General features: G+C 71.4%; 45 protein-coding genes, 2 tRNA genes, 1 pseudogene and 1 riboswitch (2 of these 49 cut by a window edge). Of the genes and pseudogenes, 18 read left to right on the forward strand and 30 right to left on the reverse strand.

Features of this window, described 5'->3' with window-relative positions:
• The 8 genes from ACTFAP_RS25555 to ACTFAP_RS25590 all read left to right on the forward strand — a co-directional run.
• On the forward strand, positions 1-5,780 hold the 3' portion of the coding sequence (locus ACTFAP_RS25555; protein WP_500467528.1) for an amino acid adenylation domain-containing protein. The gene continues 5,323 nt to the left of window position 1, outside the view; 5,780 of the gene's 11,103 nt are visible here — the last part of the coding sequence; its start codon lies off the left edge, out of view; it ends in the stop codon at positions 5,778-5,780.
• Between the two features lie 63 nt (positions 5,781-5,843).
• On the forward strand, positions 5,844-7,088 hold the full coding sequence (locus ACTFAP_RS25560) for an MFS transporter (protein ID WP_500467529.1): 1,245 nt from the start codon (positions 5,844-5,846) through the stop codon (positions 7,086-7,088).
• Positions 7,089-7,301: 213 nt separating this feature from the next.
• Complete coding sequence (locus tag ACTFAP_RS25565; protein ID WP_495682505.1) at positions 7,302-8,648, forward strand: SAF domain-containing protein; 1,347 nt, start codon at positions 7,302-7,304, stop codon at positions 8,646-8,648.
• A 98-nt stretch (positions 8,649-8,746) separates the two neighbouring features.
• Entirely contained in the window at positions 8,747-9,511 is a 765-nt protein-coding gene (locus tag ACTFAP_RS25570) for an FCD domain-containing protein (protein WP_495682506.1), read from the forward strand.
• A 106-nt stretch (positions 9,512-9,617) separates the two neighbouring features.
• Positions 9,618-10,958: an MFS transporter gene (locus tag ACTFAP_RS25575; RefSeq protein ID WP_500467530.1), complete on the forward strand. Its 1,341-nt coding sequence runs from the start codon at positions 9,618-9,620 to the stop codon at positions 10,956-10,958.
• Between the two features lie 68 nt (positions 10,959-11,026).
• Positions 11,027-11,899, forward strand: a complete 873-nt coding sequence (locus ACTFAP_RS25580; protein WP_500467531.1) for a class II fructose-bisphosphate aldolase — start codon at positions 11,027-11,029, stop codon at positions 11,897-11,899.
• Positions 11,896-13,164, forward strand: coding sequence for a four-carbon acid sugar kinase family protein (locus ACTFAP_RS25585; RefSeq protein ID WP_500467532.1), 1,269 nt, complete (start codon positions 11,896-11,898; stop codon positions 13,162-13,164). Before ACTFAP_RS25580 ends, ACTFAP_RS25585 begins: the two co-directional genes overlap by 4 nt.
• A gap of 83 nt (positions 13,165-13,247) precedes the next feature.
• A complete protein-coding gene (locus ACTFAP_RS25590; protein ID WP_500467533.1) occupies positions 13,248-15,419 on the forward strand; it encodes an MMPL family transporter in 2,172 nt (723 codons plus the stop codon).
• A gap of 34 nt (positions 15,420-15,453) precedes the next feature.
• Here ACTFAP_RS25590 and ACTFAP_RS25595 read toward each other — a convergent pair whose 3' ends face one another.
• The 9 genes and pseudogenes from ACTFAP_RS25595 to ACTFAP_RS25635 form a co-directional block, all read right to left on the reverse strand.
• A complete protein-coding gene (locus ACTFAP_RS25595; RefSeq protein ID WP_495682510.1) occupies positions 15,454-16,290 on the reverse strand; it encodes an endonuclease in 837 nt (278 codons plus the stop codon).
• A gap of 196 nt (positions 16,291-16,486) precedes the next feature.
• Entirely contained in the window at positions 16,487-18,811 is a 2,325-nt protein-coding gene (gene metE / locus ACTFAP_RS25600) for a 5-methyltetrahydropteroyltriglutamate--homocysteine S-methyltransferase (RefSeq protein ID WP_500467534.1), read from the reverse strand.
• A gap of 151 nt (positions 18,812-18,962) precedes the next feature.
• Positions 18,963-19,187: riboswitch (cobalamin riboswitch) on the reverse strand.
• Positions 19,185-19,670 (reverse strand): annotated as a pseudogene (locus ACTFAP_RS25605) (serine hydrolase); the annotation flags it as partial. Its footprint overlaps the riboswitch before it by 3 nt.
• A gap of 229 nt (positions 19,671-19,899) precedes the next feature.
• Entirely contained in the window at positions 19,900-20,208 is a 309-nt protein-coding gene (locus ACTFAP_RS25610; protein WP_500467535.1) for a hypothetical protein, read from the reverse strand.
• Between the two features lie 1,072 nt (positions 20,209-21,280).
• Positions 21,281-21,424, reverse strand: a complete 144-nt coding sequence (locus ACTFAP_RS25615; protein ID WP_436977965.1) for a hypothetical protein — start codon at positions 21,422-21,424, stop codon at positions 21,281-21,283.
• 602 nt (positions 21,425-22,026) lie between these two features.
• Positions 22,027-22,410, reverse strand: coding sequence for a hypothetical protein (locus ACTFAP_RS25620; protein ID WP_500467536.1), 384 nt, complete (start codon positions 22,408-22,410; stop codon positions 22,027-22,029).
• Positions 22,407-22,799 (reverse strand): serine hydrolase domain-containing protein, encoded by a 393-nt coding sequence (locus ACTFAP_RS25625; RefSeq protein ID WP_500467537.1) that lies wholly within the window; start codon positions 22,797-22,799, stop codon positions 22,407-22,409. Before ACTFAP_RS25625 ends, ACTFAP_RS25620 begins: the two co-directional genes overlap by 4 nt.
• Positions 22,800-22,836: 37 nt before the next feature.
• Entirely contained in the window at positions 22,837-23,058 is a 222-nt protein-coding gene (locus ACTFAP_RS25630; protein ID WP_495682512.1) for a hypothetical protein, read from the reverse strand.
• Positions 23,055-23,663 (reverse strand): helix-turn-helix domain-containing protein, encoded by a 609-nt coding sequence (locus tag ACTFAP_RS25635; protein ID WP_495682513.1) that lies wholly within the window; start codon positions 23,661-23,663, stop codon positions 23,055-23,057. The genes ACTFAP_RS25630 and ACTFAP_RS25635 overlap by 4 nt, the downstream gene beginning before the upstream one ends.
• Positions 23,664-23,854: 191 nt before the next feature.
• On the opposite strand from ACTFAP_RS25635, the gene ACTFAP_RS25640 reads away from it, so the two are divergent.
• On the forward strand, positions 23,855-25,621 hold the full coding sequence (locus ACTFAP_RS25640) for an ATP-binding cassette domain-containing protein (protein WP_495682514.1): 1,767 nt from the start codon (positions 23,855-23,857) through the stop codon (positions 25,619-25,621).
• A gap of 63 nt (positions 25,622-25,684) precedes the next feature.
• Here ACTFAP_RS25640 and ACTFAP_RS25645 read toward each other — a convergent pair whose 3' ends face one another.
• Together ACTFAP_RS25645 and ACTFAP_RS25650 are read right to left on the reverse strand one after the other, a co-directional pair.
• Positions 25,685-26,170, reverse strand: coding sequence for a GNAT family N-acetyltransferase (locus ACTFAP_RS25645; RefSeq protein WP_500467538.1), 486 nt, complete (start codon positions 26,168-26,170; stop codon positions 25,685-25,687).
• Between the two features lie 24 nt (positions 26,171-26,194).
• Complete coding sequence (locus ACTFAP_RS25650) at positions 26,195-27,076, reverse strand: sigma-70 family RNA polymerase sigma factor (RefSeq protein ID WP_500467539.1); 882 nt, start codon at positions 27,074-27,076, stop codon at positions 26,195-26,197.
• Between the two features lie 289 nt (positions 27,077-27,365).
• On the opposite strand from ACTFAP_RS25650, the gene ACTFAP_RS25655 reads away from it, so the two are divergent.
• Entirely contained in the window at positions 27,366-28,373 is a 1,008-nt protein-coding gene (locus ACTFAP_RS25655; RefSeq protein WP_500467540.1) for a porin PorA family protein, read from the forward strand.
• Between the two features lie 121 nt (positions 28,374-28,494).
• Here the strand turns inward: ACTFAP_RS25655 and ACTFAP_RS25660 are convergent, their stop codons facing one another.
• The 8 genes from ACTFAP_RS25660 to ACTFAP_RS25695 form a co-directional block, all read right to left on the reverse strand.
• Positions 28,495-29,739 carry a sugar ABC transporter permease gene (locus tag ACTFAP_RS25660; protein ID WP_500467541.1) on the reverse strand — a complete coding sequence of 415 codons (1,245 nt, stop codon included), beginning with the start codon at positions 29,737-29,739 and terminating at the stop codon, positions 28,495-28,497.
• A complete protein-coding gene (locus ACTFAP_RS25665; protein ID WP_500467542.1) occupies positions 29,732-30,505 on the reverse strand; it encodes an ATP-binding cassette domain-containing protein in 774 nt (257 codons plus the stop codon). Before ACTFAP_RS25665 ends, ACTFAP_RS25660 begins: the two co-directional genes overlap by 8 nt.
• A gap of 12 nt (positions 30,506-30,517) precedes the next feature.
• A complete protein-coding gene (locus ACTFAP_RS25670) occupies positions 30,518-31,606 on the reverse strand; it encodes an ABC transporter substrate-binding protein (RefSeq protein WP_500467543.1) in 1,089 nt (362 codons plus the stop codon).
• A gap of 14 nt (positions 31,607-31,620) precedes the next feature.
• Positions 31,621-32,250, reverse strand: a complete 630-nt coding sequence (locus ACTFAP_RS25675; protein WP_495682520.1) for a histidine phosphatase family protein — start codon at positions 32,248-32,250, stop codon at positions 31,621-31,623.
• Positions 32,251-32,374: 124 nt separating this feature from the next.
• On the reverse strand, positions 32,375-33,418 hold the full coding sequence (locus ACTFAP_RS25680; RefSeq protein ID WP_500467544.1) for an NAD(P)-dependent oxidoreductase: 1,044 nt from the start codon (positions 33,416-33,418) through the stop codon (positions 32,375-32,377).
• A 20-nt stretch (positions 33,419-33,438) separates the two neighbouring features.
• Positions 33,439-34,908, reverse strand: a complete 1,470-nt coding sequence (locus ACTFAP_RS25685; protein ID WP_495682522.1) for an FGGY family carbohydrate kinase — start codon at positions 34,906-34,908, stop codon at positions 33,439-33,441.
• Entirely contained in the window at positions 34,901-36,403 is a 1,503-nt protein-coding gene (locus tag ACTFAP_RS25690) for an FGGY family carbohydrate kinase (RefSeq protein ID WP_500467545.1), read from the reverse strand. The genes ACTFAP_RS25685 and ACTFAP_RS25690 overlap by 8 nt, the downstream gene beginning before the upstream one ends.
• 214 nt (positions 36,404-36,617) lie before the next feature.
• Positions 36,618-37,424 (reverse strand): DeoR/GlpR family DNA-binding transcription regulator, encoded by an 807-nt coding sequence (locus ACTFAP_RS25695; RefSeq protein WP_234306842.1) that lies wholly within the window; start codon positions 37,422-37,424, stop codon positions 36,618-36,620.
• A 198-nt stretch (positions 37,425-37,622) separates the two neighbouring features.
• Here ACTFAP_RS25695 and ACTFAP_RS25700 point away from each other — a divergent pair, with 198 nt between their 5' ends.
• The 3 genes from ACTFAP_RS25700 (at position 37,623) to ACTFAP_RS25710 (ending at position 41,673) form a co-directional block, all read left to right on the forward strand.
• A complete protein-coding gene (locus ACTFAP_RS25700) occupies positions 37,623-38,945 on the forward strand; it encodes an extracellular catalytic domain type 1 short-chain-length polyhydroxyalkanoate depolymerase (RefSeq protein WP_500467546.1) in 1,323 nt (440 codons plus the stop codon).
• Between the two features lie 147 nt (positions 38,946-39,092).
• Entirely contained in the window at positions 39,093-39,668 is a 576-nt protein-coding gene (locus tag ACTFAP_RS25705) for a hypothetical protein (RefSeq protein ID WP_495682526.1), read from the forward strand.
• Positions 39,669-39,969: 301 nt separating this feature from the next.
• Complete coding sequence (locus ACTFAP_RS25710; protein WP_500467547.1) at positions 39,970-41,673, forward strand: DUF6055 domain-containing protein; 1,704 nt, start codon at positions 39,970-39,972, stop codon at positions 41,671-41,673.
• A gap of 185 nt (positions 41,674-41,858) precedes the next feature.
• Here the strand turns inward: ACTFAP_RS25710 and ACTFAP_RS25715 are convergent, their stop codons facing one another.
• Together ACTFAP_RS25715 and ACTFAP_RS25720 are read right to left on the reverse strand one after the other, a co-directional pair.
• Positions 41,859-42,542 (reverse strand): alpha/beta fold hydrolase, encoded by a 684-nt coding sequence (locus ACTFAP_RS25715; protein WP_500467548.1) that lies wholly within the window; start codon positions 42,540-42,542, stop codon positions 41,859-41,861.
• Between the two features lie 345 nt (positions 42,543-42,887).
• Positions 42,888-44,273 (reverse strand): cellulase family glycosylhydrolase, encoded by a 1,386-nt coding sequence (locus ACTFAP_RS25720; RefSeq protein WP_495682529.1) that lies wholly within the window; start codon positions 44,271-44,273, stop codon positions 42,888-42,890.
• Between the two features lie 194 nt (positions 44,274-44,467).
• Between ACTFAP_RS25720 and ACTFAP_RS25725 the strand changes: the two genes are divergently transcribed.
• A tRNA-Leu gene (locus ACTFAP_RS25725) sits at positions 44,468-44,555 on the forward strand.
• Between the two features lie 162 nt (positions 44,556-44,717).
• Here ACTFAP_RS25725 and ACTFAP_RS25730 read toward each other — a convergent pair.
• Entirely contained in the window at positions 44,718-45,980 is a 1,263-nt protein-coding gene (locus tag ACTFAP_RS25730; protein ID WP_500467549.1) for a nucleotide sugar dehydrogenase, read from the reverse strand.
• Positions 45,981-46,047: 67 nt separating this feature from the next.
• On the opposite strand from ACTFAP_RS25730, the gene ACTFAP_RS25735 reads away from it, so the two are divergent.
• A complete protein-coding gene (locus tag ACTFAP_RS25735; RefSeq protein WP_495682531.1) occupies positions 46,048-46,821 on the forward strand; it encodes a glycosyltransferase in 774 nt (257 codons plus the stop codon).
• A 40-nt stretch (positions 46,822-46,861) separates the two neighbouring features.
• Here the strand turns inward: ACTFAP_RS25735 and ACTFAP_RS25740 are convergent, their stop codons facing one another.
• The 5 genes from ACTFAP_RS25740 to ACTFAP_RS25760 form a co-directional block, all read right to left on the reverse strand.
• Positions 46,862-47,797 carry a TauD/TfdA family dioxygenase gene (locus ACTFAP_RS25740; protein WP_500467550.1) on the reverse strand — a complete coding sequence of 312 codons (936 nt, stop codon included), beginning with the start codon at positions 47,795-47,797 and terminating at the stop codon, positions 46,862-46,864.
• A 103-nt stretch (positions 47,798-47,900) separates the two neighbouring features.
• Positions 47,901-47,973: transfer RNA gene (locus ACTFAP_RS25745), tRNA-Leu, on the reverse strand.
• Between the two features lie 127 nt (positions 47,974-48,100).
• Entirely contained in the window at positions 48,101-48,472 is a 372-nt protein-coding gene (locus tag ACTFAP_RS25750; RefSeq protein ID WP_495682533.1) for a hypothetical protein, read from the reverse strand.
• Entirely contained in the window at positions 48,469-48,774 is a 306-nt protein-coding gene (locus ACTFAP_RS25755) for a hypothetical protein (protein ID WP_500467551.1), read from the reverse strand. Before ACTFAP_RS25755 ends, ACTFAP_RS25750 begins: the two co-directional genes overlap by 4 nt.
• 514 nt (positions 48,775-49,288) lie before the next feature.
• A complete protein-coding gene (locus ACTFAP_RS25760) occupies positions 49,289-49,561 on the reverse strand; it encodes an ATP-binding protein (RefSeq protein ID WP_500467552.1) in 273 nt (90 codons plus the stop codon).
• A 447-nt stretch (positions 49,562-50,008) separates the two neighbouring features.
• Between ACTFAP_RS25760 and ACTFAP_RS25765 the strand changes: the two genes are divergently transcribed.
• A complete protein-coding gene (locus ACTFAP_RS25765; protein ID WP_500467553.1) occupies positions 50,009-51,343 on the forward strand; it encodes an NsdA family TPR-like regulatory protein in 1,335 nt (444 codons plus the stop codon).
• Here the strand turns inward: ACTFAP_RS25765 and ACTFAP_RS25770 are convergent.
• Complete coding sequence (locus tag ACTFAP_RS25770) at positions 51,325-52,365, reverse strand: NAD-dependent epimerase/dehydratase family protein (RefSeq protein WP_500467554.1); 1,041 nt, start codon at positions 52,363-52,365, stop codon at positions 51,325-51,327. The genes ACTFAP_RS25765 and ACTFAP_RS25770 overlap by 19 nt on opposite strands.
• Positions 52,366-52,834: 469 nt before the next feature.
• Between ACTFAP_RS25770 and ACTFAP_RS25775 the strand changes: the two genes are divergently transcribed.
• Positions 52,835-53,005 carry an NDP-hexose 2,3-dehydratase family protein gene (locus ACTFAP_RS25775; protein ID WP_495682537.1) on the forward strand — a complete coding sequence of 57 codons (171 nt, stop codon included), beginning with the start codon at positions 52,835-52,837 and terminating at the stop codon, positions 53,003-53,005.
• Between the two features lie 25 nt (positions 53,006-53,030).
• Here ACTFAP_RS25775 and ACTFAP_RS25780 read toward each other — a convergent pair whose 3' ends face one another.
• Positions 53,031-53,399: a MerR family transcriptional regulator gene (locus ACTFAP_RS25780; RefSeq protein WP_500467555.1), complete on the reverse strand. Its 369-nt coding sequence runs from the start codon at positions 53,397-53,399 to the stop codon at positions 53,031-53,033.
• Positions 53,400-53,494: 95 nt separating this feature from the next.
• On the opposite strand from ACTFAP_RS25780, the gene ACTFAP_RS25785 reads away from it, so the two are divergent.
• Positions 53,495-55,087: an MFS transporter gene (locus tag ACTFAP_RS25785; RefSeq protein WP_500467556.1), complete on the forward strand. Its 1,593-nt coding sequence runs from the start codon at positions 53,495-53,497 to the stop codon at positions 55,085-55,087.
• Positions 55,088-55,650: 563 nt separating this feature from the next.
• On the opposite strand, the gene ACTFAP_RS25790 is transcribed toward ACTFAP_RS25785, so the two are convergent.
• On the reverse strand, positions 55,651-57,671 hold the 3' portion of the coding sequence (locus ACTFAP_RS25790; protein ID WP_500467557.1) for a right-handed parallel beta-helix repeat-containing protein. It continues 16 nt past the right edge of the window; only the last 2,021 of its 2,037 coding nucleotides appear in the window; its start codon lies off the right edge, out of view; the stop codon is at positions 55,651-55,653.

Raw genomic sequence — 57,671 nt, forward strand, 5'->3', positions numbered from 1 at the left:
TCGAGCAACTGCGCACCACCCGTCACCTCGTGGACCAGGTGACCGAGCTGATGTCCCGCCAGCTCGACCTGCTCTCGGCCGGCAGCACGCCGGGCGAGCCGCAGGCCGAGCCGGTCGCTTCGGCGGCCCGCGACCGGGAGCCGGCCGCCACGCTCCCGTCCGTGCCGGCCACCGCGCCCGAGCCCGTGGCGCCACCCGCCGCCCCGGCCCCCGTGGTACCGGCACCCGGCCGCCCCGCGCCCGCGATCACCCGGGCCCCGGCCCCCGCCCCCACCGCCGCCCCGGACGGCGCGCCCGATTTCAGCCTGTACTTCTTCGGCGACTACCCCGAGGAGCAGCAGCGCGACAAGTACGAACTGATCATGGCGGCCGGTGAGTTCGCCGACCAGCACGGCTTCCACGCCCTGTGGTTCCCCGAACGGCACTTCGACTCCTTCGGCGCGCTGTTCCCCAACCCCTCCGTGCTGGCCGCCGCACTCGCGGCCAGGACCCGGCGGGTACGGCTGCACGCCGGCTCCGTCGTGCTGCCCCTGCACCATCCCGCCCGGGTCGCCGAGGAGTGGTCCGTCGTGGACAACATCTCCGGCGGCCGGGCCGGCATCTGCGTCGCCAGCGGCTGGCACGCCCGCGACTTCGCGCTCGCACCGCAGAACTACGGCAAGCACCGCGAGCTGATGTACGAACAGCTGGAGACGGTGCGGCAGCTGTGGTCCGGCGACCCGGTGGAGGTCACCGCCGGGGACGGCACAGCCACCGAGATACGGCTGCACCCGCGCCCCCTCCAGGAACAACCACCGCTGTACGTGGCCGTCGTCGGCAACCCGGACAGCTACCGCCGGGCCGCCCGCGAGGACCTCGGCGTCGTCACCAACCTGATGGCGCAGACCGTCGAGCAGCTCGCCGAGAACATCGCCCTCTACCGGCGCACCCGCGCCGAACACGGCCTGGACCCGGCGGCCGGACGCGTCGTGGTACTCGTGCACACCTTCCTCGGCGAGGACGCCGCGGCGGCCAGGGCCGAGGCGTACCAGCCTTTCCTCTCCTATCTGCGTTCCTCGCTGGCCCTGTTCAACCAGGTCACCAACAGCCTCGGCGTCGAGGTTGATCTGGAGAACACCGACCCCGAGGACGTCGACTTCCTGCTCGGCCGCGCCTACGAGCGGTACTGCGATGACCGCGCCCTGATCGGCGACGAGCAGGGCGCCGCCGCGATCGTCCGGTCCCTGACCGACGCGGGCGCCGACGAGATCGCCTGCTTCGTCGACTTCGGCGTCGCCCCCCAGCGGGTGCTCGACGCACTGCCGCTGCTCGACCGGCTGCGCACCTCCCTGCCCACCGGACGCCAGGCACTGACCCCGGCCCAACGGCGGATCTGGGTGCAGGAACAACTCCAGCCCGGCACCCGCATGTACCACGAGCCCAAGGCCATCCGCCTGGACGGCCCCCTGGACCCGGCCGCCGTCCGGGGCGCCCTGGAGCGGGTCATCGCCCGCCAGCCGGCGCTGCGTACGGTCTTCCCCCAGTCCGACGGCGTCCCCCACCGGGAGGTACGGGAGCGGATCACGATCGAGCTGCCGGTGGACGACCACAGCGGCGCCACCGAGGAAGCGGCCCTGCGCGCCGTCCTCGACCGCACCTCGGGCGAGGTCCTCGACCTCGCGCGGGGCCCGCTGCTGGCCGCACGGCTGCTGCGCCTGGCACCGGACCGGCACCTGCTGTTCCTCGTCGTCCACCACCTGATCGTGGACTCCGCCTCCACGGCCGTCCTCGCCCGCGACCTCACCGCCGAACTGCGGTCCTGGCCGCTGCCCGCCGGCCTGCCACCGCTCACCCCCTCCGCCGTCCCGCCGCCACCGGGGCCCGAACGGATCGCCGCCGACCTGGAGTTCTGGCGCGGTGAACTCGCCGGCGCGCCCGACCTGACGCTGCCCACCGACCACCCGCGCCCGGCGGTGCGCACCGGCGCCGGGGCCGCGCTCAGCCACGAGCTGGACGGCGCGCTGATGGCGGACCTGGGCCGGTACTGCGCCGAGCGGCGCGCCACCGTGTTCATGGCCATGATCGCCGCCATCGGCGCGGTGCTCGGCCGCTTCAGCGGCACCACCGACCTCGTCCTCGGGACGGCGGTCGACGCCCGGCCCCCGGACGCCGCGCACGAGGTCGGACTCTTCCTCGACACCGTCGCGCTGCGCGTCGATCTCACCGGCGACCCCGACTTCGGGACGGTGCTGCACCGGGTGCGGGACCGCAGCATGGCCGCCTACGAACACCGCGAGGTGCCCTTCGACGACCTGGTCCACGCCCTGAACCCGCGCCGCGACCCGGGCCGCAACCCGCTGTTCCAGGTGATGGTGGAGTACGAGCGGCAGACCGCGTCCGACCTGCTGGACGTCCCCAGCGACCGCGCGCCGTTCGACCTGAGCTTCTACCTCACCCACCACGGTGACGGGCTGCGGTTCATGGCCGAGTACGACACCGCGCTCTTCACCGAACGCACCGTGCGCCGCCTGATCGGCTCCGTCGAGCAGACACTGCGCCACCTCCTGCGAACCCCGGACGCGCCGCTGTCCGAACTGACGGCACTGACCGACGCCGACCGGGCCGAACTGCTCGCCCACCACACCCCGGAACCGCCCGCCCACCCCGGCGCGGACGACACCCTGCACGCGCTGTTCGAGCGGCAGGCCGGGCGGACCCCGGACGCCCCCGCCCTGCGCACGGCGGCCGACGGGACCACCCTCACGTACGGCGAACTGCGCGACCGTGCCCACGCCCTCGCCCATCTGCTGCGCGCCCAGGGCGCACGGCGCGGCGAGCGGGTCGCCGTGCTGCTGCCGCGCGGCCCCGAGCTGATCACCGCGCTGCTGGCGGTCCTGGGCAGCGGCGCCGCCTATCTGCCGCTCGACCCGGCGCTGCCGGCGGCCCGCCTGGCGGAGCTCGTACGGGACGGCGGGCCCACGCTGCTGCTCAGCGGCGCGGGGCTGCCCACCGAGCAGTACGGTGCCCTCGCCGCGGAGACCGGGGTGCCCGTGCTGCTGATGCCGCAGACCCTGGACACGGCCGGCGCCCACGGCGGGCCGCCGGAGGATCCCGCGGGCCCCGACGACCCGGCGTACTGCCTCTACACCTCCGGCTCCACCGGCCGCCCCAAGGGCGTGATCGTGCCGCACCGCGGCCCGGCCATGCTGGTACGCGGCCATCTGGCGGCGCATCCCGCGCTGCGTACCCTCCAGTGGACCTCGCCCGCCTTCGACGTCAGCGTGCAGGAGATCTTCACCACCCTGGCGTCCGGCGCCGAACTCGTCCTGATCGACGAGGCGGTACGGCACGACCCGGCCGCCGTCGCGGCGGCGGTGCGCGAGCACGCGGTGGAGCGGATGTTCATGCCCTGCACGCCGCTGCGCTATCTGATGGAGACGGAGCCCCGCCTGCCGTCCCTGCGCGAGCTGTTCTCGGCCGGGGAACCCCTGGAGCTCACCCCCGCCTTCCGGCGCTTCCGCGCCGCCCATCCGCAGTGCGAACTGTTCAATCAGTACGGGCCCACCGAGGGGTCGATCGTCGTCACCTCGCACCGGGTGAGCGAGGAGAGGCCGCCGATCGGCCGTCCGCTCCCCGGGGTACGGATCCGGCTGCTGGACGACGCCGGGGCCGAGGTCCCGGTGGGCGCGGTCGGCGAGATCGAGATCGGCGGCCCCGCGGTGGCGCACGGCTACCACCGCAGGCCCGACGAGACCGCCGCCGTCTTCGCCACCGGTCCGGACGGTGTGCGGACGTACCGCACGGGGGATCTCGGCCGCTGGCGGGCGGACGGCACCCTCGCCTTCCTGGGGCGCACCGATGACCAGGTGAAGATCCGCGGGTTCCGGGTGGAACCGGCCGAGGCGCGCGCGGCGCTGACCCGGCTGCCCGGCGTCCGGGAGGCGGCGGTGCTCGCCCGCCGCGACCGGCGCGGTGAGGCCGAACTGGTCGCGTACGTGGTGACGGACGCGGGGACGGACACCGGCACGCTGCGGGCCGCGCTCCGCGACGTCCTGCCGGGTCATCTGGTGCCCCGGCACTGGGTGCCGCTGGAGCGGCTGCCGGTGAACGCCTCGGGCAAGCTGGACCGGGACCGGCTTCCCGACCTGGCCCCGGCCACCGGCGGCGACGGTGCGGACCCCGGTGGGCCGGTCGAGGAGCCCGGCACTCCGCTGGAGAAGTCGCTGCACGACCTGTGGTGCGACGAGCTGGACCTGCCCGGCGGCATCTCCGTGACCCGGTCCTTCTTCCAGCTCGGCGGCCACTCGCTCGGCGCCATCCGGCTGGTGCACCGGATGAACGAGGAGCACGGCCGCACCGGCCGTACGCTCACGATGGCCGGCTTCTTCGGGGCCCCCACGATCCGGGCCGCCGCCGCGTACTTCGAGACCGAGACCGAGACCGGAGCCGCGGCCGGGAGCGCGATCGCGACGGGCGCCGGTCCGCGCACCGGCGTCGCGACCGGGCAGGAAGGGCCGAGCGGGGTGGAGACGGTGCCCGCGACGTCCCTGCTGCGGCGGCTGGCACAGCGGCACCGGGCGAACCCCAACCCGGCCGTCTACAACGTCGCCCACCGCCTGGAGCTGACCGGGGACCTCGACCCGGCCGCCTTGACCGGCGCGCTGCGCGCCCTGGTGGCGCGGCACGCCGCGCTGCGGCTGCGACTGGCCGGCGAGCGGGCCGAGTTCCCGGCGGACGTTCCCTTCGACGTCCCCGTGGCGGACCTGACCGAGACGGACGCCGACGCCTGGTGCCAGGAGGCCGCCGGGCAGCCCTTCGATCTGGAGCGGGCCCCGCTGTTCCGCTTCCGGCTCGGCCGCATCGCCCCGGACCGCTGGCTGCTGGTGGTGGTGCTGCACCACGCCGTCTGCGACGGCTGGTCGATGGGCCTCCTGTGGCGCGACCTGTCCGCCCTGTACGCGGGCCGGACCCTGCCGCGGCCGGCGGCCGACTTCCCGGAGTACGCCCGCTGGGCGGCCGAACAGCTGACCGGGGAACGCCGCGCCGCACTGGAGCGGTTCTGGCGCGCCGAACTGGACGGGGTGCCGCTGCGGCCCGTGCTCCCCTACGATCGCCCGCGCCCGCCGGTGCTGTCGGGGCGGGGCGCGCTGCACACCTTCACCCTGGACGGCGAGCTGCCGGCCAGGGTCCGGGAGACGGCCACGGAGCTGGGCGGCACCCCGTACACGGTGCTGGCCGGAGCGTTCGCCGTATGGCTGGCCCGGCTCGGCGGCCGGTCCGATGTGGTGCTGGCGGCGTCCAGCGCCAACCGGGCGGCCCGCCGGGAGCACGAGGAGGTGTTCGGCATGCTGGGCGAGGCGGTGGCGCTGCGCGCCCGGCTCCCCGAGGCGGACACGTTCGCCCACCTGGTGGCGCGACTGGGGCCCGCGCTGTTCACGGCGATGGACCATCAGGCGCTGCCGCTGGCGGAGGTCGTGCGGCTGGTGGCACCGGAGTACGGGGCCGGACCGTTCCCCGCGGTGCTGTTCACGGTGGTGACCACCGAACCGCCCGCCGTGGAGCTGCCCGGGGTCCGCACGACCGTACGGCCGCTGCCGGTCGCCGGCACCGCGCGGACCGAGCTGTACGTGGTGCTGACCCCGCACCCCGACCGGCTCACCGTGACCCTGGAGTACTCCACGGATCTGTTCGAGGCCGCCACGATCGAGGCGTGGGGAGGTGATCTCGCCGCTCTGCTGGCGCGGCTGCTGGCCGATCCGCACGCCCCGCTGCCCGGCACCGGCGGGGACGACGCGCGGTAGGGTCGGGCGCCGGCGGCACGGCATCCGTGCCGCCGGCGGCGATCGAGCGGACAAGGGGCCGGCATGGCACGGGGGAGCGGCAGAGCGGACACCTGGCTGATCGTGCTCGGGCAGAGCAGCCAGGCGCTCGGCATGGGCGGCATCGCCCTGTTCCTTCCGCTCATCCGCGAGGACCTGGGGCTGTCCTTCGCCCAGGCCGGGCAGCTCGCCGCCATCGCGACGCTCGTGTACGCCCTGATGCAGGTGCCCGCGGGCTGGCTGACGGACCGCTACTCGCCGAAGCTGCTGTTCTGCGTGGGGGTGGTGGGCACCAACGCGATGGCGCTGGCCTTCGCGGTCCTCCACCCCTACGGCTGGCTGCTGGCGGTGCAGGCGGTGTCGGGACTGTTCCGCTCCCTGATCTTCGCCCCGGGCATGATGCTCATCAGGGAGCAGTTCCCGGCCGACCGCAAGGCCACGGCGATGGGCCTGTACGTGGCGGGCGGCTTCGCCTCCAGCGTGCTGCTGAACGCCCTGGGCCCGCTGGTGGTCGGCCCGCTCGGCTGGCGCTGGCTGTTCGTGATCTTCGGTGCGACCGGGGTGCTGTGGGCGGTGCTCTACCACCGGGTGGGCACCGATCCGCACCGCGAACCCGGGTCGTTCCCCCGGTTCACGGAGATCCGGCGCCTGTTCGGGCATCCGGCGCTGTGGCTGATCGGTGTCATCCAGTTCGCCCGGCTGGCCACCGCGCAGGGGCTGGCCTTCTGGCTGCCGAGCTATCTGGTGGCCGAGCACGACATGTCCCTGTCGGGTGCGGGGGCGATCGCGGCCGTCAGCGCGCTGATCACCGCGCCGTCCAATCTGCTGGGCGGCTGGCTCTCGGACCGGCTGGGCCGCCCGCTGCTGGTCATCACCATCGCGCTGAGCGCGCTGTGCGCCTCGCTGGCCGTACTGCCGCTGGTGGACGGGGTGCTGCCGCTGCTGCTGGTGATCGGGGTGAACGCCTTGTTCGTGCAGCTGTACTTCGGCCCGCTGTTCGGTGTGGGGCTGCACTATCTGGGGCAGCGCACGGCGGGCTTCAGCTCCGGGTTCGGAAACTTCTGTGCCAACGCCGGGGGCTTCGCCGCCATTTCCGCCCTGGGCACGATCAAGGACAGCACGGGGTCCTTCACGCTGGGGTTCCAGTTGCTGGCAGGTCTGTACGCCGCGGGCCTGCTCGCCGTCCTGGCCCTGACCCGCACCACCCCGCTGACCGAGGAACCCAGCGCCACCCCTGCCGCCACCACCAGCCCCGGCGAACAGCCGGGCCCTGCGGCCCGGTTGCCGTAGGGCTCCTGCCGGCGCGCGCCGCCCCCGTACCCCTGCGGTACGGGGGCGCTCTTCTGCCCGCCCCATGTGACCCACGTCACTCTTGACCACCCCATTGACCGCTGTCATAGTTTCGGCCAGATGGACAGTCGGTCAAATGGTCAGACCAAGGTCGAGGCCGATCAGTGAACGGCCGACCGACCGACCGGAGCACGTCAAAGGAGCCGGAGCCGCATGAACCTGCACACCCTTCTCACCCAGCGCACCGAGGAATCCGGGCCCATCCGGGTCGGGGTCATCGGCGCCGGCAAGTTCTCCTCCATGTTCCTCACCCAGGCCGTGGGCACCCCCGGCATCCACGTCGTCGGCGTCGCCGACCTCAGCGTGGACCGCGCCCGCGCCGCCCTGGACCGCACCGGCTGGCCCGCCGAACGCTACGCCGCCGCCTCCTTCGACGAGGCGCTGCGCACCGGCGGCACCCACGTCACCGACAGCGCCGACGCCCTCATCGACGTGCCGGGCCTGGAAGTCATCCTGGAGATCACCGGCAACCCCCTCGCCGGCGCCTACCACGCCGAGCGCGCCATCGAGGCCGGCCGCCACGTCGTCATGGTCAATGTCGAGGCCGACTGCATGGTCGGACCCGTCCTGGCCGAAAAAGCCCGCAAGGCCGGCGTCGTCTACACCATGGCCTACGGCGATCAGCCCGCCCTCATCAACGAGCTGGTCGACTGGTGCCGCACCGTCGGCTTCGACGTGGTCGCCGCCGGCAAGGGCACCAAGTATCTGCCGGAGTACAACCACTCCACCCCCGACACCGTCTGGGACTACTACGGCTTCACCGCCGAGCAGCTCGCCACCGGCGACTTCAACCCGAAGATGTTCAACTCCTTCCTCGACGGCACCAAGTCAGCCATCGAGATGGCAGCCGTGGCGAACGCCACCGGCCTCAAGCCCCAGGACGAAGGGCTGTTCTTCCCGCCCGTCGACGTGGACGACCTCTCCACCCTCCTGCGCCCCAGGGAACTGGGCGGCACCCTCACCCGCAAGGGCACCGTCGAGGTGATCTCCTCCCTCAACCGCGACGGCACCGACCTCGCCCGCGACCTGCGCTGGGGCGTGTACATCACCTTCGAGGCCCGCACCGACTACGCGGTGCAGTGCTTCGCCGAGTACGGCGTGAAGACAGACCCGACCGGCCGGTACGGATCGCTGTACCGCCCGTACCACATGATCGGCCTGGAACTCGGGGTCTCCGTCGCCTCCGCCGTCCTGCGCGGCGAGGCCACCGGAGCGGCCCGCGACTTCCACGGCGATGTCGTCTCCGTCGCCAAACGCGACCTCAAGGCCGGCGAGGTGCTCGACGGCGAAGGCGGCTACATGGTCTTCGGCAAACTCGCCCCGGCCGCCGCCTCCCTCGCGTCCCGCGCCCTGCCCATGGGCCTGGCGCACGGCAACACCCTCACCCGCGACGTGCCCGCCGGCGCCGTGGTCAGCTACGACGACGTCACGGTCGACGAGACCGCCACCGCCGTCCGGCTGCGCCGCGAGCTGGAAGCCGCCGCCCGGACCACCAGGTAAGGGGCGATCCCTCATGAGCGGAAGGAACGGGAAGGTACGCGACGGCCCCGTCTAGGGTGGATCAACGCCCGGCACCATCGCGTCTGTGAGGGACAAAAGTGAACGCATCGCATCAGGAGCCCTGGGAACCGGTCCGCAAGGTCCGCACCTATGAGCAGGTGATGGCCCAGATCGAGAAGCGGATCACCGACGGCCATCTGGGGCCGGGCGACCGGCTGCCGAGCGAACGGGAATTCTCCCAGCTGCTCGGCGTCAGCCGCCCCTCACTGCGCGAAGCCCTCCGCGTCCTGCAAGCCCTCGGCATCGTCGAGGTCCGCACCGGCGGCGGCCCCGAAGGCGGATCCGTCTTCGTCGGCCACCCCGGCTCCGGCTTCGCCGACCTGCTGCGACTGCAACTCGCCCTCGGGCACTTCAGCGACACCGACGTCCTGCAGACCAGGCTCGCCCTGGAGGTCTGGGTAGCCGCCGAAGCCGCCCGGCACGCCACCACCGAAGACACCGACCGGCTGCGAGCGATCCTCGACCGGATGGACGCCCCGGAGCTGACCGCCCGGGAATTCAACCGCCTCGACGCCGAATTCCACGTGATCATCGCCGAATCGGCCGGCAACGTCCTGACCGCCCACCTCATGGGATCACTCCGGACCGCCATCCAGCGCCGGATGATCGACGCCTACGAACGCCTGGACGACTGGCGCGAGACCGCCACCACCGTCCGGAAGGAGCACCGCAGCATCCTCGACGCGATCGAACGCCACGACACCGAAGGCGCGGTCGCCACCGTACGAGCCCACATCACTGACTTCTACGCAGACATCTACGGAATCGGTAACGTCGCCGGATCCCGCACCACCACCACCTAGCCGCCCACCGCTCACACGGCGGCCCCGGGGGCGGGGGCGGCTGCCGGACGGCGCACCGGGCACACCGGCCGGAGTCCCCCCGGCCCGCACGTATCGGAGCCGCACCATGAGCACCACCCCCGCCCCCGCCGCCGCCCCGCGCGGCAGATCCGCCGACGGATCCCCCGACAAGCTCCGCGTCGCCCTCGGCAGCGCCGTCGGCACCACCGTCGAGAACTACGACTTCCTCGCCTACGGAACCGCCGCCGCCCTCTACTTCGACGAGGTCTTCTTCCCCGGCCAGTCCAGCTTCGCCGCCACCCTCGCCTCCTTCGCCACCCTCGGCGTCGGCTTCGCGATGCGCCCCATCGGCGGCATCATCGGCGGCCACCTCGGCGACCGCATCGGCCGCAAGCCCGTCCTGGTCGGCGCCCTCATCCTGATGGGCGTCGCCACCACCCTCATCGGCTTCCTGCCCACCTATGAGCAGGTCGGTATCCTCGCCCCCGCCCTGCTGGTGCTGCTCCGCCTCGTCCAGGGCATCGGCTTCGGCGCCGAATGGGGCGGCGCCATCCTCATGACGTACGAACACGCCCCGCTGCGCAGCAAGGGCCGCTACTCGGCGATACCCCAGGCCGGCGTGCCGCTGGGTCTGCTGCTCGCCAACGTCGCCTTCCTGATCGCCGCACAGTTCGACAGCCACCTCGCCTGGCGCATCCCCTTCATCCTGTCCGCCCTGCTGATCGCCGCCGGCATGATCATCCGGCTCAAGGTCTCCGAGTCCCCCGAGTTCGAGGAGATGCAGGCGACCGAGGGCGTCGCCAAGTCCCCCGTCCTGGAGGTCCTGCGCAACGACTGGCGCACCGTACTGCGCGTCATCGGGCTGCGGCTGGCCGAGACCGGTGGGTTCTACGTCATCGTGACCTACCTCCTCAGCTACATGAAGGACGAGGGCCTCTCCACCCGGGCCGTCCACCTCACGGCGCTGATCACCGCCGCTCTGCTCGGCGTCGGCGCGACCATCCTCTTCGGCCACCTTGCCGACCGGTTCGGCCGCCGGCCCGTCTATCTCACCGGCACGATCCTGACCCTGCTGTACGGCTTCCCGCTGTTCCTGCTGGTCAACACCGCCCACCCGGCGATGATCGTGATCGCCTTCATCCTCGGCCTGACCCTGTGCCACGACATGCTGGCCGGCACCCAGGGCGCCTGGTTCTCCGAACTGTTCAGCGCCCGGGTCCGTACCTCCGGCGCCTCCATCGGCTACCAGTTCTCCGCCGCCATCTCCGGGTTCATCCCCTTCATCGCCGCGATGCTGGCAGGGGCCTGGGGCTGGAAGGGAGTCGCTGTGCTGTACTGCGCCGTCGGACTGATCGGACTGATCGCTGTTCTCAACACGAAGGAGACCAGCCCGGCCCATACGGTTCCCAACCAGCAGCCGGAACCGGAATCCGCCGGCGCCCGCTGACCCGTACCCGTCCGTCCCCCTACCACCACCACTGCACCCCACCGCACCAGCAGCCAGCGCGAGGAACCATGCACGCTCAGCTCACCGAGATAACCGCCGAACGCAGAGCGGCCGGCGCCGCACTGCCCGCCTTCACCTGCTACGACCTGGTCACGGCAGGGGCGGTGGTGGCCGCCGCCGAGCAGCATGGTTCCCCGCTGGCGCTGCTGGTCTCCCCGAAGGCCGCCGCCGCCCCGGGCGGCCTGGAACTGATCCGCGCGCTGCGCACTCTCGCCGACCACTCCACGGTCCCGGTCTGCGTCCAGCTCGACCACGCCACCGACGCCGATCTCATCGTGGCGGCGGTCGAGGCCGGCGCCGACTCCGTACTCGCCGACGGATCGCGCGGCGGATTCGACGCCAACGCCGCCTTCGTCGCGGACGTGCGGGCCCGGCTGGCCGGACGCACCGCGCGCCCCGTCGCCATCGAGGCGGAGCTGGGCCGGATCGAGGGCAACGAGGACATCGCCGTCGTCGCCGCCCAGGTCGCGGCCGGCGCCCTCACCGACCCCGACACCGTCCCGGAATTCCTCGACCGCTCCGGCGCCGACCTGCTCGCCGTCTCCATCGGCAACATCCACGGCCGCTACCCCACCGAACCCCAGCTGGACTGGGCCCGGCTGGCCGCCGTACGCGAGCGCACCGACGCCCCCCTGGTGCTGCACGGCGCCTCCGGACTGCCCCCGGCCGACCTGTCGCTCGCCATCGGCCAAGGCATCACCAAGGTCAACGTCAACACCGAACTGCGGCAGACCGTCTTCGACACCCTCGCCGACGGCGTACCCCGGCTGCGCTCGGCCGGCCTCGACCTGGACGGGCTGCTCGCCGGCTGGCGCACCGCCCTCACCGACCGGGCCACCACCATCATCCACGCCCTGACCGCGAGCGGAGCCACCCGATGAAGACCATCGTCCTGGACGACGACCCCACCGGCACCCAGTCGGCGACCGGCGTACCCGTCCTGCTCGGCCCCGAGGAGCCGGGGCTGGCCAAGCGCCTCACCGAGGTGCTGCGCCACGACGACGCCGTCTACGTCCTCACCAACAGCCGCGCCATCGACGAGGCCGCCGCCATCGACCTCGTCACCCGCATCCGGGAGGCCGGCGAGGCCGCCGCCGGGGCGCTGGGCGAGGACGGGATACGGTTCGTGCTGCGCGGTGACTCCACCCTGCGCGGCCATGTCTTCCCCGAGTCCGACGCCTTCGCCACCGCCGACTCGGTGCTGCTGTTCCTGCCCGCCTTCCCGGCCGGCGGCCGGACGACGCGCGACGGCGTGCACTACGTACGGGTCGGTGAGTCGGACATTCCCGCCGCCGAGACCGAGTACGCCGACGACCCGGTCTTCGGCTTCGGCGCCAGCGAGATGACCGCCTATGTCGCCGAACGGGGTGGCGGCCGGGCGGCGCTGACCGTCCCCCTGGCCGGGATCCGGGACAGCGGCGGCGCCACGGTGGCCGAGGCGCTGCTGAACGCGGCGCCCGGCACGGTGATCGCCCCCGACGCGGTCAACGACGCCGACATCGACCTGGTGCACCGGGGCCTGGAGCAGGCGTGGGCGGCCGGCCGTACCGTGGTCGTCCGCTGCGCCGCGCCGCTGGCCGCCCGCTGCGCCGGCGCGGTCAGCCCCGGGCTGCTGCCCGCGCCGCTGGAGCGTCCGGCCGGCCCCGTGCTGATCGTGTGCGGCTCGCACACCTCGGGCGCCACCGCGCAGCTGGCCGTGCTGGAGCGCGAGCGCGGCATCCGGTCTCTGCTGCTGGACACGGCGGCGGCACTGGCCGACCCGGCGGCGGCGGGGCGTGATCTGGTGGCCGCCGCCCGTACCGAACTGGCCGGGGCCGGGGTCGCGGTGATCGCCAGCGAGCGGCAGCGGCAGGCAGCCAACAACACCCTGGACCACGGCGAGCGCGTGATGACGGCGCTGACCACCGCCGTACGGGAACTTGCCCCCGGGGTCGCGGCGGTGATCGCCAAGGGCGGCATCACCTCGGCGGAGGTGGCGCGTACCGGACTCGACACGGGTACGGCCCGGGTACGCGGCCAGGTGCTGCCCGGTGTCAGCGTCTGGGACCTGGCTACTGAATCGGGCACCGTGCCGTATGTGGTGGTCCCCGGCAATGTGGGGGATGACCGCACCCTGGCGGAGGCCCTGGCGCGGCTGGGCGGCTGACCCCGGCCTGCGTGTCGTGAATGCCCGTTCTGTCCCCGGCCGGGGATGATCGCCTCTGATCTCTCCGGCCCGGAAGGAACACCATGTCCACGTTCTTGTTCCGCATCGGAAGGTGGTCCTTCGGACACCGCCGGATCGTGCTGGCGATCTGGCTGCTCATCGCCGTCGTCGCGATCGGTGCCGCCACCGCCAGCGGTGGCAAGACCAACGACAACTTCACCATCCCGGGCACCGAGTCGCAGCGCGCCACCAACCTGCTGAGCGAGCGCGTACCGGATCTGAGCGGCGGACAGACCCAGCTGGTTTTCGCCGCCGAGGGCGACGGCCGGATCGTCGACACCCGGCAGCGCGACGCCATCGAGAAGTCGGTCCAGAACCTCAAGGCGGTGCCGCAGGTCGCCGTCGCCACCGACCCCTTCCACGGCGGGGCCGTCTCCCCGGACGGCACCATCGGTCTGGGGTCGGTGCAGTACAGCGTGCAGCCCGGCAGCGTGGACGAATCCACCCTGGAGGACGTGAAGAAGGCGGTGGAACCGGCGCAGGCGGCCGGGGTGCATGTCGCCTACTCCGGCAGTGTCTTCCCCGGCTGGAACGCCGCGCCCTCCGAGACACCGGAGATCGTCGGCGTCATCGTCGCGCTGATCATCCTGCTGATCACCTTCGGCTCCCTCGTCGCGGCCGGGATGCCGATCATCACCGCGATCCTCGGCATCCTCATCACCATCATGTCGGTGACCGCCCTGGCCGCCGTGGTGAATGTCGCCACCGCCTCCACCACCGTCGCCATCATGCTCGGCCTGTCCTGCGGCATCGACTACGGCCTGTTCGTCCTCTACCGGCACCGCAACCACGTCCTGCGTGGCATGGACCCGCAGGACTCGGCCGCGCTGTCGGTGGGCACCGCCGGCAGCGCCGTGGTCTTCGCCGCGCTCACCGTGATCATCGCGCTGTGTGGCCTGTCGGTGGTCGGCATCCCGTTCCTGGCCGTCATGGGCCTGTGCGCGGCCGGCGCGGTGCTGGTCGCCATGCTGATCGCGCTGACGCTGCTGCCGGCGATGCTCGGCTTCGCCGGGCCGCACATCGTGAGGTTCCCGGGCCGCCCGCGCCGGCTGCACGCGCGCCTGGAGCGCACCGCGCACACCGCCGCCACCGCCCCCGAGGAGCATCGCGGCGCGCGCTGGGGCGCGTTCGTCGTACGGCACCGGGTGCCGGTGCTGATCCTCGGGGTGCTGCTGCTGGGGCTGCTGGCGCTGCCCGCCACCCACATGCGGCTCGGACTGCCGAGCGGCGCCTCCCAGCCGACATCCAACACCCAGCGCCAGGCCTACGATCTGATCACCGAGGGCTTCGGGGTGGGAGCGAACGGGCCGCTGCTGATCGTCGCCGACCACGTCACGGACAAGAGCCAGACCGATCAGCTGATGGCGGCGCTGGGCAAACTGCCGGACGTGGCCGCCGTGCAGCCGCTGACCATGGCCAACGACGTCTCCGTCATCCAGGTCACCCCCGGCGGCGGACCGAACGACGAGGCCACCACCTCCCTCGTGCACCGTATCCGCGGCGACCGCACCGCGATCGAGGGCGACACCGGAGCGGCCATCCTGGTGGGCGGCAACACCGCCTCCAACATCGATGTCTCCGCCAAGCTCTCCTCCGCCCTCCCCGTCTTCCTGATCGTCGTCGTGGGCCTGGCGTTCATCCTGCTGACCTTCGCCTTCCGCACCTTCTTCGTCCCGCTCAAGTCGGTGCTCGGCTTCCTGCTGTCGATCCTGGCCGCCTTCGGCGCCCAGGTCGCGGTCTTCCAATGGGGCTGGGGACAGCACCTGTTCAACATCGAACCCGCCGAGACCGTCAGCTTCCTCCCGATCATCATGCTGGCGATCATCTTCGGGCTCTCCAGTGACTACGAGGTCTTCGTCGTCTCCCGCATCAAGGAGGACTACACCCGCACCGGCGAGGCGCGCGGCGCGGTGGTGCGCGGCATGTCCCACTCCGCACGGGTGGTGACCGCCGCCGCGCTCATCATGTTCTCGATTTTTGTCGCGTTCATGTTCACCAGTGACGCCACCATCAAGGCCATCGGCTTCAGCTTCGCCATCGGCGTGCTGCTGGACGCCTTCGTGGTACGCCTCACGCTGGTGCCCGCGGTGATGGCCATCGTCGGGGGCCGCATCTGGTCCCACCCGCGCTGGTTCCGCCGGCTGCCCGACCCCGACATCGAGGGCAAGCGCCTGGAGCACGCCCACGGTTCCTGACCGGGCGGCCGGCGGGACACCGGTCCCGGCCCGGCTACCAGATGGCCTCCACCCACTCCGGGTGGTCGATGAACGGGTTGCGGTTGTTCTGGTAGTCCTCGAAGATCACCTCGTTGCGGCGCCGCTCCTCCGCGTCCGGCGGGTCCTGCTCGTGCCACTCCTTGAGCACCGACAGCCGGCCGAGGTAGGGCACGCTGCCGTTCCCCGCCGTGTTGTTGACCTCCAGATCGGCGAACCCGTCACCGCCCTCGTACCGCACCGCCATGTAGAACACCATCCGGGCGACATCGCCCTTGACCGCGTCCCGGGGCTCCCAGGAGTCGGCGTCCGTGTAGTTGCCGGGCGCGCCCGAGACGGCGCTGCCGCCGTTGTCGAAGTCCTTGTTGCCGCGCACGCTGTTGACCTGGACGTCCTCGGGCCGCAGATGGTGCAGGTCGGTGCCGGGGCCGGCCGCGGTGCCGAAGTTGCCGTGCGACTGCGGCCACACGTGTTCGCGGTTCCACTGCCCGGTATTGCCGCCGTTGTTGGCGGCGCTGCGGGAGATGCCGCTGTATATCAGCACCACGTTGCCGGGCCGGTTCGGATCGGCGTCCGTTACCTTGAGGGCCTCCCACACCTGGGAGTACGTCAGCTTGGTGGTGTCCGCGCTGATGATCTCGTGCAGCGCCTGCTTGAGCGGCTCGCCGCTCTTGCCCAGCGCGTCACGGTAGTAGACGTCGTCGGCCGCGGTGGCCTGCGGCAGCGGCGCGACGAACACCGCCGTCAGCGCCGCGATCGCGGCCGGCAGCAGGATCCGCCTGCCGCGCCCACGCCCGCGCGCGGGGCCGGAGACGGTATCGGGGACGGGTGCGGGGGGTGCGCTCTGAGGCATGTGGGGGACCTCTCGGAGGACGGACCGTCCGCCGGCCTGACGGACGTTGTCGTGATCCTGCCACCACACGGCGCACACTACGCGCGTCCAGCACGACAGTTGGGTCAAGACCTCGTGTCCCACGGGCTACCGCCGCGCGAACGCACGGCGGGCGGGGAAGGAGCCCACGCTCCTTCCCCGCCCGCCGGCCGCACCGTCAGGCCCCGGTCACCGGCAGCCCTTCACGCACCTCACGGGCCGCCGCCACCAGGTTCTCCAGCGCCGCCCGCACCTCCGTCCAACCCCGCGTCTTCAGTCCGCAGTCCGGATTGACCCACAGCCGCTCGGCCGGAATCGCCGACAGCCCCTTGCGCAGCAGCGCCGCCGCCTCCGCCACGTCGGGCACCCGCGGCGAGTGGATGTCGTACACGCCGGGGCCCACCTCCCGCGGATAGCCGGCCGCGCCCAGCTCATCGGCCACCCGCATGTGGGAACGGGCCGCCTCCAGGCTGATCACATCGGCGTCCAGCTCGTCGATCGCCCGCAGGATGTCGCCGAACTCGGCGTAGCACATGTGGGTGTGGATCTGCGTGTCGGGACGCACCCCGGCCGTCGTCAGCCGGAACGCCTCGGTCGCCCACGCCAGGTACTCCTCGCGCTCGGCCGCCCGCAGCGGCAGCGTCTCGCGCAGCGCCGGCTCGTCCACCTGGATCACCGAACTGCCGGCCGCCTCCAGGTCCTGCACCTCGTCCCGCAGCGCCAGCGCCATCTGCCGGGCGGTCTCCGCCTGCGGCTGGTCGTCCCGCACGAAGGACCAGGCCAGCATCGTCACCGGACCGGTCAGCATGCCCTTCACCGGCCGCTCGGTCAGCGACTGCGCGTACCGCGTCCAGCGCACCGTCATCGGCTCCGGGCGCGAGAGGTCCCCGGCCAGGATCGGCGGCCGCACGTACCGGGTGCCGTAGGACTGCACCCAGCCGTGCCGGGTGGTCAGCGCGCCGGTCAGCTGCTCGGCGAAGTACTGCACCATGTCGTTGCGTTCGGGCTCGCCGTGCACCAGCACATCGAGCCCGGCGCGCTCCTGGAAACCGATCACCTCGTGGATCTCGGTCGCGATCCGGCCCTCGTACGCGGTCTCGTCGATGCGCCCGGCCCGCAGATCGGCGCGCGCCGTGCGCAGTTCACCGGTCTGCGGGAAGGACCCGATGGTGGTCACCGGCAGCAGCGGCAGCCCCAGCCGGTCGTGCTGCGCCGCCGCCCGCTCCGGGTAGGCGGCGGAGCGGCGCGCGTCGGCGTCCGTCACGGCGGCGGTACGGGCCCGCACCGCCGGGTCGTGGGCCAGCGGCGAGTTGGCCCGGGAGGCCAGATCGGCCCGGTTGGCGGCCAGCCGGGCGGTGATCGCCCCGGTGCCCTCGGACAGGCCGCGCGCCAGGGTGACGATCTCCTCGGTCTTCTGCACGGCGAACGACAGCCAGCGGGCCAGCTGCGGATCGATGTCCCGCTCCGCCGCGGCGTCCAGCGGCACGTGCAGCAGGGAGCAGGAGGCCGCCACGTCCACCCGGTCCGCGAGACCGAGCAGCGTGCCCAGGGTGCTCAGCGACGCACCCAGATCGTTGATCCACACATTGCGGCCGTCCACCACGCCCGCCACCAGGCGCTTGCCCGGCAGCCCGCCGGCGGCGGCCAGCTCCGGCAGGTTCGCCGCGGCGGGGCCGGTGAAGTCCAGCGCGAGCCCCTCGACCGGGGACTTCGCCAGCACCGGCAGCGCCTCGCCCAGCCGGTCGAAGTACGAGGCGACCAGCAGCTGCGGCCGGTCGGTCAGCGCGCCCAGCTGACGGTACGCGCGGGCGGTGGCGTTCAGTTCGGCCGGCGTCCGGTCCGCGACCAGCGCCGGCTCGTCCAGCTGCACCCAGCGGGCGCCCGCCGCCCGCAGATCGGCCAGCACCTCCGCGTACACCGGCAGCAGCCGGTCCAGCAGCGTCAGCGGCTCGAAGTCGTCCGCCACCCCCGGCGCCGGCTTGGCCAGCAGCAGGAAGGTGAGGGGGCCCACCAGCACCGGGCGCGCGGTGTGCCCAAGCGCCAGCGCCTCCTTCAGCTGCGCGACCTGAGTGGCGGAGTCGGCGCTGAAAACGGTGTCAGGACCCAGCTCCGGGACGAGATAGTGGTAGTTGGTGTCGAACCACTTCGTCATCTCCAGCGGCGCCACGTCCTGGGTGCCGCGCGCCATGGCGAAGTAGCCGTCCAGCGGGTCTGCGGCGACGGCGGCCCGGTGCCGCGCGGGGACGGCGCCGACCATGACGGCGGTGTCCAGGACGTGGTCGTAGTACGAGAAGTCGCCGGTGGGCACCTCGTGGACGCCGGCGTCGGCCAGCCTGCGCCAGTTGTCGCGGCGCAGTGCGGCGGCGGTACCGTGCAGGGCGGCGGCGTCGGTGCGGCCCTTCCAGTACCCCTCGATGGCCCTCTTCAGCTCCCGGTCGGGCCCCTGCCGGGGTACGCCGTACACGGTGGCCCGTGCTGCCGCGGCTGCGGACTGTGCGGTCACGGAACTCTCCTTCGCGAGTGTCACTCCGGTGTCCGGTGGACCACTGCGGGGGCGCGAAGGGGCGATCGCCCGGGCGTGCGCGGGACGGAGCCCGCCGGTCGCCCGACGCGTGACGCCGACCCACCCTCGAGGGTCACCGGGAACCGCGCACGGATGCGCGCGGACAGCGGCAGGTCTTCGGACTCGCGGGCGTTGCTCGCCGGATGACGAGGCTTCCTAGTGGCCGTCGCTTCCCAGAGCCGGGCATCGGCTCCAGTGCGTATGACGGCGGTCGTTCCCGCTCACCGCTGCGGGGCAGTCCCGGATTCCCACCGGGTTCCCTCTTACGACGCGTCTGCCTGGCGGGCAGGGCGAACCAGCTGCGTCCGCCACCCTAAGCGGTCCACCCCGTCACCGGACACCCCGTTCGTATGCCGGACGTGTCATCGCGCGGCGCGCCGGCCGCCGCGTACTGCCAGAACTCCCGCGTCAGCCGCGGCGGGCTGGGATCGGTCATCGCCCGCTGGGTCAGCAGCAGCGCCACGGTCCCCGTCGCCGGGATGATGTGCCCCGACGTGCCGGTGCCCCCCACCCAGCCGTAGCGGCCCGGCACCGTCCCGGGAACGGTCTGCGCGACATCGACCGAGCCGCCGAAGCCCCAGCCCTGCCTCTCCAGAAACAGCCGGGCCGCGGCGCGCTGCGGCGCCGTCAGATGATCGGTGATCAGCAGCCGTACCGCCTCCCGCGACAGCACCCGGGACCCGCCGTCCGGTGCCGCGCCCCCGTTCAGCAGCATCCGGGCGATCGCGCTCCAGTCGTGGACCGTCGAGACCAGCCCGCCCGCGCCCGAGGGGAACGCCGGCAGGCTGCTCCACTGGCCGTGAGCGCCGATCAGATCAGCGATCAAGCACACCCATGCATCTCGACAGGACGGCGCTCTGCGTCACCGAATCCGCCCGCCAGTCCGTACCGAGACGTGCTGCGACAGGTCGGTCGAAGCTCTTGCATTCACGCATTCACAAGCCGTGTTGGACGGACTCGTCGACCAGGAGCAGCACGAGCCGGGCCCGGACAGGACACAGTCACCGATCCCCGCCCGGGGCCGGCGGCTACTGGGCATCCGTGAGGGCGGTCAGCTCGACGCGCACCGCCGGGGCGACGTAGGGCGCGTCGTGGTACGGCTCGCCGTCAAACGGCTCGCACCACTCGCCAGTGACGATCCACCCGTCGCGGGCCGGGACGTCGCCGACCAGCTTCTCGTCGAGCGGGTCGCACCAGTACTCGCCGGTCTCCTCGTTGACCTCGTCACCATCGTGCTCGGCGCACCAGCCCAGCGGGCCCTGCTCGGGGCAGTCGACGTACAGGTGCCGGTCCGACTCGTGATCCGCGCGCACGAACAGCTGCTGATGCGTGGTCATGCGGTCCACCGTAGGAGTGCGACCGGGGCCGCCCGTTGGCGAACGCCAAGTTCACGTGTGCCGGGTACCGGAGCAACTGTTGATGACCGGTCGGCCGAGGGGCCTCGGGTATGAGCTGCACCCGGACCGGGTGCAACAGTGAGCTGTTGAGCAATGTGATGTTGCGGCAGTCAAGCACCAAACGATGGTCAACAGCGAGTAGCTTCCTTGCCTGCACAGCAAAGAAAAATGTTCTGGCTACACAGCTGAACAGCAGAAGAAAAATGAACTTACCGAGAGAGGATCGTCTCCTCTTGGAAATGTGCCACTGAACGCTACTAATTAATTATAATTCCCGGGATAGGGAAATTAGAAGAAGGGTCAAAAATAGCAATAATTGGGCCAGCTCTTTCCTGTCCGCACTGATGAGGCAGACTGCGTCTAGGTTCTAGACGGTCTGCCCGGACAGACTGTCTGGCTGTCCGGGCAGAGAGCGGAGAGGCGGTCCGGGCTACTCGCAGGAACCCTTGCGCGTAGTACCGAGTATGCGTCCACGACTCTGTCCAGACAGTCTGGGAGCAGTGTCCGGACACTGTCCCGACGCGTGTTCCTGTGTATCCATCTGTATCAAAGTGCAACGCAAAACCAGATCTTTTGCAACGCAAATGAATCTTCCAAGATTTCATCAATTGGGAAAATTAATTATCAAAGCAAGGTTATCCTGAAAGCTTACCAATCCCGATGCACTTTCGAAACTTAGCCCAAGCATCTGGATGACGGAACCTCGAAAAAAGGTGGTCGAATTTCCATGCCCAACAAAGAACTATGGTTCTGATTTGATAAATTGCAGCCGCAGATGGCCGCGCCGAAGTGTGGCATCGAAAATTAGAAGAGGTGTGACATCAGGGCTGCATTGTGGTGCGAATTTGGTGTACAGTATGTTGGTGCAGAACGCTTGCGAGCAGTGCTCCAGCAAGCAAGGTCCGTGACATGGATGGACCCCATGGCTAGCCCTGCAGAGCCAAACCATGGGGTCAACGGGTGCCGGACCTAGTGGGCCTGACCCTGCCAGGGGTCAGGCCCACCTGCGCTTCTACCCGAACCAGGAGATCACGGTGTCCGTCATCTCCACGGCCAGGGCCAGGGCCAACAGCATCTGCTGAGCCCGAAGGAACCAGGTCCACCACCCCGGCGCACCGCCCTCGTCTGGAGGACCGTCACCGGCGTGAGTAGGCATCCGCATCACCCCCCTCCTACATGAACCCAGCTGGATCTCATGCAGTCAGGTAGTGCCCAATTACAGTAGCACGGGGGGCTGTTCTGGCGAGCGCCCCTGGATTACCCACGAATTGCAGCCCAACACGTAGTCCTACCCTTGCACCGAATTCTGGAGGACCCTAATTTAGGGTCCCAGAATCACCGCAGGTCAGCGCATGCGGACGGAGTGATGGGCTAGTTCATTGGCCCCCCATCTGGGCAACATGGACGGCACCCTCCTGGGGGCCACCTGCCAGGGCACACAGACCTCGGAGAGGACCCTGTGACCGCAGGCCAGCGCAGGCAGCGGGGTCCGTACGGCGAAGGCCTGGTGGATGAGCTGGTGGTGCAGATGATGGACGGCAGAGGCCAACCACGCCGAGCGGGTCAGACGATGTCCTCGGAGACCCCCTCTCCTCCCAGTGCGCGGCGACCTCGGGGTCACAGCTGAGGTGGACGTCGCGAAAAGGGCGAAGCCGATCGGCTTTCCGCATTCGGTGCAGTTGCGATTGGGCCGGGGCGGCGTGTGCGTGGACAGCGGCTGAGTGCAGGGGGCTCGGAGCGGCTTGTGGAGGCTGACCTTCACTGGCAGTTCGGGGGCCGGGTTCGCGGTAGCGGTCCATGCCGAGCTGTACCTGGTCGGGGCGGGCGGCGATCGCCTTCCGCCGCCGGATGAGGAACGTCTCCCGGGCCTGGTTCGGCATCACCGGCGGGCGCGGTCTTCGCCTCGTCCATGGCGCGTGCGCGGACGGCCTGGTCTTTGTACTCCTCCCACCAGCGGGCGGGCACTTCACCGCTTGCCTTGAGCCGGGCGGCTTCGGTCTCGGACGCGCGTGCGCGGCGCAGCCTGGCGGCCTGTACTTGGCCCGCGGCCTCGGTGAGGTCCTTCTCCTGAAGGGCCTCGCGGCCGTCGGCGAGATCGGCCTGATCGAAGCCCCCTCGCCAGGCGGCAGCGCGGGCGGTCATCTGGGTGCGCTCCAAGCGGTGCGGGAGGTGAGCACGTCGAAGACGGTGATCGGCCGGGCGGCGGGCACCACGTCCTCCAGCGGGCTTTGCGGGGTACGCACCACCACCGGGTCGGCCAGCTCGGGCAGCCAGGTGCTGACCGGATCCTCCAGGGCCAGGGCGCCCTCGTCCAGCAGCGTCAGCACAGCTGCCGCGACCACCGGTTTGGTGAGCGAGGCGAGCCGGAAGAGGGTGTCCGGCGTCATCGGGGTGATGCCCGCGGTGTCGGCGTGGCCCGCCACGACCAACTCGACGCGGTCACCGTGGGACACCAGCGCCACCGCGCCGGGCACGGTGCCGTCCGCGACCCGGCGTTCGAGCAAGGCCTGCAGCGTCGGGAGAGTCGTCATGGCACCAGCCTGCGGCACCCCGCCCACCGCGCGGGCGTCACTGGGCGCGCGAACCCGCCCACACCATGAGGAAGATCAGCGCGACCACCACATGGCCCAGCACCCCGTACAGGAACAGCCGGGGCAGGAAGCCGGGCGGCAGCTCGCCGCTCTTCTCGCGCTTGGCGGGCTTCCCGGCCGGTGCGGCCGGTGCTGTTGGCGCGGGTGACACCGGTGGCGTGCCTTCGCCCGGTGCCGCGTGCTCCTCGCGTGGCGTCATGGCAGGACCGTCTCCCTTCCGTCGCCGCCCAGGCAGAGCTGGGCGGCCCCGCTGCGCAGCAGGGTGTGCACGAACAGCAGTTCCACACCCTCGGGATCGGCGGCGCCGATCCGGTGCGGGGTGAGCGAGTCGAAGTGCGCGCTGTCGCCCGGCTCCAGCAGATACCGCGCCTCGCCGAGGGAGAGCCGCAGCCGTCCGCCGAGCACATACAGCCACTCCTCGCCGGCGTGCACCCGGACCAGGTCGTCCTGGCCGCCGCCGTACGGCACCCGGACCCGCAGCGCCTGCATCGCGCGGGCGGGTCCGCCCGCCGGCCAGTACGTCCAGCCGTCCGCCTCGCGGGCACCGGGCCCGGCGTGCGGGCCGCCGCGCACGACGGGGTCGGCCGCCGCGGGCAGCTCGCCGAGCAGCTCGGCCACCGTCGTACCGTAGATCCGGGCCAGGGACAGCAGCATCGGCAGCGAGGGCTGGCGCTGCCCGGTCTCCAGCCGGGACAGATGGGCGGGGGAGAGCCCGGCCCGGCCGGCGGCCGACTCCAGGGTCAGCCCGGCCCGGCTGCGCAGCTCGCGCAGCCGGGGAGCCATCGCCGGCAGCTCGGAGGTCATGGCTCCGATGCAAGCAGCCTCTCGCCCCAGAGGCAAATCGTTTGCCTCTCAGGCAAAAATCCTGTGCGTCCGGTTCGCCCTCCGAACGCCCTGTCGGGCCGGTTCGGCGAGGAGTAGAGTCCCCTCGGAAAGCGCTTACTGCGCTTGCTGTGGAATGCTGAGATCCGCCCTGGTTCGGAGGAACCTCCCGCATGGCAACGCCCGAAGGGCCGCTCGACCACCACTACCGTGGCGAACACCCCGTACGTACCCTCGCCTATCTCTTCCGCGGCAGCCGCCCCCAGGTCGCCGGAGCCCTCGTCGTCTTCGTGATCAAGCACAGCCCCGTATGGCTGCTGCCCCTGGTCACCGCCGCCATCGTCGACACCGTCGTGCAGCACCTGCCCATCAGCCAGCTGTGGAGCAGCGCCGGCGTCGTGATGATCATCCTGATCATCAACCCGCCGCTGCACCTGCTCTACGTCCGGCTGCTGTACGGCAGCATCCGCCGGGTGGGCACCGCCCTGCGCTCGGCGCTGTGCACCCGCATGCAGCAGCTGTCCATCGGCTACCACTCCCGGATCAGCGCCGGTGTGCTCCAGGCCAAGGTGGTCCGCGACGTCGAAACCATCGAACAGATGGTGCAGCAGTCCTCGGACACCGGCCTCGGCGCCATCACCGTCCTCATCGGCGGCCTGGTCATCATCGGCATCCGCACCCCCGAGTTCCTGCCCGTCTTCCTCATCGTGGTGCCTGTCGCCGCCCTCCTCGTGATGCGGCTGCGGACCCGGCTGCGCACGCACAACGAGGAGTTCCGGCACGAGGTCGAGAACCTCTCCTCCCGGGTCACCGAGATGACCCGGCTGATCTCCGTCACCCGCGCCCACGGCCTGGAGCCCAGCGCGCTGCGCCGCATGGACCACACCTTGGGCAACGTGCTGCGCTCCGGCTTGCGTCTCGACCTGCTCAACGGCCGCTTCGCCTCGCTGGCCTGGGTGTTCCTCAACGCCCTGGGCGTGCTCTTCCTCACCGGTTCCGCGCTCATCGCCTACTACGAGGTGTGGGACGTGTCGGCCGGCGACGTGGTGATGCTCAGCGCGTTCCTCACCACCCTCACCAACTCCACCACCACCTTGATGGGCCTGGCACCCGTGATCACCAAGGGTCTGGAATCGGTGCGGTCGGTCGGTGAGGTCCTCCAGGCACCCGCGCTGGAGGAGAACGAGGGCAAGACCGCGATGACCTCGCTGCGCGGCGCCATCGAGTTCGAGAACACCGGGTTCCGCTACGAGGAGGCCGAACGGCCCTCGGTGCGCGACTTCACGCTGTCCGTCCAGCCGGGCGAGACCATCGCCCTGGTCGGCGCGTCCGGGGCAGGCAAGTCCACGGTGCTCAACCTCGTCATCGGCTTCATCCGGCCCACCAGCGGCCGGCTGCTGCTGGACGGCACCGACATGAACACCCTGGACCTGCGCACCTACCGGCGCTTCGTCTCCGTGGTGCCCCAGGAGTCCATCCTGTTCGAGGGCACCATCCGCGAGAACGTCGCCTACGGCATGGACGATGTCGACGACGACGCCGTCCGGGCCGCCCTGCGCGACGCCAACGCCCTGGAGTTCGTCGAGCGGATGCCCGGCGGCCTGGACGCGGTGGTCGGTGAGAGCGGCGGCCGGCTCTCGGGCGGCCAGCGGCAGCGGCTCGCCATCGCCCGCGCGCTGATCCGCAACCCCCGGGTGCTGATCCTGGACGAGGCCACCTCGGCGCTGGACACCCGCTCCGAGGCGCTGGTCCAGCAGGCGCTGGGCCGGCTGGTCGCGGGCCGCACCACCTTCGTGGTCGCGCACCGGCTGTCCACGGTGCGCAACGCGGACCGCATCGTGGTGATGCGCGACGGCGGCATCGCCGAGATCGGCACTCATGAGGAACTGCTGGAGCGGGGCGGGGCGTACGCCGGCCTCCAGCGCGGTCAGCTCACCTGATCCAGACCCGTGGGCGGGGGCGGCGGGCGGCGCGGCACGGCCACCCGCCGCCCCCGGCCGGGGTCACACCGACAGGTCGCGCCGGTGGCGGACACCGGGCCGCCCATCGATCTCGGTCTCGCCGGCCTCCGCGAACCCGTTGTGCCGCAGCACCGCCCGCGACGCCCCGTTGTCCAGCGTCGTGACGGCGGTGAGCGTGTGCAGCCCGTACGCGCTCACCGCCAGCCGGCACAGCTCACCGACCGCCGCCGTGGCGACGCCCCGGCCCGCCGTGCGCTGCCCGATCCGGTAGCCGACCTCGGCCGTGCCGGCCGCCGCGTCCACCAGATTGGCCCGGCCGATCAGCTCCCCGTCCGCGTCCAGCACCACGTGGAAGTGGATGGCCCCGGTCTCCTGCTCGGCGAGCAGCGCCCGGTGCCGGTCGGCGAACTCCGCGAAGTACGCGTCGCCCCGGTCCGGGACGGACCGCGCGAACCAGGCGCGGTTCTCCCGTTCGAAGGCGAGCAGCGCGGACGCGTGGTCCGCGTGCAGCCGTTCCAGTGTGAACATGCCCGGCAGTGTACGGAGCGGCCCTCAGCCGTCGAGCAGCGACAGCTCCATCGTGGCCAGCCGCACCGGATCGCCGACGGTGTCCATCGCCGTGATCAGGCCGGCCTCGACCGTGAAGACCGCCACCGCCACCGAGCGGCCCCCGGCCCGGGTGACCGCCCCGACCCGGCCGTCCACCAGCGCGAGCCGGGCGCCCCCGTACTCCCGGGCGAAGCGCGAGGCGCCCCGCGCCAGCCGCTCCGCGCCGCGCAGCACCGTGCCGTCGTCCGAGCGCAGCACCACATCGGGGTGCAGCACCGTCACCAGCGCCCGCAGGTCCCCCTCGCGGGCGGCGGACAGGAACGCCGTCACCACCTCCCGGTGCCGGGCGTCCGCCGGGCCCGCACCGGTCGCCCGCGTGCCCGGCCCCGCACCGCGTACCCGGCGCCGGGCCCGGGACGCCAGCTGCCGCGTCGCCGCCTCGCCCCGCCCCACGATCGGGGCGATCTCCTCGTAGGGCACGGCGAACATGTCGTGCAGCACGAACGCCAGGCGCTCGGCCGGGCTCAGCGTCTCCAGCACCACCACCAGCGCGGCTCCCACCGAGTCGGCCAGCAGCGCCGCCCGCTCGGGATCGGCGCCCGCCTCCCGGGGCGCGGTGAGGGCCGGCTCGTGCCCCTCGGGCAGCGGCTCCTCGCGCCGGGTCCCGCGTGAACGCAGCAGGTTCAGGCACACCCGGCCGGTGATGGTGGTCAGCCAGCCGCCCAGGTTGGTGACATCGGCGTCCCCGGCGCGCGCCGCGCGCAGCCACACCTCCTGCACGGCGTCCTCGGCCTCGGCCGCCGAGCCCAGCATCCGCCCCGCCATGGCCCGCAGCCGGGGCCGGTGTTCCTCGAACCGTGCCGCCAGGGCCTCGTGGTGATCCATCGCCCGCTCTCCTCGCACTCCTCGCGCACCGCGCTCCTGCCCCGTTGACCCGCGCGGGGCAGCGGTTGTGACACGGTGTGCGGCGCCGCCGGGACGCCGTCCGACGTGCGGCTTCCGGCAGCGTGCCCAACTGTTACCCGCCAGTACTGCCGAAGTTATTGACGGTTCACTGCCACAACCCTAGGTTGACCGGGCGGTTGACCGGAGGGCGTGGGCGCAGGGGGGTTTCCCGGCCGCCGCCTCCGGCTGTCGTACATCGTCGTACGCGCCTGTCCTCGGGAGACACACCATGCGAAGAAGCACTTGGATTCTGTCCGGTACGGCCGTCGTCGTGCTCGCCGCATCGGCCGTGACCCGGTTCGCCGTATACCCGGAGGTGCACCAGCTGCCCTCCGACACCGACAGCGTCTTCGCGTACACCGGAACCGCCTCGCTGCTCAACGCCGAGGCCCTGGAGGCGGGCGACGTGGCCAACGCCTTCCTCACCGACATCCCGGTGTCCGTCGAGCGGCACGTCAAGGTCGTGGACACCGACGGCGGCACGGCCGTGGTCACCGACGACGTGACCGTCAACGGCCCCGACGGCTCCCCGCTGTCGGCCACCGCCCACCGCTGGGCCGTGGACCGCACCGACCTGGTGAACAGCCCGGCGCCCGAGGGCAGCGAGGCCGAGGAGCACCAGGGCCTGGTGATCTCCTGGCCGCTGGAGCCGGAGGAGAAGGACTACACCTTCTGGGACCCGACCACCGCCACCGAGGCCCCGGCCGTCCACGACCGCACCGAGGACCTGGAAGGCCGTACCGCCTACGTGTACGTCATCGACGCGGCCGGGCCGCTCGGTGACCCGGCCATCGCCGAACGGCTGCCCCAGGCCCTGCCGAAGGACCTGCTCGCCGGCATCGCCCAGACCCTGCCCGCCGACCAGCTGCCGCCGCCGGAGGCCCTGGAGGCGCTGCCCGACCCCGTACCCCTGACGTACGCGGCCACCGTGCAGCGCACCGCCTGGATCGACTCCGAGACCGGCATGGTGCTCGACGGCTCGCTCCAGCAGACCATCGTGGCCCAGACCGCGGGCCCCGACGGGCAGCCGGTCACCCTCGCCCCGGTCAACACCATGGCCATCGAGGGCACCCCGGAGGGCGTGACCGAGCGCGCCGACGACGCCTCCGCGGCGGCGCGGCTGCTGTGGCTGATAGGCGTCCTGGCCCCGCTGGGTCTGGCCGGGATCGCGGTCGTGCTGCTCGCGGTCGCCGCCACCCTGGAGGTGCGCGGCCGGCGCAACCCGGCGACCGACTGAGCCACCTCCGCACCGCACCACCGGCACCCGGTTCCCCCGGACCCCTCAACGGCGAGGGGAGCGGGGGGCCGGGTGCCGGCGCGAGCGGGCGAAGGACCGGCCGGGCCCGCCCGCACCGCCGTCAGGCCCGCCCGTGTGCCGCCCGGGAGCGGCGCGCCGCCGAATCCAGCGCCACCGCCAGCGCCAGCACCAGCCCGGTCACGATGAACCGGAAGGACGAGTCCAGGTCCAGCAGCGTCAGCCCGCTGGAGATCGACTGGATCACCAGGATCCCCAGCAGCGCCGAGAACGCGCTGCCCCGGCCGCCGAACAGCGACGTGCCGCCGATCACCGCCGCCGCGATCGCGTTCAGATTGACGTCGCCCGCCCCGCTGGCCTGGTTCGCCGCCGCCAGCCGCGACGCCGCCAGCACCCCGCCCAGCGCGGCCAGCGACGAGCACAGCATGAACACCGAGGTGTACGTGCGCCGTACGTTGATCCCGGCCCGCCGCGCCGCCTCCGCGTTCCCGCCGACCGCGAACACCGAACGCCCCCACCCGGTGCGGGTCAGCGCGTAGTTGAGCACCAGCACCAGCGCCACGAAGGCGACGAACATCCATCCCACGCCCCGGCCCTGGTTCAGGTACCAGACCGCGAAGCCGCCGCCCGCCAGCACCAGCGCGCTGCGCAGCGCCAGCAACGTGCTGGAACGGGCCGACAGACCCGCCGCCCGCCGGGTGCGGGCCAGCGCCGACCCGGTGCAGAACAGCGCGACCGCCGCGGCCACCACCAGCACGTACGACAGCCACGCCGGGACGAACGCCAGCTGCGCGAAGTGCACAAGCCCCGACTCGTAGGGGAGGTTGATCGCCCCGGTGCTGCCCAGCAGATACAGCTGGACGCCCAGGAAACTGAGCAGCCCGGCCAGCGTCGCCACGAAGCTGGGCACCCCCAGCCGGGTGACCAGCTGCGCGTACAGCCAGCCGATCGCCGCGCCGGCCCCGATCGCCGCCGCCAGCGAGAGCGGCAGCGGCCAGCCGGAGTTGACGAAGGTGACGGCGGTCAGCGCGGCGGACAGCCCGCTGACCGAGCCGACCGACAGATCGATCTGGCCCACCAGCAGCACACACACCACGCCGAGCGCGATCACCCCGACCGCCACGGACTCCATCAGCAGATTCACCAGGTTGGCGCTGGAGAGGAACACCGGGTTGAGGATCTGGAACACCGTCCAGATGACGGCCAGTCCGGCGATGATCGGCAGCGGGCCCACGTCCCCGGCCCGCAGCCGCTCCCACAGCGCGCGCAGCACCTCGCGCCGGCCGCCGCCGTGCCGCAGCCGCTCGTCCAGCAGATCGAGCGGCGCGGCGGTCTTGATCTCACTCATCGTCCCGGCTCCCCTGACGCGTTCCCCTGTGGTCCTCCGGTACCGGCACCGCACCGACGATCGCCGCGATGATGTCCTGCTCGGAGACGGCGGCGGTGTCGAAGACGCCGTTGTTGCGGCCCAGCCGCAGCACGGCCACCCGGTCCGCCACCGCCCGGACGTCCGCCATGTTGTGACTGATCATGATCACGCCCAGGCCCCGGTCCCGCAGCCGCTGGATCAGCGCCAGCACCTCCGCGCTCTGGGCCACCCCGAGCGCCGCGGTCGGCTCGTCCAGGATGATCACCTTGGGGTCGCCGAGCAGCGACCGGGCGATCGCCACCGTCTGCCGTTGACCGCCCGACAGCGAGGCCACCGGCACCCGTACGGTCGGGATCTTCGCCGACAGCTGCCGCAGCAGCTCCCACGAGCGCAGCTCCATCGCCACCTCGTCCAGCCGCGAGCGCCGCACCTCCTGGCCCAGGAACAGATTCCCGACCACGTCGAGGTTCTCGCACAGCGCCAGATCCTGGAACACGGTGGCGATGCCCAGCGCGTGCGCCCCGGCCGGCGAACCGATCGTCACCTCGGCGCCCTCGAAGGTGACGGTCCCGCTGTCCGCGCGGTGCACCCCCGCCAGCACCTTCACCAGCGTGGACTTGCCCGCCCCGTTGTCCCCGACGACGGCGACCACCTCACCGGCCGTCACCTCCAGGTCGACCCCGCTGAGCGCCGCCACCGCGCCGAAGTTCTTGCTGATGCCGCGCAGCGACAGCACCACCGACATGGCACGCCCCCCTCAGCCCGCGTCCGTGACGCCGGCCGCCTCGCACGCCGCCGCGTACTGCCCGGTGCACACCTCGGCGGCGGTGAGCTGATCCGAACCGGCCAGCACCTCGGCGAGGTTGTCCACCGTCACCACGGTGGGCTCGAACAGCTGGGCCGGGGTGTCGAAGAGCGTGGTCTCTCCGGCCGGTTCCTCGCCCTGGAGGAACTGGTACGTCACCTCGGCCGCAGCCTCCGCCACGATCTTGATGGGCTTGGAGATGGTGTTGTACTGGTCGCCCGCCACGATCCGCTGTGCCGCCGCGACCTCGAAGTCATTGCCGGTGACGGGCGGGACCGGCACCCCGGCCGCCTTGAACGCGGCGATCGCCCCGCCGCCCGTACCGTCGTTGGCGGCCACCACCCCGGCGATCCCGTCGCCGAACCGGGTGATCTGGCCGCCCACCCATTCCTGCGCCTTGGCCGGCTGCCAGTCCGGGGTGTCGTACTCGGCCAGCAGCTCGAAGCCGCTGTCGTCGATCGCGTTGTGGATGCCCTGTTTGATGAGCCCGGCGGCGGCGTCGGTGGGGGAGCCGTTGACCTGGAGCAGCCCGCCCTGCGCGCCGGAGGCCCGCAGCTCCTCGACGAGGGAGAGTCCGATGGACTCGCCGATCTTCTCGTTGTCGAAGGAGATGTAGTAGTCGGGCGCGGTGCCCAGGACCGGCCGGTCGTAGGCGATCACCGGAACGCCCTGCGCGCGGGCGGTACCGACGATGCCGGCCGCCGCGTTGGAGTCGACCGGGTCGATGACGATGGCGCTCACTCCCTGGGCGAGCGCGGAGTTGGCCTGCTGCTGCTGGCGGGAGGCGTCGGCGTTGGCGTTCTGGTAGATGACCTCGCAGTCGCCGCACAACTCCTTGATCCTGGCCTCGAACAGCGGGCTGTCGTACAGCTCGTAGCGCGGCGAGGCGATGTCCGGCATGAGGAAGGCGATCTTGCCGCCCCCGCCCCCGCCCCCGCTGCCCTTGCCGTCGGCCGCCTCGTTGGCGGCGCAGCCGGTGGCGGCGAGGGTCAGGGCTATCAGAGCGGCGGTCAGAAGCGTCAGCGGTCGGCGTCTGGGCACGGCGGTGTGTCCTTTCACGACGGGACGGTGCGGTTGAGGCAGAGCAGGGCCGCGGGCCCGGTGGGGTCGGCGGGCAGGGCGATCTCGGTGAACGCCACGTTCTCCACCCGGGGGAAGATCCGCCGGTAGTGGGAGAGCGGCAGTCCGAGCAGGTCGCACAGGGCGAGCCGCAGGATGGTGCTGTGCGCGACGACGAGCACGGTGCGGCCGGGGTGCCGCGCGTGCACGGACCGCAGGGCCCCGGCGGCCCGCGCGGCGGCCTCGGCGGGCGGCTCGGCTCCCGGGAACGGATGCGCCACCGGGTCGGCCACGAACCGCGCCACCAGCTCCGGGTCCGCCTCCTGCCGGGTCCGCCCCTCCAGCGTGCCGAAATCCGCCTCCCGCAGGCCGGGTTCGCGTTCGACGGAGGTACCCACCGCCTCGGCGGCCGGCGTCGCGGTCCGCACCGCCCGCCCCAGCGGCGAACTGACCACCACCTCGACCCCCTCACCGACGGTGGCCACGGCCAGCGCCGCGGTCTGCCGCTCCCCGGCCTCGGTCAGCGCGGGATCGGTACGGGCCCCCGCGTACCGGTTCTCCCGGTGCCACACGGTCTGCGCGTGCCGTACGAGCAGCAGCCGCCCCCGGGGTGGTGCGCCGGCCATCACCGCCACCCCCCGCGCACCGCGGCACCGCGTCCCCGGTGACCGGCGTCGCCGCTGCCGCCCCCGACCGGCCGCCGGCTCCCGGGGAGCGGCGCGGCCCGGCCCCTCCTGAGCCGCCGCCATTTCATGAGCCGCCCCCGTTCGCCCGGTGCAGCAGGGGCTTGCCGCGGCGCCAGCGGTCGGCCTCCGCCGCCACCATCCGGGCCGCCCGCTGTGCGACCGCCCGGCTCGCGCCCGCCAGATGCGGGGTCAGGACCAGGTTCGGCGCCCCGCGCAGCGGATGGTCCGCCGGCAGCGGCTCCTCGTCGTAGACGTCCAGCGCCGCCGCGAACAGCCGCCCCTGGCGCAGCGCTTCGGCCAGCGCCGCGTAGTCCAGCAGTCCGCCCCTGGCGCAGTTCACCAGCACCGCGCCGGGCGGCAGCGCCGCCAGCTCCGCGGCGCCGATCATGCCCGCCGTCTCCGGCGTCAGCCGCGCGTGCAGCGACAGCACCCCGCTGGAGGCCAGCAACTCCGGCAGCTCCACCAGCCGCACCCCCGGCGGCAGCGCCGCCGGATCCGCGTACGGGTCGGCCACCAGGACCCGCGCACCCAGCGCGGTCAGCGCCGCCGCCACCCGCCCGCCGACCGCCCCGGCCCCCACCAGGCCCACCGTGGTGCCCTCGATCTCCAGCCCCGTGGCCTCGTACGCGTACTGCGCGCTGTCCCAGCGCCCCGCCAGCACCCCGGCGTGCGCCTGCGGAATCCGCCGCATCGCCGCCAGCATCAGCCCCACGGTGTGCTCGGCCGTCGAGGCCGCGTTACGGCCCGGCGCGAACGTCACCGCCACCCCGTGCTCGGCCGCCGCCGCCAGGTTCGCGTTGACCGGGCCGCCCCGCGACACGGCGAACAGCTCCAGATCCGGGCACGCCCGGAGCACCCGCCGGGTCAGCGGCGCCATCTGCGTCAGGCACACCCGCACCCCCGCCAGCGCCGCGATCAGCTCGTCCTCGCTGCCCGAGGCCTCCACCACCTCCCCGACCGGCCCGAACGGCACGTGCGGCCACGGCAGTTCCAGCTCCCGCACCCGCCACGCGTCCGGGCCGCCGCCCGTCGCGTGCAGCGCGTCGGTCAGCAGCCGGTTCAGCACGAATCCGTCACCGGCGGCCAGCACCGGGATCGGTTCCTCCACGGTCCTCGTCCCTTCCCTCATCAGCGGTCGGTCCAGCCCGCCAGCCAGCCGCGTTCGGTGAGCGCGGCGACCAGCGCCTCGTAGCCGGGGGTCAGCCGGGCGTTGCGGTCCGGGTCCGGCTCCAGCGTGCGCAGCACCCGTACCAGCCGCCGCGCCGCCGCCGGGATGTCGCCGGTCACCGCGCCGGCGGCCAGCACCGCCATGCCCAGCGCCGGTTCGGGGTTCGCCGGCAGCCGCACCCGCATCCCGAGCATGTCGCAGCGCAACTGGTTCCACCACGGGTTGCGCGCCGCCCCGCCGGTGAACGTCACCGGGCCGCCCACATCGGCCCCCGACGCCGCCAGCACCCCGAACGCCAGCCGCTCGACGTGCGCCACCCCCAGGCACACCGCGGCGAAGTCCCGCGCCCGGTCCCCGGTCGAGACGTCCAGCGGCCCGTCCCCGAGGAATCCGCGCGCCCCCGAGGCCACGAACGGGAACCGCTCACCGTGCCCCACCAGCGGGTAACACACCGGCACCCCGGCCACGTTCACCTTCGCCGCCGCCCCGGTCAGTGCCGCCAGGTCGGCGCCGGGGAACAGCTCCCGCACCGCGCCCGCCCCCGTACTGGAGGCCCCGCCCGGCAGCCACAGCTCCCCGTACGGCGCGCGGTGCGAGTACACCGCCCCGGTCGGGTCGTGCGGCAGCGTCGTGCTGACCCCCTTGAGCGTCAGCGTCGTGCCCAGCACCGCGTTCCACTCACCGGCCTCCAGCGCCCCGGCACCCAGCTGCGCCGCGCACCCGTCGGTCATCCCGGCGATCACGGGGGTGCCGTACGGCAGCCCGGTACGCGCCGCCGCCGCCCGGCACACCTCACCGAGCACGGCCCCCGGCCGCACCACCTCCGGCAGCAGCCCCGGATCGATCCGCAGCCGTGCCAGCACCTCAGCCGGCCAGCGCTCGCCCAGCAGGTCGTAGCCGCTCTTCAGCGCGTGACTGGAATCGGCGGCCACCGGATGCCCCACCAGCGCCGCCGCCACCACGTCAGGCTGGTGCGCCAGCCGCACCCCGCTGTCCGCCAGCAGTCCGGCGTCCCGCCACCACAGCAGCTTCGGCAGTGCCCACGCCGGCTGCATCCGGTACCCCAGGTGCTGCCACAGGCCCGATCCGGCCTCCTGCGCCTCGGCGGCCAGCGCGCCCGCCCGGCTGTCGTCGTACATCAGCCCCGGGGTACGGGGTACCCCGGCCGGACCGGTCAGCAGGACCGTCCCGGAGGTGGCGCACACGGCGAGCGCGCCCACCGGGCGCCCGCCGAGCGATCCCGACAGTTCGGCGAGCGCCTCGGCCGTCCGCTCCCACCAGGAGGCCGGGTCCTGTTCGTGCCGCGCCCCGTCGCGCCGGCCGCGCAGCGGGCGGGCGGCGGCGGCCACCGTACGGCCCTCGTCGTCGACGGCCAGCGCGCGCACGCTCTGGGTGCCCAGGTCGACCCCGATCCACACCGGCTCAGCCATCGGCCCGCCATCCGCCCCAGCGCGTCGCGGCCAACTCCCGGGTGGCCAGGAACTCCTGGTGCTCGTCGTCGTGGAACTGCTGTAGTCGCGGCGAGGGTTCGTAGCGGTGGCCGGGGTGCACCAGGGCACCGGCGGCCGTGGTCAGATCCGGGTAGCGGCCGAGCGCGGTGAGCGCGGACAGCAGCGCGCCCTTGGCGCCGACCTGACTGTCCCGGGAGGAGACGGCCGGCAGCCCGGTGATGTCGGCGATCAGCCGGCACCACAGCTCGCTGGCCGCGCCGCCGCCGCACAGCGCCAGCTCGGTGGGCCGGGTCGGGGCGGCGTCCAGACAGTCCCGGATGACATGCGCCAGGCCCTCCAGGACGGCCCGCGCCAGATGCGCGCGACCGTGGCTGAACAGCGCCCCGGTCAGCAGCCCGCTGGCCGCCGGATCGAGGAACGGGGCGCGCTCACCGGCGGGCGAGAGGTACGGCAGGACGCGCAGCCCCTCGGCACCCGGCGGTACGCGGGCGGCCAGTTCGGACAGCTCACGGTGGTCGCGCAGCCCGAGCAACTCCACCGTCCAGTCCAGGACCCCGGTGCCGGCCAGGGTGGGAAAGGCCCGCATGAGCAGGTCCGGTACGCCGAAGTCGAGGGTGAGACCGGCGGGTTCGCCCTCCTCCGGCGCCGCCCGGCGGATGAGTACCTCGGTGCACAAAGTGGTGCCCAGCACACACGTGGCCTGCCCGGCGGTGGTGGTGCCGGTTCCCAGAGCGGTGGCCACCACGTCGTACGGGGCGAGCACCACCGGCGTACCGGAGGGCAGCCCCAGCTCACCGGCCGCCCCGGTGGTCAGCTCCGCGACCCGCTCCTCGCCGCTCAGCAGCGGTGGCAGCAGCGCACGGTGCGCGGACAGCCCGTACCACTCGATCAGCTTGTCGGAGTAGTCGCGGGTGCGGATGTCGAGCCAGGGCGCGGACGCCTCGGACGGGTGCAGCCCCAGCACCCCCGTCAGCCGCAGAAACAGCCAGCTGCCGCAGGTCAGTACGGCGTGCGCGGCGCGCAGGGACTCCGGCTCCCGCTCGGCGAGCACCCGCAGGATCGCGTTCGGCAGTCCCGCGTTGCTGAGCGAGGCGTTGTCGCGGTACGCCCGCTCCAGCACGCCCTCGGTGCGCCAGCGGCGGACGACGGCGGCGGCGCGGGCGTCGTTCCACAGCACGGCGGGCCGTACCGGGCGGTGCCCGTGGTCGACCAGCCAGGCGCCGTCGCCCTGGGCGGTCAGGGCCAGCAGCCCGACCGGGCGCGCCACCTCGGTCACGGCATCACGGATCGCGGCGGCCACCGCGCTCCAGACCTCGTCCATGTCCTGCTCGGCCGCGCCGGGGTACGGGTGGTGGACCCGCGTCTCGCGTCGGCTGACCGTCAGTTCCCGTCCGGCGGCGTCGAACACCACCGCCTTGATCACGGTGGTGCCGGCGTCGACGCACACCGCGACTTCCTCGTTCCGCACCGCCATCTCGCCGCACCTCATTCCGGCCGACCCCGATGTGACGCGTATTACACGCACGCTCCCGGAATTTCGCAACTTTTCACATTGATCTTGGGGGCGCGTGTCGCGCGGAACGGGAAAAGAGGCAGCTCGGAGCTGCCGAGCCGCTGCCGCCCGTGGCCGACCAACCGGGTGAACTTCACATGACGTAGCAGAACTGGGCTGCCGTCAGGTCCTTCGGTCAGCAGTCCTCCACCACATCGACCCGGGCGCCCCTCGCCCACAGCTCGCGCACCGTACGCGGCGCGGTGCCGCCGTCCACCACCACCCGGTCCAGCTCCGCCAGCGCCGCCAGCCGGTGCGGCGCGCGGCGGTCGAACTTGGAGTGGTCGATCAGCGCGACGGTCCGGGAGGCCGAGGCCACCAGCGCCCGGCGGGTGATCGCGGTACGCAGCGACTGGAGGTAACACACCCCGTCCGCCACCGCCGTGGTGGACACGAAGAGCAGATCGGGCCGGATGCCGGCCGCCGCGTCCGCCGTGTCCTGGCCCAGGAAGGAGTCGTACGCCGCGTCGTACCGGCCGCCAAGACCCACCAGTTCGATGCCCGGCTGGGCGGCCAGCGCCCGGATCACCGGCAGGAAGTGCGTCACCACGGTGAGCGGCGCCCGCTCCGGCAGCAGCCGGGCCAGCACCAGGGAGGTTGTGCTGTCGTCCAGCGCCACCACCTGCCCGGACTCGACCTCGGTGGCCAGTGCCTCGCGGGCGATCGCCAGCTTCGCGTCCACCTGGGCCTGCATCCGGTGTTCGAGGTCGCCGTGGAAGGTGGTGGTCGGGGCGCTGGTCGCGCCGCCGCGCACCTTGTGCAGGAATCCGCGCCGGGCCAGCTCGTCGAGGTCGCGGTGCACCGTCATGATGCTGACCCCGTACTCCCGGGCCAGCGCGTCCACCCGCACGAATCCCGCCTCGGCCACCTGCCGGCGCATGGCCACCCGCCGCAGTTCCGGATTCCGCCGTGCCCCGTCCGCCGTCATGGGATCACCCGCCATCCGCCCAGCATCGCACGGGGGTTGACGGGCGTTCGGGGGTCGCGATCGGCCCGATGGGTGTGGGAGCGCTTCCATGAAGGGCGTGTTCATGTCACCATCCGCACGACGTGCCGCTCCGCGAACCGCAGCCGGCCGCACGGCCTCCACCGCCGCGCGAGCCCGCTCCGTGCCCCCACTCCTCGTGCCGAAGGGACCCCGATGACCACCACCTCGCCCCGCACAGCGGGACGGCGGCGACGGCCGCCCCGTACCGTACTCGCCACCCTGCTCGGCGCCCTCGCACCGCTGCTCGCGGCGATGTTCCTCACCGCGCCGCCCGCCTCCGCCGCCACCCTCACCGAGGTGACCGGCTTCGGCGCCAACCCCAGCGGCCTGCGGATGCACCTGTACGTGCCCGACACCGTCCAGCAGCGCCCCGCCGTCCTGGTGGCCGTGCACTACTGCACCGGCAGCGGCCCCGCCTTCCACTCCGGCACCGAGTTCGCCTCGCTCGCCGACCGCCACGGCTTCATCGTCATCTACCCGTCCGCCACCCGCAGCGGCCAGTGCTTCGACGTCTCCTCGCCCCAGGCGCTGCGCCGCGACGGAGGCAGCGACCCGGTCGGCATCCGCTCGATGGTCGACCACGTGCAGCGCACCCACGGCGGCGACCCGGAACGCGTCTACGTGACCGGAGCCTCCTCCGGCGCCATGATGACCAACGTGCTGCTGGGCGTCTACCCCGACGTCTTCAAGGCGGGCGCCGCGTTCGCCGGGGTCCCGTTCGGCTGCTTCGCCACCACCGACGGCTCCGGCTGGAACAGCGCCTGTGCGCAGGGGCAGATCAGCCGTACCCCGCAGGAGTGGGGCGACCTCGTACGGGCCGCCCACCCCGGCTACACGGGGCCGCGACCGCGCATGCAGATATGGCACGGCACCACGGACGACGTGCTGCGCTACCCGAACTTCGCGGAGCAGATCAAGCAGTGGACGCAGGTGCTCGGGGTGAGCCAGACACCCGCGTACAGCGATCAGCCGCAGGCCGGCTGGAACCGCACCCGCTACGGCGGTACCGGCGACCAGGCCCCGGTGGAGGCCATCAGCCTCCAGGGCACCGGACACAACGTGCCCGGCGGCGGCATGGCGGCCCGGGTGATCCAGTTCTTCGGCCTCGACCAGAGCGGCGGTGATCCCGGCCCGGGCCCCGGGCCCGACCCCCAGCCGGGCGCCTGCCGGGTGGGGATCGCCACCCAGGCCTGGAACACCGGGCTGACCGCCGAGCTGACCGTCACCAACACCGGCAGCACGACGGTGAGCGGCTGGTCGCTTGCCTTCGCGCTGCCGGCCGGCCAGGCCATCACCGCGGGCTGGAACGCCGCCTACAGCACCTCCGGCGGCACCGTGACGGCCACCCCGGTGGCCCACAACAGCACCATCGCCCCGGGTGCGAGCGTCAGCTTCGGCTACCAGGCCACCCACACGGGCAACGCGGCGGGCCCGGCCGCCTTCACCCTCAACGGCGCCGGGTGCACGACGTCCTGACCGGCCACCGCGCGGTGGCCCGGCGCCGCAGTCCGGCGGCCCGGACCGCCGGACTGCGGCGCCGGGGGCGTAGCGGCGGGAGTGGCGTGGCGGTCCCGGGCCGACCGCGGTGTTCGGGGCGACAGCCGGTCCGCTTGAATGATCACCATGAATGCGTTCCTCCCGCCACGAGCCCAGCACGGCACCCTCGGTTCGGGGGTCATCCTCCTCTTCTTCGGAACCGTGTGGTGGCTCGTGGGGGCCATCGCCCTGGGGGAGGCCGCCGTCCTCGTCGCGGGACTGGCCGCGGTCGTGGCCCTCTCCGTGCTCGCCGTCCGCCGCCTGGACAACATCGGCGGCCGGGAGGCGTACGAGCGGGCCGCCCCGGCCTACCGGACGGCCAACGCCGCCCAGGCGGCCGGGATCGCGGCCGTCGTCGCCGTCTGTGTGGCCACCGGTGGGCAGCAGTGGATTCCGGCCCTCGTCACGGTCGTGGTCGGGGCCCACTTCTTCCCGCTGGTCCGTCCCTTCGGCCGTCCCGAGTACCGCTGGACCGGAGCCCTGCTCATCGTCCTGGGCCTCGCCGGCTGCGTCACCGCCCTCGCCGGGGCCGAGGTGACGACGGTCCTGACCCTGTCCGGCCTGGGATCGGCCACGATCCTGTGGGGCACGACCGCCTGGCACGTGGTGGGCGGGGCGCCCGACGCCTCCGCCGCACCGCACGAGCGGGAAACGGCGGGCTGACCGGCTCCACCCCGGAGGAACGTCCGCGCGGCAGCACCGGACCGTCCGGGAGGACGGGGCCCACCCGGGAACCGCGGGGCACCTCGTACGGCCCCCCATCAGACCGGGATTGACCCTTGGCACGGGCAACTGCCGCTCCGGCACGGCCGCTTGGGAGCGCTTCCATGAGACGCTGGCGCGTATTCCGGAACGGCCGGTCACTAGAACACCGTTCGATCCACCGGCCGTGTTCCCCCCACGCCTGAAGGAGCGAATGGTGTTGTCGCGCAGATCAAGATTCTGGCGCCGCGTGGTGGTTGCCGTGGCCGCCGTGACCACGGTGGCGGTGGGGATCGGACCCGCCACCGCCGACGAACCGGCACCGGCGGCCTCCCAGGCGGCGGCGAAATCCGTCTACCTGCCGGAACGCTGGCTCACCACCGGCGAAGTGCCCTGGAGCGCCGACCGGACCCAGGAATCGGAGAACTTCATCCTCCTGTGGGGAGAGAGGTCCGGCACGGACCCGCAGACCGCGCCGGGCGAGTACCGTTTCGATCCGGCCAACATCCTCAGCCAGTTGGAGACGCTGTACTCCTTCTACGTCAACGACATGCGGTTCACCCCGGAGACCGGGCTGCTCGCCGAGCACAAGATCATCGTCATCGTCACCCGTACCTGGAACCGCACCGCGCTCGACGCCTGGGCCACCGGCGGCTCGGTCGACGGCCGGGTCGGCATCATCAACATCGCCCCCGCCGCCGCCCAGCCCGGCTCCTGGGGCCTCGCCCATGAACTGGGCCATGTCTTCCAGAACTACACCTTCCTCGGCAAGGGCGGCGGCCTCGGCTTCACCCACGCCTCCGCCGGCACGTTCTGGGAGACCAGCGCCGAGTTCATGGCCATGCAGGTGTACCCGGGCGGCGGCGCCGGCGATCTGACCCGCTTCCTGCGCACCGAGAACCTGGCGTACTCCTCCAGCCGTCACCACTACGGCAACTGGATGCTCGTCCAGCACCTGGTCGACAACTACGGCGGGATCCAGACCTTCAACGACCTCTGGAACCAGGCGCGCAACACCGAGCACCCGCTGGAGGCCTACCGGCGGATCAACAACCTGACGCAGGCCCAGCTCAACACCCGCATCGGTGAGTACGCCCAGCGGCAGGTCACCTACGACTACTCCAACCGCGCGCAGATCATGCCGTTCATCAACACCATGTACGGCGCCGGCTTCATCAACGCCTACAACGGTGTCCCGGTGGAGGCCGTCGACCAGGCGGCGGGCCGCTACGCCATCTCGGACCGGATCGCCCCCTCCGACTACGGCTACAACAAGATCAAGCTGGTGCCCGCCACCGACGGCGGCCTGATCCGGCTGAACTTCCAGGGCCGGGTCAACCCCGCGGCCGGCTCCGGCTGGACGTACGGCTTCGTCGCCCTGCGCAACGGTGTCCCGCGCTACGGGCCACTGCACAACAGCCCCAGCGGGGAGATCACCTTCCAGACCCAGCCAGGTGAGAACGAGGTCTACCTCGTCGTCACCGGCACCCCGGACACCGTGCACCGGTACGCCTTCCTCGACGGGTACACCAAGAACTACCGCTACCCGTACGAGTTCCAGGTGCAGGGCGCCACCCCGTCCGGGCACGAGCCCGGCTACCAGAAGCCCGCCGCGACCGGCGGCGGCCACTGGCACGCCAACGGCGGCGGCTGGGTCGACAACCGCGCCAATGTCGCCGCCGGCGTGTACGTCGGCCCCCGCGCCGCCGTCTACGGCAACTCCACGGTCACCGGCAACGCCCGGATCGAGGGCCTGGCCTGGGTGAACTCCGGCGCCACCATCAGCGGCGACGTGGTGGTCAAGGACAACGCCATCGTCCAGGGCGGCGCCAACCTCTCCGGCAGCGTGGTGGTGGGCGGCGACGCCGAACTGGCGATCACCTGCTCCTCCGGCACCTATCTGCTGTTCGACCCGGACCGTGGCTGTGACGGCCGCGCCGGGGAGAGCGACATCAACGGTCAGTGACGCACCCGGGGGCCGGGGCCGCGAGCCACCCACCCCGGCTCCCACCCGGCCCGTGCCCGCCCGGAGAACACCGTCCGGGATGGAATTCATCGGTTGCCACGCGGCCGGCCCCGCCCGGCCTGGGGAGCTTCCGCCGGGGCGGCCGACCACCGGCGCGGTGACCGGATGGCCCGGCCCCGGCATCGTTAGGAGCCGGCGGCCTCCGCCAGGACGCGGGCGAGTTCACGGGGCCGGGTGGCCATCGGCCAGTGACCCGAGTCGAGGTCCACGTACGCGAGGTGGGTGGCGCGGGCGAGCTCAGGACTCTCACCGGCGGCGATCCACTCCTTGGCCTGAGCGGGAGTGAACTCGGGGCAGACCACCACGACGGGCACCTCGAAGCGCCGCTCGTCGGTCAGGCGCACGATTCCCCTGGCGACCCCCTCGGGGACGGGAACCGAGGCGGACGCGAAACGGTCCCGCGCCTCCTGGTCCAGGTCGGCAGCGTCCGCACCCTCGAACGGGCCCCAGCCGGGGAAGGGCATGGCGCCACCCTCGATGGCGAAGTAATCGGCGTAGGCCCGCCCGTCGTCGGCGGGGAAACCGCCGATCAGGACGACCTTGGCGACCTTCCCGGGACGCGCGTCGGCGGCCAGCCAGGCCAGGCTCGCGGCAGCGGAATGTCCTACCACCAGGGGCTTTCCGGGCGCCGCGTCAACGGCGGCGAGTACCGACTCCAGCTGATCCCCAAGCGTCGCGGAGGCGGTGCCGTCACCCTGGCCCGGGAGGGTGAGCGGCACGGGACGGTGGCCGAGCGCGGTGAGTTCTGGGACGACGTCGTCCCAGGCGGACCCATCGAGCCACAGGCCGGCGATGAGCAGAATGTCCACGGTGGTTCTCCCGGGGAGGAGGCGAGGCTGACTGCCGGCACGCTATCGGGAGCCTCTGACACCGCGCCCGGGTCGGGATGATCTTCGCAAACGGCGCGGCTCGACCCGGCCCGGCACACCTTGCCGGCCTCCGTACGCGTGGCGGTCGGTGCCGACGTGCGGGGCGGCCCAACCGCTCCGGTGACCGCCCGTGTGCGGTTCCCCCGGAGCACTCGGCCGGGCCACGGCTGAGGCCCCGACACGCGCGAGGACGGGCGCCCGTACCGTCCTCCGCAGCTCGACGGTGCGGGACGCCCGGCCCGGAGGCCGGCGGGGGAGAAGCGGCGCCCCCGCCGGCCGCGAGGGTCACCCGGTGGTGCAGGCGGCACCACTGAGGGTGAAACCGGTGGGGGCGGCGTTGGCGCTCCCCTTGCTGCCGAGGAAACCGACCGTGACGGTCCCGCCCGCCGGGATACTGGCGGTGTACGCGGCCGGTGCGACACTCACGCCGCCCCCGCTCTGGGTGGCGGTACCGCCCCACATGCTGGAGACGGTCTGACCGCTGGGAAAGACGAACGCCAGGGTCCACCCGCTGATGGCGGCCGTGCCGGTGTTGCGGATGGCGATCTCCCCCTGGAACCCGCCGCCCCACTCGCCGACGACACGATAGGCGACCGCGCACCCGGCGTTCGGCTGGGGCTCCTCGCCGCCGCCCTCGCCGTCGAAGATGGTGGCTTCCACGGCGGTCTCGCCGATGCCGTTGGGCCCGTGGAAGATGCGCTCGCCCCAGGAGCTGAGCCGGCTGGGGTCGAAGTCGATCGCGAGGTCGAGGATGGGATCGGTGTTGCCGGACCAGGACCAGGCGAGATACCCGAGCTGGTACTGCTCGGCGGCGGCGAGCATGGAGTCCTCGTCCGGATCGCCCCACTCGTCCGGCGGCCCGCCGAACTCACCGATCACCAGGGGCAGCCCGGCCTGGACGAACGACCCCAGGTAGTCGGTGATCTTCTGCGCCGTGTCGTAGACGCTGTACATGTGGATCGAGAAGATCAGATTGCCGGTGGTGTCGGCGTCGTAGACGGACTGGGCGGTGGCGCGCATCACGCCCTGCCAGTCCTGGCCCCAGTTGGGAGCGTCCACCATGATCGTGTGCTCGAAACCGGCGTTCCGCAGCTTCTCGATGGCGGCGATGGTGGGCGCGGTCCAGCCCTCGGGGTTGGTGTTGCCCCACGGCTCGTTGCCGATGTTGATGATGACGTAGTCCTCCTCACCGGTGAGGACGCTCTGGAGCCCGATCCAGTAGTCGGCGGCGCCGTCCAGGGTGTCGGCAGCGGCCTCCTCCCCGTATCCGGTGGTGTCGTGGACCTCCAGCACACAGATGAGCCGGTTGGCCTTGCACTGGGCGACGACGGAGGCCACATCGGCGGCGCTGTTCTCGGACCACCGATAGCCGTTGGACAGCACGACCCGTACGGTGTTGGACCCCAGCGCCTTCACATCGGCCAGCGACTGGGTCTCGCCGGGGTACCAGGTGTGGGCGTGGTTCACGCCACGCATGATGAAGTCGTTGCCGTTGCCTTCCACCAGCCGGCCGTCGCTGATGTGCAGCCCGGTGGCGAGGGCCGTCTCCTCCTGCGCCTGCGCGGTGGCCGGCCCGAGGCCGCCGAGCACGATGACCCCGATCATCCCGGCCAGGGCGGCCAGCAGCGCGGTCAGTGGACGTTTGCGTCTGGTGCTGCTTGCTGTTCTCACTGCGACTCCAGAGAGTGAGCACGATGGGGAACATTGGGAGCGCTCCCATGAACCCACCGCACCCGTAAGCCGTCAAGACATCGCGCAGACCCCCACTGAATCCCACCAAAGTCACCACCCGGCCACGGGCGGTAAGAGTGTGCGGAGCACCCGGTGGAGCTTGGTATCGTTGTCGTCGTCACAGCGACACACCGGTCCGGGTGGCGGAATGGCAGACGCGCTAGCTTGAGGTGCTAGTGCCCTCTTATGGGCGTGGGGGTTCAAGTCCCCCCTCGGACACCAGCAGGAACCCCAGTTCACCTGGGGTTTTTGTGTTGTCGGGGCGCAGCCGTGACCAGCCCGCAAACGATCTTGGTCGTCGGGCGACCTTGCCCAGTCCGATCCGGCTGGCGCTGGATGCGGCCAGCTTCCGGGCACCCTCGTCCCGCTCCGTGCCCCCGACGCTTACAGGGCCGAGACTTTCTCATCTGCGCCGGACAGGCGATTTCGGCAGTCGAGCACGTACGGCGCGTGTTCAAGAAGCGACTCGTAGTCGAATTCCGCATGGTCCGTGAGCAGTACCACGACGTCGGACGTTGCGATCTCCTCCGCAGTCGCGTCCACTCGAACCAAGCGTGCATCGGTGGGGATGTCCTCCACCACCAGTGGGTCGGCACCGCGTACCTCCGCGCCGAGGTCGAGAAGCAACTCGGCGATCCGAGCGGCCGGGGCTTCTCGCGCATCTCCGGTGTTCGCCTTATATGCCAGGCCAAGCAGGAGCACCCGGGAGCCGTTGACCGGTCGGCGCCGGTGGTTCAACCCTTCGGTGAGACGTCGCACCACGTAGTCCGGCATGTGGCTGTTCACGTCGTTAGCCAGCTCGACAAAACGGAACGACCGACCGAGCGCACGTTCCACACGCCAGGAGAGGAACGACGGGTCAATCGGCAAGCAGTGTCCACCGACCCCCGGACCCGGGTCGAACCGCATGAACCCGAACGGCTTCGTGGCCGCCGCGTCAATCGCCCCCCAGATGTCGATCCCCAGGTCGTGAGCGAACACTGCCAGCTCGTTGACCAGAGCGATATTGACGTGCCGGAAGGTGTTCTCCAGCAGCTTGGTCAGCTCGGCCTCCATGCAGGAGAAGGTGGGCACGGTTCGCTCCACCAGTTGCCGGTAGAAGCTGTTCACCGCATGCAGCGAGTCCCGGTCGATCCCGGAGACGATTTTCGGGGTGTTCTCCAGACGCCAGACTGGGTTGCCCGGGTCGATCCGCTCGGGGCTGAATCCCAGGTGGAAATCGCGACCGGCGATCAGCCCGGAGCCTTTCTCCAACAGTGGCGCAAGCAGTTCCTCGGTGGTGCCTGGGTAGGTCGTGGACTCCAGTACCACCATGGTCCCCGGCCTCAGATGCGTGGCTAGCGCTTCGCCGGCCGCCTCGATGTAGGAGAGATCGGGCACCCCTTCGTGCAATGGTGTCGGGACGGTGATCACCCCTACGTCATAGCCTGCCAGGTCGGCCCGGTCGGCGGACGGCTGATAGTTCCCGCTCCCGAGGACCAGACGCAGCCGGTCGGTCGTGATGTCTTCGATGTACGACTCACCGCGGGTCAGTTTGTCGACCCGGTGTGGGTCGATGTCGTACCCGACGACCTGATGGCCGACCTCGGCCGCTCGCACGGCCAGCGGGAGTCCCACGTAGCCCTGGCCGACAACAACAACATGCATGGCTGCTCCTACTACAATTTCAGTGCTTGAATGGACCGTTGTCTTTGGCCTAGCAAGGAGAAGCGCTGTGCCCCTGGTATCTGTTGTGATGCCTGTGTATAACTCGGCCGTCACTCTCGGATCCTCGATCCGGTCGGTACTCGCACAGAGCCATGAAGACCTGGAGATTCTGGTCACCGACGATGCGTCTTCCGATGGTTCTATGGACATGCTGATGGAATTTGCTGGGCAGGACTCGCGGGTTTTGCCGGAGGCAGCACCCGAACGGGGCGGTGCTGGTCGGGCCCGCAACCTTGCTATTGAGCGTGCCCGCGGGGATTACATCGCTTTTCTTGACAGTGACGACATGTGGCTCCGGGACAAGCTGGAGCGGCAGCTCGACTTCGCCGCGGCAGTCGATACGCCTTTGACATTCACTTCCTACTTCAAAGTGGATGCTGAATATGATGGCGAAAGCACGGACTTCATCCCTAACGGGCGCGTGGTCGAGGCCCGAGAGCACGTCGACTACCGGGCGATGCTGGTCCAGGACCACATTGGTGCGCTGACTGCCATGTACGACCGCAGTGTGCTCGGCACGAGGCTGATGCCGGAGATGCCCAAGCGCCAGGACTACGCGCTGTGGTTGTCGATCATGCGTGACGGGATCGAGGCCCGAGCCTTGCCCGAGCCGCTGGCCCTGTACAGGGCTGGCCGGGCCGGGTCTCTGTCCTCGAACAAACTGTCTCTTGTCCGGTACAACTGGTCGCTCTACCGCGAGCACGAACGGCTGTCGGTGCCCCAGTCAACTCGGGCGCTGGCTGGGGCGGCTTGGCACTCGGTGCGCAAATCGCGAATCTGAGAGCGTCAGCGGGGCCCGGCAGCCGTTCGCGCTCACTGGCCTACGCGGTGAAGAGTCCGTCCACTCCTGCATCGCGCAGGAACAGTTGGAGCAACAGGCGGCGTTCCTCGGGCACGATGTCGCGCTGGCCGGTGCCCAGCGGTTCACGCCCGTGCACCCAGCGGTGCTGGTTCACGATGAGGAAGTCACCGCGCTGGAGAGTGAAGGACACCTGGCCGGCGACCAGCTGGTCTGCGAGTTCCTCGGCGGCCCGGGTGTGTGCCTCATCGAGTCCGGACTCAGCGAGCATCTTGGCGGTGAACCGGACGAATCCCAGATCCGCGGGTTCGCCGTCCAGGATGGGGAAGGGGCTGTACTCCTCGCCGACGTCGGACAGAGCGAAGAAGGATCCGTAGCGGTAGGCCGCGTCGGCCAGGAGGCTTCGCCTTGAGGGCGTCAGTCGCGATACGGCGGCGCGGGCATCGGAGAGGATGCTCGCGCCGGCACCGAGTGCGTCCGGCCGGACGCACAGCAGGGTCGTGTAGTCGGGGGGCTGGGTTGCGTTGACCAGGTCCATGTGAAACGCGTTGTACCCCGTGCCAGTGGACAGGCCCGGGTGGGCGTCGAGATTGGTCCCGATCTCCTTCCACAGCGGCCACCTCTGGAAGGGCTGAAACGGGGTCGCGACTTCGGCGAGAATCGCCGTGGCCAGGCGCCGGAACGCGTCGTCCATTCCGATTATCTGAGCGATGTTCCGCAGGCGCACCACGGTGTAGCCCGGGTTCGCGCTGCTCAACGCGCCGAGAAGTGACTCCCGAAACGCAGCGAACAGCGGGGTCGAATTCAACTGGGTGCGGTACTGCTCGATCGTGGGCTCTGCGAGGAAGGTGCCATCCACGGTCCAGGGGGGAAGGGCCTTTCCGATTTCGATCAGAGCTTCTTCCAGGTCTGCCGATAAGTCGATGAAGCCGTCCCAGTCGCCCGCGATTTCGGGCATCGCATCGATCCTCTCTGGGGATTCACTCCGCCCCGTTGAGCGGAGTAGCCATGTCAGTTCGTGGCGCTGTTCCTCGAAGGGTGTGAAGCCGGGGTTCCCGGCGTGCCCGGATCCGGACTTGAACCGGCACCCAGCGCGTTTTATGCGCGCCCGCTCAGCCGTTGGCGTATCCGGGCCTGGTACTCCTGTCCGGGCCGCCCTCCCGCGCCTCGGCCAGCCAGCGAGGTGCGGGAGATCGGGCCCCGCCGCCGCGCGCGGGGTGGGAAAGGGGCGGGGCGGCGGGACGTTCAGGGGCGGCCGGGGTCAGTGGCCGGGCCACCAGGTCCGCGCGAGTCCGGCGACCAGCGCGCCCAGGCCCAGCAGGGCGATGGCGTACGCGCGGCCAAGCGGGTCCGGCGGGGACGCGGTGGGCGAGGCGGTTAGGTGGGGCGATGCCCCGGTGCCGTGCCGGGTCGGACCGCAGGGCCCCGCCACCTTGCCGCGTACGAAGTCGGCCAGGCGCCGCAGGCAGTCCGCGCACGCCTGGACGGGCTTCGCTCTCCCGTACGCCACCACCGATCCGGCCCACACCACCGGCACGTTCTCGCTCTGGCACATCGAGCAGATTCCTTCGTGTGTCACCCAGGCGGCGAACCCGTCGACGTGCAGCCAGGCCAGCGGGGTCGGAGCGGTCATGACGGTCTGCTTTCCGGAGTATCGGGCGGCGGAAATTCGGCGACGGCCTGCGATATCTCGCTGCGCCGGACCGTCCGCGTCACCCGCGGCAGCCGGCCGTTGGCGAGTGTGACACTCCCGCCATGAATGAAATGAATCCGCCGGCCGCCGAACAGTTCCGTCACCGACTGCACCCGCTCCGCCTGTCCACCGATCTCGATCCGATCACACGGCCGCACGCCACCGGCACTCACATCGAGCGTGATCTCCTCCAGCGGAGCCTGGTCCACCAGGGTCAGGACCTCATGCGCATGCCCGTGCATCACGTACCTCCTCCGTCGCCACCATCAGCTGAACGACCTCACCCGGCGCCGGCCGCTCCGCGACCGCACGCAGCGGCCTCACCCGGCACGACTGTGCTGCACACGCCCACAGCCCGAACACGTGCCCCCACTGCTCCCGGGCCCGCCCAGCCTGTTTCGCCCGTCGCCAGTCCGCGGGCAGCGGCTTCGCGCACCACCCACACGCCAGCCCGTGCGCCTGCGCGGGCGCCAGCCGCGACAGCGTCGCCCCCCGCGTCGTCGGCTCACCCATGACCCGCACCCCGATTGCCAGGCTCGGCCAGGAGCGCCGTCTGCCGCATGAGGCCGGCCTGCCGCCGCGCGAACGCTCGCAGGGCGGCGTCCTCCTCCGCGGTCCAGTCATCCGGCACTGTCCACCACTCCGTGCCATCCGGCAGGACCACCCGCCGCACCCTCGACCCGGCGAGGAACTCCTCCTCCCCGCGCCGCATGTCACCCAGCAGACCCAGGACCCTTCGCACATCCCACCGACGGCTCACCGCGCACCCGCCCCCACATCGCAGCGGAACCACACACACTTCTTGAAGAGGCCGTCCATGCGATGACTACCGACCGACGCGGCCATGCTCCGCAACATCCACAGCCCGCGCCCCGACTCGGCATCCCAATCCGGCGCCCCACAGACCTCAGGAAGAACCAGAGAACGGTCGGAGACCGACACCACCAGCGCATCCCCGAGTCTGTAAATCATCAGAGAACAACACCGGTCATCCACGTGCTTGATCACGTTCGACAGCAACTCAGTCACCCCCAACCGCACCACGTCCACTACCGAAGCCGAGGCCCCCACTCCCGAGCCACGCCGGCCGCCTCCCGCCGCCACAGCTCAAGATCTGCGGCCCGCGCTGTTAACGGGTACTCGCGCGCTCGTGGGCCGTACGTGGCTACAGAACTGCTCATGTGCTGCCTCCTGGTCCGACTGGCGCAGACGGGAATTCGGTGCTCGGTCAACACCGCTGGACCCAGGTGAGCCGTCAGGTGAGCGCCGTAATAAGCGTCCAGGCAGACCGACTTCCACGGCCATGCCCCGGCACATGCCACATGGTGAGGCCGGGGTGATTCCAGAAAGTCGCTGGCATGCCACTTGCATGCCACTCCCGGGTAGGAGCTGCGTCGAGCCAGGCAGGCAGGTGAAACTGACCGTGCAGGGCGAAAGCCTTCGAGAACACCCATACTGGGGCGCCAGGGGAGGGCGATGGAGAACACAAGCCGAACGCTGCTGCACCTGTTGGCACAGCAACTGCAATGGCCGTACGACCGTTTCCGCCGGGCATACGAGGAGGCGGCTGTCCAACTGGCTAAGGCCGAGGGAGACCCGCAGATCGCCCGAGCGACGCTCTCGGAGCAGACGTACAGGCGGTGGACCGGCGGCAAGGTCCGAAGTCTGCCGAGATCTCCGGCATCCATGATCTTGGAGCACATGTTCAGCCGACCGGTCGCTGAGTTGCTCGCTCCACCCGGCGATGAAGAGCCCGAGTCCACGGCCCTTCGCCCGCGAACGCCGCAGATAGACGAGAGGGAACTCCAAATGACCGCACGGGAAGCCGCCGGCCACGCCGGTGAAGCCGCAGCGAGGGCCCTGCCCGACCTCACTCTCGACCAGGCGGAAGACGACACACGCGCCCTGGCCCGCGACTACCCCCGTACGCCATCGGGCGAGTCATACCGCCGGGGTCTGGACCTGCTTCGCCTGGCGCAGGCCATGCTGGAACAGACGCAGCGGCCTCGCCAACGGGACCGCCTGTACCTCCAGGCTGGCTCCACTGCGGCGATCATGGCTAGCGCCGCTTTTGATCTCGGCTCGCTGTCCTCCGCGGTCTCGCTGGCCCGTACAGCGGCGCTGTACGGGGAGGTCATTGACCACCATCCCCTGCGCGCGTACGCCCACGGAGCGCTGGCATACCTGGCCTACTGGGACAGCCGGCCAAGCGACGCGGTCCGCCTAGCTCAGACCGCTGGCACCTTCACCGATGTCGGCGACACTGGCCGCATCCGACTGGCCACCATCGCTGCGCGCGCTCACGCCCACATGGGCGATCGCTCCGCCGCCCGGACAGCCATGTCCCAGGTCGAGCAGTACACCACTGGTCGACGCGACGAACTGCACGATGCAGTTGGCGGTGAGTTCGCCATGTCGGCTGCTCGCGTCGCTATGTCGAACGCGACAAGCTGCTTGCTCATTCAGGATGTCGCGCGAGCCGAGTCGGCGGCCGAGGAAGCTCTCGAACTGGTTCAGGGGCACCCGGCCGAGGAACGCATGTCTTGGGGAAGCAAAGCCGCAGTCGATTTGGCCCGCGCCCGGTTACTGCGACGCGAACTGGATGGAGCGTCCGAGGCCGTTAGCCCGGTCTTCGACATCCCCAGTGAATGGCGGACCCTCGGTCTCCGCGAGCGTTTGGCGGACTTGCGCCGGGATCTCACCGCGGTCGATGTCCGCGAGGCGACGGTGGCCCTCGACCTGGGCGGCCAGATCGAGGCATTCACCATCACAGGGGCGGGCGCCCGGAGCCATCACGCGCTGGAGGTCTGACCGCTAGCCGGGAGCGCGTCCAAGATGGCCGCCTCCCTGCTTGCTGACATTCCGTGCTCTGCCCACCGTGGATGCTCAACAGGCATGCCGCCGGAGCGCATCCACTCCCAGGTGTCGGCCACTGTCTCGCTCAGTGGCCGACTGACGAATCCAGCCTTGCGGGCAACAGAAGAGTCCACGGCCCATGCACCCGGGTGGGTACGCCACAACGGAAGCTCTGTCCACTGGCGAACACCATGTTCAAGGAGTAGTTCGTCCGGGGCCCATCGCAGTTCTGCGCCGCCTCCAGTGGCATCAACACAGGCCGACAGGAAATCCCGCATCGTGTCCCGGTGGAGCGGTGCGGCCAAGTTGAAGCTCGCTCCCTGGCCCACCGCTGCTCTGTCCAGCGCGAACGCTGCCACGTCCCGTACATCAACCGGCTGGATCGTCCTGTTCGGACTTCCCGGCGCGAGCATCGGGCCGCCGCGCTCGGCCCGTCTCAGCCACCACGGCAGTCGGCCAACATACTCACCGGGGCCGACGATCACGCCCGGTCGCAGCACTGTCGCTCGGCCAGGCCCGAAAGTTCGTTGCACCGCGCGCTCCGCCCCTGCCTTCTGAAGGCCGTAGTACGCGGCAGCGTCACCGTTCTTCCCGTACTCCTCGTCGGCCTCGGCCGGGGCGTCCAGGGTTTCGGATGCCTCGGTCAGCGGCTCATTCGGCCAGCCACGGTAGGCGTTGACGGTGGAGACATAGATGTAGCTCTGCGCGGCAGGCTCCAATACCCGTGCCCCGGCCAGGATGCGCACCGGAGCGTGATCCGCGGACGACGTATCAATCACCGCATCCCATGGGCCATGTGAAGCGAGCCGGACCACATCTTCAACGACCGCTCGATCACCTCGGATCGCTTGCACCCCTGTAACGTCGACACCGGAGCGACCGCGGTTGAAGGTGGCAACGTCCCATCCCCGCCTCAGCGCTTCCTCGGCTACTGCACGCCCGAGGAACCACGTACCACCAAGCAACAAAATTCGCATGGGGCGATCCTTCCCCGGGTGCTCCACCTAGGACAAGCCCGGAGCTTCCGGCTAAGGCTCCGTAAAAGTTGGTTCCGGCCCCAGCAGTCGGGCTCACCGACTCGGGGGTCAGCCACCGGATGAATGAATGGACGTGGGCGCGGAGAGAGCCGTGAGGAGCGAGGATAGACGCTCTCTGGCATGACCAGCGCGTGACCAGTAGCGGTCCGGAACAGCCGGAAGCACCGATATAGCCCGGGGCGCTGATTTTCCTTGAGGCGCCGTTGCCGCAGGTCAGAGACTCATGACCCCGGTGTCCGAGGGGAGAGTTCACGTCCCCCCCTCGGACACTCACCGTACGTACCTCTGTGGTGCTGGCCGGAATCCGGCCGGCACTTTCTCGTTCCTTCACGGTCCCCATGGGTCGTGGAGCAACCGGGGTCGCGGCCCGGCTGCGGAGAGCACCTGTTGCTTCGCTGCGACCGGACGGGTGAGATCACGGCCCGCCGGGTCGTCCTCGACCATGTCCTCGACGCCCGGCTTCCGGTGGCTGACCGTGCGCCAGGTCCAGGAGCTGCTCCGGCACAGCAACTACCTCAACGTGCAGGCACGCAGCCTGCTGGCCTGCCTGCGCGGCCTCGCTGGTCGGGCAGGGCCGTGACCGGGTCAGCCGGCCGCGGCCCGGTTCACACGGAGTCCACCACCGGCGGGGCGGCGGCGATCACCTCGTCCAGCACAGCGCGCGAGGCGCTCAGCTCGTCGATGACGCTGCTGAGCCGGGCCCTGGCTTCACGCAGGTCGTCCAGCATCTCCGCGCACGTGGGGATCAGCCTCTGGCCGTCGTCCCGCATGCACGGCAGCACCTCCGCGATGAGAACGGTGGGCAGACCGGCCGACAGCAGGGTCCGGATGCGGCGCACCGCCTCGACGTCCCCCTCCTGGTACTCGCGGTACCCGCTGGGGCGCCGGTACGGGTGCAGGAGCCCTTGCTCCTCGTAGTAGCGGAGCATCCGCTCGCTGACCCCCGTACGGCGTGAGAGCTCCCCGATCCGCACCGGACACATCCTCTGACACTCGGTCACGACTTGACTCTCACACCGATGTCAGAGCCTAACGTGCCGCTGACGCGACGTCGTCCTCATCTCCCCTGATGCGAGCAAAGGAGACACCTGTGACCACCGGCGACAGCGCACCGCAGCGGGCGGGGCGGCGGGAGTGGGTCGGGCTCGCCGTACTCGCCCTGCCCACCGTCGTGCTGGCGATGGACATGACCGTGCTGCACCTGGCCGCTCCCACCATCAGTGCGGACCTCTCCCCGACCGGCAGTCAGCTGCTGTGGATCCTGGACATCTACGGCTTCCTGATCGCCGGCTTCCTGATGACCATGGGAACGCTCGGCGACCGGATCGGGCGCCGTCGGCTGTTGCTCGTCGGCGCCGCCGCGTTCACCGTCGCCTCGGTGCTGGCCGCCTACGCGCAGAGCGCCGAAATGCTCATCGCCGCACGGGCGTTGCTGGGGGTGGCCGGCGCCACCCTGATGCCCTCGACGTTGGCGCTGATCTCGACGATGTTCGCCGTTCCGGCGCAGCGCACGTTCGCGGTCGCGGTCTGGATGACCGCGTTCATCAGCGGCGAGGCCATCGGCCCGCTGGTGGGCGGCGCGCTCCTGGAGTTCTTCTGGTGGGGCTCCGTCTTCCTCATCGCCGTGCCGGTGATGCTGCTGCTGCTCGTCACCGGGCCCCGGCTGCTGCCCGAGCAGCGTGGGGAGCGATCGGCCGGACGCTTCGACATCCTCAGCGCCGCGATGTCGATGGCGGCGGTGCTCTCCCTGGTGTACGCCGTCAAGAAGCTGTCGGAGTCCGGGCCGGGGGTGGCGCCGCTGGGGTGGGCTCTGCTGGGTCTCGCGGTCGGCGCTGCCTTCCTGCGGCGGCAGCAGCGGCTCGCTGAGCCCCTGGTGGACCTGGGGCTCTTCCGCCTCCCGGCGTTCAGCGCCGCCCTGAGCACCCAGACGCTGGCGGTGTGCGCGATGGCCGGCACCCAGCTGCTGCTGATGCAGTACCTCCAGTCCGTCATCGGCCTCTCCCCGCTGGAGGCGGGGCTGTGGACGCTGCCTGCGGTCGCCATCGGGATCGGCGGCACGCTGCTCGCGCCGAAGGTGGTGGCCCGGGTGCGGCCGGCCGTCGTGGTCGCCGGGTGCCTGGTGGTGGCCGCGGTCGGCGCGGCGCTGGTCACCGCGGCGGACGGCGAGGACGGTCTGGCGTGGGCGGTCACCGGCTTCACCGTGCTGTACGTCGGCATCACCCCGATCCTCGCCCTGACCACGGACCTGATCGTCGGCTCGGCTCCGCCGGAACGCGCCGGCGCCGCCTCGGCCATCTCGGAGAGCGGCGCCGAACTCGGGCTGGCCCTGGGCATGGCGCTGCTCGGCAGCCTCGGTCTCGCCGTCTACCGGCAGCAGCTGTCGGACCACGCGCCGGACGCCGTCGGTGACGAGGCGCTGCGCGACGCCCAGGAGACCATCGGCGGCGCGGTCAGCACCGCGGAGGGCCTGCCGGAGCCGCTGGGCGGCGCGCTGCTCGACGCGGCCCGCGAGGCGTTCACGACCGGGCTGCACGCCACTGCGCTGCTCGCCACCGTCGCGCTCCTGGGCGCGGCCGTGCTGGCCGCCGTGTCCCTGCGCCGCACCCCGGCCACCGGCCACCAGGCGCCGAAGCAGGAGCCGGAGCCGGCTGAGACGGCCTGACGGAGCCGGTCGTCGCCGGGAGGCGTGCGCCCCGGTCCGTCGACCGACGGCCATCCGCTGGGCTTCGGTCGACGGATCATGGATGGCCATCATTCTGCACGCGCTCGGCGTACAGCATCCGGTACGGGACGCGCCCTGTCTCCAGTGCGTCATCGCGGCGTCCCTGCCGTGGCGGAACTGGACCGGCGTGCAGCCGTACCTGGACGCAGTGGACGGCGCCCCTGCTGGACGTCAAGCCATGGTTCATCGCGTGAACTACGGCCCGAGAACTGGCAGGCATCCGCGGGTAGGAGTGAAGAGCCTCTGACCTGCCGGCCCGCCGGCCGGTGGGAAGAGCAGGTCAGAGGCTCATGGCCAGGGTGGCCGAGGGGCCAGGCCCTCCTCGGACGCCGGGGCGCGGCGTGAGCAACCGTGCGACCCACGGAACGATGCCGCCGGCCCGGGACGCCGCGCTCCTTGAGAGGGTGGTCGATGCCGCGTGGTGAGCCTCGCCCCTCCGTCGTGGTGCGGCGACCCTGTCCCGGTGCGAAGGCGAACCCTCGGCGGCCTCGCCACCCCGTACCTCAGGACGTGCCGCGGTGTGACGCGGGAGGCCCGGCGTCGGCGATGATCTCGCGGGCCTCGGCGGGGATGTCGCCGGGGGTGAAGAGGACGGTTCCCTCGACGGTGTTGCCGCGTTCGCCGGTGACCAGGCCGGTGATGGCCGGGTTGGTCGTGTAGTTCCCGGTCAAGGTCTGGTCGCCGGTGGTGTTGCCGTTCTGGTTGTTGGCGTGCGCCCACTGTGCCGCCGTGTTGAGGAAGACGTTGCGGGTGGCGGTGATGTACCGGGAGCCTTCGTCGAAGTACAGCCCGAGTTGGCCGCTGTTCTCGCAGAAGTTCCCCTCGATGGTGCTGCCGGGCATCGCGGAGAGCGTGTAGACGCAGCCGGCGTCGAACAGTGTGTGGATCACGTCGCTGATGTGATTGCCCACCACGCGGACGTCGGACAGGGTGGTAGGTGTGTCGTAGACCGGCTGGAAGTCGTAGAGCCCTCGGTGGAGATATTCGGGATTGCCGCCGGGGTCGTTGGCGCCCCAGCCGAATCCGACGCCGATGCCCGTGTAGGGCATGTCGGACACCTCATTGTGCTCAATGGTCAGCCGCGTCACGTAGCTGGCGAAGATCCCGTCGTGGTCCAGGTACTCCAGCGCGGTGGAGAAGACGCGGTTGTGACGGATCAGGATGTCGCTGTTGGTCATGCGTGCGTCGGAGGGGTGGTGGGCGTCGGGGCGCACTCCGCCGACCACGATGCCGCCGCCCGCGCCGGCGGTGAACGTGTTGCCGATGACGGAGACGTTCCGTGCCCCGAGGCCGACGCCGGTGGCGTGCGCGTTGGCGTCGTTGCCGATGCCGAGCCCGACCGAGCCGAGGTTCACGAAGGTGTTGCTCTCGAAGAGAATGTCGTGCGCCGCCGACACCTGCACGGCGGCGGGCGCCTGCCCCCAGGTGTTGCGGGCTCCTTCGAAACCTCTGCACCCGGCCGCGCAGGAGGTGAACGCGTCGGCGGGCCGGTGCTCCTGGACGCCGGTGAGGAACGTGCCGGTCTGCTGGTTGGCGTATCCGTCGGGCGAGCCGGGGTGCAGCCAGGTGGTACCGGTGAAGGTGAGCCCTGCGAAGGAGAGGTCGTGGGCGGGTTCGTCGTAGCTGCCGCCGACCTCGACCAGTGTTTCCAGCCGCGGCAGTTCGACCCGCGCGGTCGCCAGGTCCTGCCCCACGAGCGGCTTGTAGTAGAGCGTCCCGCCCGTGGTGTCCAGGTACCACTCGCCGGGCTCGTCGAGGAACGCCCTGGAGTTCAGCAGCCAGAACGCCGGCGCGCGGAACGGCGACTGGATCGTGTCGTAGCCGTAGGTGTTGTTGTCCCACGCCGGCTGCCGCATGACGACCGTGGAGCCGGTGATGCTGTCCACCGGTGCGAAGCGATTGGTGAACGACAGCATCGCCTGGAGTTCGATGCGCCGCTGGTCGGGCAGGTCCGCGAGATAGCCGAGGTCCGGGTTGTCCAGGGTGAAGCCGGTGGCGTTGAGGCTGATGTCCGACGGGGCCAGACCGGTGCGGGCGCGCTGGGCGAGGGCACCGTCGACGTACAGCTGCCGGGTGTCGAAGCCCGTGCCGACCTCCGCCCGGTAGACGCCGGTGGCCGGATCATCCAGTTCCCAGCCGGTGACCGGCTCGGCCCCGGTCAGCACGGGCCGCGCTCCCTCGGCGGCCCGATACGCCACGGTGTGGCCGTCCCGTCCGGAGTCAGCGGCGTCGAACCGCAGCGGCTCACCGAGCCGGTACGTCCCGTCGAGGAGCGTGACGGTGACGTCGCCGTCGGCCCGGGCGGCGAGCTCCCGCGCCCGGTGCTGCGCCTCCGCCAGGGTCGCCAGCGGCTGTTCGGCGGTGCCGGGACCGCCATCGGCGGCGTGCTGGGCGCCGGTGGGCGCGACGACGATGGTGTGGCCGCTGGGCACGGCGTGTGCCGCGGGAACGGGCAGGGCGGTGAACACCGCGGTGGACAGGGCCGCGGCACACGCCGCGAGGGGTATGCGCAGGCGGGTCGAGA

The organism is Streptomyces sp. PH9007, from assembly GCF_059813725.1.

What these genes read in the sequence shown, in the direction of transcription:
- ACTFAP_RS25695 (WP_234306842.1), bottom strand. Translation starts at nt 37,424, where the DNA reads ATGGCGGGTGATCCCATGACGGCGGACGGGGCACGGCGGAATCCGGAA.
- ACTFAP_RS25650 (WP_500467539.1), bottom strand. Translation starts at nt 27,076, where the DNA reads ATGGATCACCACGAGGCCCTGGCGGCACGGTTCGAGGAACACCGGCCC.
- ACTFAP_RS25635 (WP_495682513.1), bottom strand. Translation starts at nt 23,663, where the DNA reads ATGACCTCCGAGCTGCCGGCGATGGCTCCCCGGCTGCGCGAGCTGCGC.
- ACTFAP_RS25560 (WP_500467529.1), top strand. Translation starts at nt 5,844, where the DNA reads ATGGCACGGGGGAGCGGCAGAGCGGACACCTGGCTGATCGTGCTCGGG.
- ACTFAP_RS25575 (WP_500467530.1), top strand. Translation starts at nt 9,618, where the DNA reads ATGAGCACCACCCCCGCCCCCGCCGCCGCCCCGCGCGGCAGATCCGCC.
- ACTFAP_RS25580 (WP_500467531.1), top strand. Translation starts at nt 11,027, where the DNA reads ATGCACGCTCAGCTCACCGAGATAACCGCCGAACGCAGAGCGGCCGGC.
- ACTFAP_RS25665 (WP_500467542.1), bottom strand. Translation starts at nt 30,505, where the DNA reads ATGTCGGTGGTGCTGTCGCTGCGCGGCATCAGCAAGAACTTCGGCGCG.
- ACTFAP_RS25705 (WP_495682526.1), top strand. Translation starts at nt 39,093, where the DNA reads ATGAATGCGTTCCTCCCGCCACGAGCCCAGCACGGCACCCTCGGTTCG.
- ACTFAP_RS25740 (WP_500467550.1), bottom strand. Translation starts at nt 47,797, where the DNA reads ATGCCCGAAATCGCGGGCGACTGGGACGGCTTCATCGACTTATCGGCA.
- ACTFAP_RS25630 (WP_495682512.1), bottom strand. Translation starts at nt 23,058, where the DNA reads ATGACGCCACGCGAGGAGCACGCGGCACCGGGCGAAGGCACGCCACCG.
- ACTFAP_RS25675 (WP_495682520.1), bottom strand. Translation starts at nt 32,250, where the DNA reads ATGGCCGGCGCACCACCCCGGGGGCGGCTGCTGCTCGTACGGCACGCG.
- ACTFAP_RS25690 (WP_500467545.1), bottom strand. Translation starts at nt 36,403, where the DNA reads ATGGCGGTGCGGAACGAGGAAGTCGCGGTGTGCGTCGACGCCGGCACC.
- ACTFAP_RS25595 (WP_495682510.1), bottom strand. Translation starts at nt 16,290, where the DNA reads ATGCCTCAGAGCGCACCCCCCGCACCCGTCCCCGATACCGTCTCCGGC.
- ACTFAP_RS25770 (WP_500467554.1), bottom strand. Translation starts at nt 52,365, where the DNA reads ATGCGAATTTTGTTGCTTGGTGGTACGTGGTTCCTCGGGCGTGCAGTA.
- ACTFAP_RS25565 (WP_495682505.1), top strand. Translation starts at nt 7,302, where the DNA reads ATGAACCTGCACACCCTTCTCACCCAGCGCACCGAGGAATCCGGGCCC.
- ACTFAP_RS25610 (WP_500467535.1), bottom strand. Translation starts at nt 20,208, where the DNA reads ATGACCACGCATCAGCAGCTGTTCGTGCGCGCGGATCACGAGTCGGAC.
- ACTFAP_RS25615 (WP_436977965.1), bottom strand. Translation starts at nt 21,424, where the DNA reads ATGCCTACTCACGCCGGTGACGGTCCTCCAGACGAGGGCGGTGCGCCG.
- ACTFAP_RS25730 (WP_500467549.1), bottom strand. Translation starts at nt 45,980, where the DNA reads ATGCATGTTGTTGTTGTCGGCCAGGGCTACGTGGGACTCCCGCTGGCC.
- ACTFAP_RS25655 (WP_500467540.1), top strand. Translation starts at nt 27,366, where the DNA reads ATGCGAAGAAGCACTTGGATTCTGTCCGGTACGGCCGTCGTCGTGCTC.
- ACTFAP_RS25645 (WP_500467538.1), bottom strand. Translation starts at nt 26,170, where the DNA reads ATGTTCACACTGGAACGGCTGCACGCGGACCACGCGTCCGCGCTGCTC.
- ACTFAP_RS25585 (WP_500467532.1), top strand. Translation starts at nt 11,896, where the DNA reads ATGAAGACCATCGTCCTGGACGACGACCCCACCGGCACCCAGTCGGCG.
- ACTFAP_RS25625 (WP_500467537.1), bottom strand. Translation starts at nt 22,799, where the DNA reads ATGACGACTCTCCCGACGCTGCAGGCCTTGCTCGAACGCCGGGTCGCG.
- ACTFAP_RS25750 (WP_495682533.1), bottom strand. Translation starts at nt 48,472, where the DNA reads ATGACCGCTCCGACCCCGCTGGCCTGGCTGCACGTCGACGGGTTCGCC.
- ACTFAP_RS25620 (WP_500467536.1), bottom strand. Translation starts at nt 22,410, where the DNA reads ATGACCGCCCGCGCTGCCGCCTGGCGAGGGGGCTTCGATCAGGCCGAT.
- ACTFAP_RS25685 (WP_495682522.1), bottom strand. Translation starts at nt 34,908, where the DNA reads ATGGCTGAGCCGGTGTGGATCGGGGTCGACCTGGGCACCCAGAGCGTG.
- ACTFAP_RS25640 (WP_495682514.1), top strand. Translation starts at nt 23,855, where the DNA reads ATGGCAACGCCCGAAGGGCCGCTCGACCACCACTACCGTGGCGAACAC.
- ACTFAP_RS25765 (WP_500467553.1), top strand. Translation starts at nt 50,009, where the DNA reads ATGGAGAACACAAGCCGAACGCTGCTGCACCTGTTGGCACAGCAACTG.
- ACTFAP_RS25700 (WP_500467546.1), top strand. Translation starts at nt 37,623, where the DNA reads ATGACCACCACCTCGCCCCGCACAGCGGGACGGCGGCGACGGCCGCCC.
- ACTFAP_RS25590 (WP_500467533.1), top strand. Translation starts at nt 13,248, where the DNA reads ATGTCCACGTTCTTGTTCCGCATCGGAAGGTGGTCCTTCGGACACCGC.
- ACTFAP_RS25785 (WP_500467556.1), top strand. Translation starts at nt 53,495, where the DNA reads ATGCGAGCAAAGGAGACACCTGTGACCACCGGCGACAGCGCACCGCAG.
- ACTFAP_RS25660 (WP_500467541.1), bottom strand. Translation starts at nt 29,739, where the DNA reads ATGAGTGAGATCAAGACCGCCGCGCCGCTCGATCTGCTGGACGAGCGG.
- ACTFAP_RS25755 (WP_500467551.1), bottom strand. Translation starts at nt 48,774, where the DNA reads ATGCACGGGCATGCGCATGAGGTCCTGACCCTGGTGGACCAGGCTCCG.